The organism is Rhodococcus sp. MTM3W5.2 (assembly GCF_001984015.1).
Lineage (GTDB): Bacteria > Actinomycetota > Actinomycetes > Mycobacteriales > Mycobacteriaceae > Rhodococcus_G > Rhodococcus_G oryzae.
The window spans coordinates 3,483,700-3,539,893 of sequence record NZ_CP019572.1; the positions used below are offsets into that span (position 1 = coordinate 3,483,700).

Genomic DNA, 56,194 nt, shown 5'->3' on the forward strand with positions numbered 1-56,194 from the left:
CGATCAGCGCGTCGATGGCGCCGGCCGGGGCGGGCGCGCGCGGCGAGAAGCTGCGGTCGATCGCGCGGGCCAGCAGCCATCGCGGTGGCGAGAAGGGCAGCGCCCGCGCGGGCAGTCGCAGCATCGCCCGCTGGCCGGACGTCAGCTGCGCGAGGTCGATGAAGATCGAGCCGTTGGTCAGGATGACCTGCTCGGGAACGAAGCCCAGGACACCGAGATTGTGGCGGTACATCAGCTCGGCCACCACGGTGTCCCCCATGTCGTGGGCGATCAAAACGCAGCGGCCGATACCCAACCGGCCGAGCACGGCCTCCACCAGGTCCGCCTGCTCGAACAGCGAGTAGCGTGCCGAGGCCGGCTTGTCGGAAAGCCCGTACCCCAGCAGGTCGAGCAGCACCACCCGCCGACCGGCCCCGAGCCGCTCCGCCACCTCGGCGAAGTCGTGCGACGAACCGGGAAACCCGTGCACGATCACGAGCGGAGCTCCGGTTCCCTCGCCTACCTCGACGACGAAGATCCGGTTCCCGTCGACCTCGAGGTGGCGCCCACGCCGTTTCCAGGCCCTCAGGTCACCGCTCATGACTCCTCCGATGTTCGCGCTGGGCCCAAAGCTACTCACCGGCCTCGCCTCCTGGCGCGAAAACCTGGCGGACGACACCGGCCCGGAGGTACTGTTCGTTCGAACGAACAGACATTGGGAGGCACGGCGTGAGTACGCACATGGAAGACACCAGGGACCTCGGGCTCGAGGAGACGGCGCACTCCCTGGCGACCGGTGCCTCCACCTCCGTCGACCGGGTGCGCCGCAGCCTGGACGCCATCGACGCCAGCCAGCCCGGCCTCAACGCCTTTCGGGTGGTTCGCCGCGAGGCCGCGCTCGCGGAGGCGGCCGAGGCCGACCGCCGGCTGGCCGCTGGCGAGCGCCTGCCACTGCTCGGCGTGCCGATCGCGGTCAAGGACGACGTCGACGTCACCGGCGAACCGACCGCCTTCGGCTGCGCGGGCGAGTTCCCCGCCAAGACCGCGGACTCCGAGGTCGTGCGGCGACTGCGCGCGGCGGGCGCCGTCATCGTCGGCAAGACCAACAGCCCCGAGCTCGGCCAGTGGCCGTTCACCGGGGCAGCTTCGGGCACACAAGGAACCCGTGGGCGCGCGAGCGGACCCCCGGCGGATCCTCCGGCGGCAGCGCGGCCGCGGTCGCGGCCGGGTTGGTGCCTGCCGCGCTCGGCTCGGACGGCGCGGGTTCGGTCCGCATCCCGGCGTCGTGGACAAACCTGGTCGGCATCAAGCCGCAGCGCGGCCGGATCTCCACCTGGCCCGAGCCCGAGGCCTTCTACGGCATCACCGTGATGGGCCCGCTCGCCCGCACGGTGGCGGACGCGGCGCTCCTGCTCGACCTGGTCTCCGGCAGCCACGAGGGCGACCTGCACCAGCCTCCGCCGGTGACCGTGCGCGACGCCGTGGACCGCGAGCCCGGCCGGCTGCGGATCGCGCTGTCGCTGAAGATCCCCTACACGGCCACACCAAGGACTCTGCACCCCGAGGTCAAGGAGGCGATCGGTGCCACCGCGCACGCGCTGCGCCGCCTCGGCCACGAGGTGACCGTCGCGGACCCCGCATACGGGTTGCTGCTTGGCACGAATTTCCTGCCGCGGTCGATGGCCGGGCTGGAGCAGTGGCGCTCGCGGGTGCCGGACCCGACTTTGCTCGACCCACGCACCCTGTCCAACGCGCGCACCGGCAGGCTACTGGGGGGCCTGCCGTTGCGCGCGTCCCGCGCCGCCGAGCCGCGCATGCGCAGGCGGATCGGCACCATCTTCAACGACTTCGACGTCATCCTGGCCCCGACCACCGCCACCCCGCCGCCGCCGGTGGACGCGATCGACGGCATCGGGCACTTCGAGACGGACAAGGTGATCACCGCCGCCTGCCCGTACACCTGGCCGTGGAACATCCTGGGCTGGCCGAGCGTGAACGTGCCCGCCGGCTTCACCCCGGACGGCCTGCCGGTCGGCGTGCAGCTGATGGGTCACGACAACACCGAACCGCTGCTGGTTTCGCTCGCGGCCCAGCTCGAACGTGAACTACGTTGGGACCGTGAACGTCCCGAACAGTGGTGGTGACCGGTGAGCGAGTCCCCGGTTCGTGAGCGGATTCTCGCCGCGGTCCTGCACATCATCGGCACCGACGGCATCGCCGCCGTCACCAACCGTCGGATCGCGGCGCAGGCCGAGGTCTCGCTCGGCTCGATCACCTACCACTTCCCCAGCCAGACGGACCTGCTGCGCGACGCCCTGCTCGGGTTCGTCACCGCCGAGACCGCTCGGCTGACCGACCTGGCCGAGCAGTATCGGGACACCGGATTGAGCGTGCAGGACGCCGCCTCGCTCACCGAGCAGGTGGTCCGGGACCTGGCGTTCGACGCCGAGCGGATGGCGCCGTTCGAGCTCTACATCCAGGCCGGCCGCGACCCCGAGCTGCAGGCGGCCGCCGACGAGTGCTTCGCGGCCTACGACACGCTCACGGTGACCATCCTCGAGGCGCTGGGCGTGCCCGACGCCGCGGCGATCGCGCCGAACCTGGTCGCGACCATCACCGGACTGCAGCTGCGCCGCCTGGCAACCGGTACCGCACAGGATGTTTCCGCGGCGATCCTCAGGCTCGTCGCGCCGCGCTGAGCGCCCCGATCAACAATCGCCCTCGACCGCGGCGTCGTAGCCGCGAATCAGATCGTCCCGTTCCTCGTCACTGGCCATCACCCAGTCAGGCGAGGACCGGAGCAGATCGAGCATCCACGTCACCTCGTAGTCGCGCGTCCAGTCGTCGTCGCCGATCTGACGCCGGAACGCCTCGGTGAAATCGAGGTGCCCCGCCACACTCACGCAGGTCTCCGCCGGCGACCTGAACGTGTCCCCGTGATCCGCCGGCTCCTGCGACCACATGAAGATCACGTCGTCGGGTGGTGGAGTCCTGCGGACCTCCCCATCGCCGTTCGAACACCCCATCAACGCGGCGCACGACAGCACGCCCACGGCGATCCCGACGCTGCGGACCGTGCCGCTCCGCAGCGGCCGCACCGCCTAGAACCCCAGGCGGCCGAGCTGTTTCGGGTCGCGCTGCCAGTCCTTGGCGACCTTCACGTGCAGCTCCAGGAAGATCCGGGTGCCGAGCAGCTTCTCGATCTGGGTGCGCGCCTTGGTGCCGACCTCGCGCAGCCGGGCACCGCCCTTGCCGATCACGATGCCCTTCTGGCTGGGCCGCTCGACGTAGAGCAGCGCGTGCACGTCGAGCATCTCGCCCTGCTTCTCGGTGCGGCCCTCGCGCTCGATGACCTCCTCGATCACCACGGCCAGCGAGTGCGGCAGCTCGTCGCCGAGCCCCTCGAGCGCGGCCTCGCGGATGAGCTCGGCCATCAGCGTCTCCTCCGGCTCGTCCGTGATCTCGCCGTCCGGGTAGAACGCCGGGCCCTCGTCCATCGACTTCGCCAGCAGGTCGACCAGCATCTCGACCTGCTCCCCCGACGCCGCCGACACCGGGATCACCTCGGTCTCGGGACCGAGCAGCTTCGACAGGGCCACCAACTGCTCGGCGACCTTCTGCTTGCTGACCTTGTCGATCTTGGTGACAATGCCGATCAGCTTGGTCTTCGGCGCCATCTGGCGGACCTGCTCGAGGATCCAGCGGTCGCCGGGGCCGATCTTCTCGTCCGCGGGGATGCACAGACCGATGGCATCGACCTCGGAGTATGTATCGCGCACAAGGTCGTTCAGCCGCTGACCGAGCAGCGTCCGGGGCCGGTGCAGCCCGGGGGTGTCGACCAGGATCAGCTGGGCGTGCGGGCGGTGCACGATGCCGCGGATGGTGTGCCGCGTGGTCTGCGGCCGCGACGAGGTGATCGCGATCTTGCTGCCGACCAGTGCGTTGGTCAGCGTCGACTTGCCGGTGTTCGGCCGTCCGACGAAACAGACAAAGCCGGAACGGAATTCGGTCTCAGTGCTCATGGGCATCTCCAGAAATGGGTCGGTAGGGCTCCCAGCCCATGACATAGGGGTCCGAGCCGTCGGCTCGGGCGGCGATCAGTTTGGCGGAGGCGGTGACCTCGGTCAGCGCGAGCACCCCGGGCTCGTTGTCCCGGACGGCGGTCACGATGTCCGCGGCGCTGCCGGGCAGGTCGCCCACCACCGCGGCCGCCTCGAAACCCTCAGCCCCGCTCGAGAGCGCGGCGGCGATCGCGGCCTGCAACGCGGTGAGGGTCAGGGCGTCGAGCGAGACCGGGCCTGCGGCGTAGGTGCGACCGTCGAGGTCCCGCACCGCGGCGCCCTGTGCGCCGCCTGTTCGACCCATCGCGCCGCGGGCGAGGACCACCAGCTTGGCGTCCTCCTCGTCGAGATGCTCAGTCATGTCGGCCCTCGTCTCCCTCGTCATCGCCGACCGAGTCGGCGTCCGGTTCGGGCGCTCTCCATGCAAGAACAGTACTGATCCGGACCCGGCCGCGGACGTCGCTGCCGCCCTCGGCACGCAGCATCAGGCCGTCGGTGGTGACCTCCGAGCCCGGCAGCGGGACGCGGCCGAGCGCGTAGCCGAGCAGCCCGCCGACCGTCTCCACCTCGTCGTTGTCGATCTCCATCTCGAACAGCTCGGCGAGGTCCTCGATCGGCAGGCGGGCCGAGAGCCGAAAGCGACCGTCGCCCAGGTCCTCCACCGGCGCGATCTCGCCGATGTCGTACTCGTCGGCGATCTCGCCGACGATCTCCTCGATGACGTCCTCGATGGTGACCAGCCCAGCGATGCCGCCGTACTCGTCGACCAGCAACGCCATGTGGTTGCGGTCGCGCTGCATCTCCGCGAGCAGGCTGTCGAGCGGCTTGGAGTCGGGCACGAACACCGGCGGGCGCATCACCTCGCCGACGGTGACGCCACGGCCGCCGTCGGTCGAGTGATACGTCTTCTGGACCAGGTCCTTGAGGTACACGACGCCGAGGATGTCGTCGACGTTCTCGCCGATCACGGGGATCCGGGAGTGCCCGCTGCGGACGGCCAGCGAGGTGGCCTGACCCGCGGACTTCGTCGCCTCGATCCACACCATCTCGGTGCGCGGGACCATCACCTCGCGGGCCGGGGTGTCGCCGAGCTCGAACACGGACTGGATCATCCGGCGTTCCTCGTCGGCCACCACCCCGCGCTCCTGCGCCATGTCGACCAGCTCACGCAGCTCGATCTCGGAGGCGAAGGGGCCGTTGCGGAAACCACGACCCGGGGTGAGCGCGTTGCCGACCAGGATGAGCAGTCGGCTGATCGGGGAGAACAGGACGCCGATCACCTGCAGCGGCAGCGCCGCGGCGAGGGTGATCGAGTACGCGTGCTGGCGGCCGATGGTGCGCGGCCCCACCCCGATCGCGACGTAGTCGATGAGCACCATGACGACGGCGGTGACCAGCAGCGCCCAGCTCCGCTCGAGCATGTCCAGGAGCGCGGCGGCGAGCAGGACCGTGGCGGTGATCTCGGCCAGGATCCGCAGCAGCACCATGAGATTGACGTACCGGGGCCGGTCGGCCACGACCATCAGCAGGCGCTGCGCACCCGGACGCGCGTCCTTGGCCAGATCCTCGACCCGGGCCCGGGAGATCGTGTTGAGCGCGGAGTCGATGGCGGCGAACAGCCCGCCGAGCGGTACCAGGACCGCGGCGAGCAGGATCTGGACTAGCTCATCACTCACTGCTCGGGGCCGTCGAAGAACCCGGTCTTGCCCAGCAGCCTGCTGTCACGGGCGGCCTGTTCCGCCTCCCGCTCGGCCAGGCGCAGCTCGTCGTACCAGTCGGCGAGAAGGCTGTTCTGCAGCGCGAACATCTCCTTCTCCTCCTCCGGCTCGGCGTGGTCGTAGCCGAGCAGGTGCAGGACACCGTGCACGGTCAGCAGCGCCAGCTCGTGCGCGGTGGAATGGCCGGCCTTGGCCGCCTGGTCGGCGGCGAAGGCGGGGCACAGCACGATGTCGCCGAGCATCGCCGGTCCGGGTTCGGGGGCGTCGGGCCGGCCGCCGGGCTCGAGCTCGTCCATCGGGAAGGACATCACGTCCGTCGGGCCGGGCAGGTCCATCCACCGCATGTGCAGGTCGGCCATCGTGTCGAGGTCGACGAGCACCATCGACAGCTCGGCCGCCGGGTGCACGTCCATCCGGCCGATGACGAACCGCGCGACGCTGATCAGCTCGCCCTCGGAGACGTCGATCCCGGACTCGTTGGATACCTCAATGCTCATGAATGTCGTTCTCCTCGGGGCCGCCTGCGGCGGGGATGGGCGGGGCGGTGTGGCTCACGTGGACTGTGCCGAGCCGTCAGCGTCGCGAGGGGCGGGCCTGCGCCGCCCGACGCTGCGAGCGGTTGCCGAGCTTGACCTCGTCGATCCGCTCGGTCTCGAAACGCTCGTAGGCGTCGACGATGTCGGAGACCAGGCGGTGCCGCACCACGTCCGCGCTGGTGAGCTCCGCGAAGTGGATGTCGTCGATGTCGGTCAGGATCTCCGAGGCAGCCCGCAGCCCGGACCGGGCGCCGCCGGGCAGGTCCACCTGGGTCACGTCGCCGGTCACCACGATCTTGGAACCGAACCCGAGCCGGGTCAGGAACATCTTCATCTGCTCGGCCGTGGTGTTCTGCGCCTCGTCGAGGATGATGAACGCGTCGTTGAGGGTGCGGCCGCGCATGTAGGCGAGCGGGGCGACCTCGATGACCCCCGCCTGCATGAGCTTCGGGATGGCCTCGGGGTCCATCATGTCGTGCAGCGCGTCGTGCAGCGGCCGCAGGTACGGGTCGATCTTCTCGTGCAGGGTGCCGGGCAGGAACCCGAGCCGCTCGCCCGCCTCGACCGCGGGTCGGGTCAGGATGATCCGGCTGACGTTCTTGCTCTGCAGCGCCTGCACGGCCTTGGCCATGGCCAGGTAGGTCTTGCCGGTGCCCGCGGGGCCGATGCCGAAGACGATGGTGTTCGCGTCGATCGCGTCGACGTATCGCTTCTGGTTGACCGTCTTGGGCCGGATGGTCTTGCCACGCCGGGACAGGATGTCCAGGCTCAGGACCTCCGCGGGCGATTCGGCGACGCCCTCGGTGAGCATCGCGACGCTGCGCCGCACCGCATCGGGGGTCAGGGTGTTGCCACCCGCGACGACGGCGATCAGCTCGCCGATCACCCGCTCGGCCAGCGCGACGTCCGCGGCCCTGCCGGTGAGGGTGATCGCGTTGCCACGAACGTGAATGTCTGCGTCGAGGGCGCGTTCGAGTTCCTTGAGGTTCTGATCCGAGGAACCGAGCAGCGGGAGCACCGCGTCGGGTGAGACCTCCATGCTCGACCGCACCGTGCGCTGCGCTGGGCGGTCCTGGCTGCCGTTGGCCTTCGCCCCTGCGCGCGAAGCGCGTCCCCCTGCGTCGTCCGACTGATCGCCCATGTCGCTGTCTGCACTCACGTGGTAGCTATGGCCTGCTTTCCTGGTTCCGTGTCCCGACGGACTGGGCCGCCCTGATACCTCGCAGTCTATCGCGGGTCGTTCGCGCCGCCCACACGATTACCGCCGGTCAGGGCCAGCCGCGGGCACCTGCGCGCCCTCGGCGTCCCGGATCCACGCCCGCGCCTCGTCGACGACCTCCGCCGCCCGCTCGGGCGCGACCCCGAGCAGCACCAGTGAGACGACGCCGAACGACTCCCCGGAATCGGTGACGCCGCCCTTGTTGACCTGATCGAGCAGGGTCATCGTGACGGCCTCGGTCATCGCGACCAGGAGCCCGGCGGGCAGGTACGACGAGAAGGTCCCCTCGCGCTGGCCCTGCTCGACCATGGCGATCGCCGGCGCCCGCGCCGGTTCCATCAGGTCGAGGATGCGCTGCTCGCCGAGTTCCTTACGCGCGAAGGTCAGCAACATCCGGAACCGGTCGCCGACCGGCCAGGTCAGCAGGGCGAGAACGGCGAGCGCCAGGTCGGGTCGTTCCGGCACCGGAACGTCCGCGCCGAACGACGCGACCAGCTCGGCCGAGGCCTCGTCCGCGATGCCCTCGACGAGCGCCTCCCGGCTGGGGAAATGCGCGTAGACCGTGCGGCGAACCACGCCTGCCGCTCGCGCGACGTCATCCATGCTCGCGTCCGGGTCGGCGGCAAAGGCGCCGATCGCGGCGTCGATGATGCGCATCCGATTGGCCCGTGCCTCGCTGCGTCGACGCCTCACCGGCTCCGCCACCGTCGCATCCACCCTCTCGCCGCCCGATGTGATCTGCGTCAAGCATAGTTGCACAGTGGTGTGCAAGCTATTAACTTGCACATCAATGTGCAGACAGGTCCGGATGCCGGACCGCCGCCGCCGAATGGAGCGCCCAAGATGACGACACTCGCGACCAAGCCGGTCTCCCGGATGGAGCAGCCGTACCGCTGGCGCTGGGCCGCGCTCGGCGTGCTGTGCCTGAGCCTGCTGATCGTGGTGATGGCGAACACCGCGCTCATCGTGGCGGCGCCGGACATGACCAGGGACCTCGGCCTAACCAGCGCGCAACTGCAGTGGGTCATCGACGGCTACACCGTGCCCTACGCGGCGCTGATGCTGCTGGCAGGCGTGATCGGCGACAAGTACAGCCGCCGCGGCGCGCTGCTGACGGGCCTGCTCGTGTTCGGTGGCGGCGCGGTGTTCGGCAGCCTCGCGGACACCACGACCGCGGTGATCGCCGCCCGGATGATCATGGGCGTCGGTGCGGCGATCATCATGCCCGCAACGCTCTCGCTGCTGGTCGCGACGTTCCCCAAGTCCGAGCGCTCCCGCGCGATCGCCGCCTGGGCGGCCACCTCCGGGTTGGCCATCGCGTTCGGGCCGCTGCTGGCGGGCTGGATCCTCGAGAGTCACTCCTGGAACGCGACCTTCCTGATCAACGTCCCCATCGCCGCGGTCGCGGCCGTCGCCGCACTCGTCCTCGTGCCGCCGTCGCGCGCGGAGGGCCTGGGCCGCATCGACTGGATCGGCGGCCTGCTGTCGGTGGTCGCGATCGGGGCGCTCGTCTACGCGATCATCAACGGCTTCCACTTCGGTTGGGGCGCAGGCCCGCTCGTTGGCGCCGCCATCGCGCTGGTCGGGCTCGCGGCGTTCGTCGCCTGGGAGCTGCGGCACCCGCAGCCGCTACTGAACGTGCGCAAGCTCGGCGAGCGCAGCGTCGGCGGCTCGACCCTCGCGGTGCTGCTGCTGTTCCTGTCCGCATTCGGCGCCATCTACTTCATCGCCCAGGAGTTCCAGTTCGTGCTCGGCTACGGCCCGCTCGAGACCGGTGTCCGGTTGCTGCCGCTCGCCGCGGCGGTGACCGCGGGCGCGGTCGTCAGCGGCCGGATCACCCCGCGCATCGGCGTGCGTAGCGCGATCGTGGCAGGCATGGTCCTCGCGGCGGCTGGCGTGCTGCTGCTGACGCGGGTCGACGGCGGCTCGAGCTACCTCGACTTCCTCGTGCCGCTTGTCCTGCTCGGCGTCGGCATCGGCCTGAGCGAGCCGCCCGCCACCGACGCGATCATGGGCAGCTTCCCCGACAACGACCTCGGCGCCGCTGGCGGCCTCAACGACACCGCGATCGAACTCGGCGGATCGCTGGGCATCGCCATCCTCGGTTCCATCCTGGCGGCGAGCTACAAGGACTCGATCGCCGGCTTCATCGACGGCGCGCCGCTCCCCCGGCTCGGCGGGGATCTCGCCGCCCAGGCCGACTACGCGATGGAGGTCTCCCGGGAGTCGGTCGGCGGCGCGGCGCTGGTCGCGCAGGAGCTGGCGGGCAACCCGCTGTCGGCCTCGTACGCGCAACCGCTCCTCGAGGCCGCCTCCACCTCGTTCGCGGACGCGATCGCCAGCGCGAGCCTGGCCGGCGGGCTGGCGCTCGCCGTCGGCGCGGTGCTGGTGGCGGCGATCCTGCCCGGCAGGTCGACCGACCGACCGTAGACGGAGACCGTGCGGCCCCGGACCGATGAGTTTCGCCACGCCCGCGGGTCTACCTCCCACAGGACACAACGGGAGGCGGATCATGCGAGTGATGCAGACGATGGCGAGCGGTTTCGGCCAGCTGGAATCCCCACGCTGGCACGACGGCCGGCTGTGGTTCGCGGACTGGACGGCCGGGGTGATCCACGCGATCGACCCGGACGGCCGGATCGAGGCCGTGGTCGAGCATCGGTCGTTGCCGCTGTGCTTCGACTTCTTGCCCGATGGGACACCGGTGCTCGCCTCCGGCCCCGAGCGGGCGCTGCTGCGCCTGTCGCCGGACCGGGCACTCACGCGCTACGCGGACCTGTCGGCGCTGTCGCCCTACGGCAGCAACGACATCGTCGTCGACGGCAGGGGCAACACCTACGTCAACAACATCAACTTCGACTTCGCCGTCGGGCCGCCCGCGGCCGAGACCGCGCCCGGATTCGTCGCGCTGGTCACCGCGGACGGACGGGCACGCGTGGTCGCCGAGGACCTGGCCTTCCCGAACGGCATGGCGGTCACAGCGAACAACGCCACGCTGATCGTCGCCGAGTCCTACCGGCACCAGCTCACCGCCTTCGATATCGCGACCGACGGTTCGCTGACCAACCGGCGCGTCTGGGCCGACGTCGGCGACCACTCACCCGACGGCATCTGCCTCGACGCCGAGGGCGCGGCCTGGTACGCCGACGTCGGCGACCGGTGCTGCGTGCGCGTCGCGGAGGGCGGTCAGGTCCTCGACCGGGTTCAGCTCGACCGCGGCGCGTTCGCCTGCGCGCTCGGCGGGGCGGACGGCGACACCCTCTTCGTCGTCGCCGCGCAGTGGCCGGGAGCCGAGCGCCTCATGGACCACACGGCATGGGACGGCACCGTGGTCAGCACGCCTGCGCCCGCACAGGGGGCCGGCTGGCCGGGGGCCTAGGTCACGCCGGGCGCGCGGACCACGGGTCGTCGTCGAGCAGGGCCCGCAGGGTCAGGTCCCAGCTGCGGGACCCGCGGGCGAGGAAGTCGTTGTGCCCCTCGCCCGGCACCTCCCAGAACGCCACCGTGTCCCCGGCCGCCTGGGCGGCGTCCCGGTACGCGCGGCTGGCGGCGGCAGGCACCTGGATGTCCTCCGCGCCGTGGATGCAGACCACCGGGACACCGATCGGGACCCGGTGCACGGGTGAGGCGTCGCGGTAGAGCTGCGGCGCGTCCTCGTACCTGGCGCCGAAGAACGCCTGCAGCGCCGCCCCGGCGGTGCGACCGGCCGCGCGCGCGGCCAGGTCCATCGCGCCCGCCTGCGCGACGACCCGCTCGGGGCGAACCGGGGAATCCCGTTGCCCGGCAACCCACAACGCCAGCTGCGCGCCCGCGGAGTGACCGACGATCCGGACGTTGCCGAGGTCGAGCGGGATCGGCGAGAGGGCGGGCAGCACGCCGCCGACGGCGGCCAGCGCGGCCTCGATGTCGGCACTGGTCTGCTCCCAGCCGCCGCCGGCGCCGACCCGGCGGTACTCGACGTTCCACGACGCCACCCCGAGCCGGGCCAGTTCGATGGCGAGGGCGGTCGCCAGGTTCAGGCGGAAGTCGGCGCTCCAATAGCCGCCGTGCACGAGCATCACCACCGGCACCGGCTCGGCGACCCGGGCGGCGGGCAGATACAGGTGTCCGAACTGCTGCGGCTCGGGCCCGTAGTCGACGCGTTGGCGGGGCACGGCGACTACTGGAGGGGCCGCGCGGACCAGCGGTCGGTCAGCACGCCGATCGCGCCGAGCGCCACCGCGGCCGCCGTGGAGGTCCGCAGCACCGTCGGGCCCAGACGCACCGCGACCGCCCCCGCCGCCGTCAGCGCGTCGACCTCCGCGTCGTCCAGGCCGCCCTCGGGCCCGACCACCAGCAGCATCTCGGCCGCCGCGGCCAGCGGCAGCTCCGCGAGCGCCGTCGTGGCCGACTCGTGCAGCACCGCGACCACGGCGCCACCGGCCACCGCGGCCGCCACCCGCTCGACAACCGCTGGCGTGCGCTGCAGGTCGAGAACCTCCGGAATATGTGCTCGCCGTGACTGTTTCGCGGCGGCCGCCGCCACCGCGCGCCATTTCGCGACGCCCTTGTCGGCCTTCGGGCCCTCCCAACGGGCCACGCACCGCGCGGACTGCCAGGGCACGATCGCGTCGATGCCCGCCTCGGTGGCCAGCTCGACCGCCAGCTCGGAGCGCTCCGCCTTCGGCAGCGCCTGCACCAGCGTCACCGCGGGGGCGGCCGCAGGGACGGTTGCGCGGGCGGTGACCTCCAGGTCGAGGCGGTCCTTGCCGACCTCGACGACCACCGCGTCCGCGACGGCACCCCGGCCGTCGGAGAGCACCAGCCGCTCACCGACCCGGATCCTGCGCACCGTGGCGGCGTGCCTGCCCTCCTTGCCGTCGAGCACGGCGACCGCGCCGACCTCGGGCAGCGGGTCCAGATAGAACACCGTCGCGGCCATGTCCGTTCGCCCGCCCGTCAGCGACCGCTGAACGCGTCGCGCAGGCGGGAGAACAGCCCGCCGTTGTGCTGCGAGGCGGTGGTGACGACCTCGGCGTGGTCCTTGTCGCGCAGGTCTTTGAACGCGTTCAGCGCCGCGGTCTGCTTTCCGTCGAGGCGCGCGGGGACCACGACCTCCAGGTGCGCGTGCAGGTCGCCGCGCACCCCGGAACGCAGCTTCGGCATGCCGTGCCCGCGGACCGACTCGACCTTGCCGGGCTGGGTGCCCGCGGGATGGTGATCTCCGTCGGGCCGTCGATGATCGTGTTGACGGTGACGGTGGTGCCGAGCGCCGCGTCGACCATCGGGACGCGGACCGTGCAGTGCAGGTCGTCGCCGTCTCGGACGAACACGTCGTGCTGCTGCTCGATGATCTCGACGTACAGGTCGCCTGCGTGGCCGCCGCCGGGGCCGACCTCGCCCTGCGCGGCCAGCCGGATCCGCATGCCGCCGCTCACGCCGACCGGGACCTTCACCGCGATGTCGCGGCGGGCGCGCACCCGGCCGTCGCCGCCGCACTTGTGGCAGGGGTCGGGGATGGTCTCGCCTGCGCCGCGACAGGTCGGGCACGGACGGGAGGTCATCACCTGGCCGAGGAAGGAACGCTGGACGGACTGCACCTCGCCAGCGCCGCGGCAGGTCTCACAGGTCACGGGCTTGGAGTCGCCGTTGGTGCCTGCGCCGGTGCACGCGTCGCACAGGATCGCGGTGTCCACGGTGATGTGCTTGGTGACGCCGGTGGCGCATTCCTCGAGGGTCAGCTTGGTCCGCAGCAGCGAATCCGCGCCGGGCTGGACGCGGCCGCGCGGTCCGCGGCTGGTCTGGCCGCCGCCGCCGAAGAAGGCCTCGAACACGTCGCCGAGTCCGCCGCCGAAGCCGGCCCCACCGAATCCGGCGCCGCCGCCCCCGCCGCCCTGCGACAGCGGGTCGCCGCCGAGGTCGACGATGCGCCGCTTCTCCGGATCGGAGAGCACCTCGTATGCGGTCGAGATGTCCTTGAACCGGGCCTGTGCCGCCTCGTCGGGGTTGACGTCGGGATGCAGCTCCCTGGCGAGCTTGCGGTACGCCCGCTTGATCTCCTGATCGGTCGCCTTCGTGCTGACGCCCAGAAGTCCGTAGTAATCCCGTGCCACGTTAAGTCTCTCGTCCTCGTTGTCGATCAGTTCCAGCTGTCAGTGAAAGTCCTGCTCGCGGCCGCCCGCGCACGCGCGTCAGCGCTCGGCGAGTACCTCGCCGATATACCTCGCAACGGCGGCGACCGATGCGATTGTTCCCGGGTAGTCCATCCGGGTGGGGCCGAGCACCCCCATGCCGCCGAAGACGTTGCCGCCCGCGCCGTAGCCGGTGGTGATCACCGAGGTCCCGCGGATCTGCTCCATCTGGGTCTCTTCGCCGATCCGGACGGTCACCTTGCCCGCGTCGCCGGTGGCGGCGAGCAGCTTGAGCACGATGACCTGCTCCTCGAGGGCCTCGAGGACGGATCGCAGCGAGCCGGGGAACCCGGTGAAGTCCGCCGCGTTGCGGGTCAGGTTCGCGGTGCCGCCCAGCACCAGCCGCTCCTCGGGGTGCTCGACGAGGGTCTCGATCAGCACCGTCGCGGAGCGGACCACGGCGTCGCGCAGGTGGTCCGGGGCGTCGGCGGCGAGCTCCGAGACGGCGATCGACGCGGCGGCCAGGCGCTTGCCCTCCAGCGCGCCACCCAGCAGGTTCCGCAGCCGGGACAGGTTCTCGTCGTCGATCACGTCGCCCAGTTCGACGATGCGCTGGTCGACGCGACCGGAGTCGGTGATGAGCACCAGCAGCAGCCGGGCCGGGGTCAGCGCGACCACCTCGAGGTGGCGGACCGAGGACGACGAGAGCGTCGGGTACTGCACGACCGCGACCTGCCGGGTCAGCTGGGCCAGCAACCGCACCCCGCGGCGGAGCACGTCGTCCAGGTCGACGCCGGATTCGAGGAACTCCAGGATGGCGCGGCGTTCGGCGGGCGAGAGCGGCTTGACGTCGGCGATCCGGTCCACGAACTGCCGGTAGCCCTTGTCCGTCGGCACCCGGCCGGAGCTGGTGTGCGGCTGGGCGATGTAACCCTCGGCCTCGAGCACGGCCATGTCGTTGCGGACGGTGGCACTGGAGACGCCCAGGTTGTGGCGTTCGACGAGGGCCTTCGAGCCGATCGGTTCCTGGGTGGCGACGTAGTCGGCGACGATCGCGCGCAGCACCTCGAAGCGTCGTTCATCGGTACTCGACATAGCGGCCACCTCCGTCACCCGACTCCCCCGTCCGGAAGTCCGGCGAGACCATTCGTCACGGTCGGCGTGGTTCACACCCCCGCGACCGGCTACCAGTCTAATCGCCCTGCCGGGCTCTTCCCGCGAGGCCTTACTGTGTGGGGTGCGCGAACGGCGCCAGGTGCCGGCCGCGCACCCCCGACAACCGGGACGGGAACACCGATGATTTTCAAGGGCGTGAGGGACGGCAAGCCGTACCCGGACCACGGTCTGTCCATGCGCGACTGGTCCAAGATCCCGCCGCGCCAGGTGCGCCTCGACGAGATCGTGACCACCACCAAGGTCCTGGAGCTCGACCGCCTGCTGTCCGAGGACTCCACCTTCTACGGCGACCTGTTCCCGCACGCGGTGCTCTGGGACGGCGTCATCTACCTCGAGGACGGCCTGCACCGCGCGGTCCGCTCCGCCCTGCGCAACCGGGTCGTCCTGCACGCCCGGGTCTTCGACTACGACGCGATCCGCTGACGCGACCGCAGGCCTAGTCCGCCGATCGCAGCCGGCAGAGCACGCCCGCGTGGTCGCTGAGCCTCCCACCATCGTCGCGGCCGGGCCAAGCTTCCGTGGCGTCACAGACGAGGCCCGATGCGACATGGTCGATCAACGGACCCCCGGCCAGCGGCCACCGCGACCAGAGCATCGTCTTGTGCCGGTATGGCGGCGACTCGTAGCCCCAGTCCGCGCCCGCATCGATCACGTGTCCGCCCGGCGGCAACAGATCGCGACTGCCCTCGGTCACCACCAGCACGTCAGCAGCCACTTCACGCAGGCGAGCAGCCACCGACCGGATCCCCGGTGGCGGCAAGCGCCAGGCGTGACGCCCGGGCGTTGGTCGCGTCAGATCATCAGGGCGGCGAAACCGACACAGGCGACGGTGAACAAAGCCACGAGCGCGCACAGGACAACAGACCCGGTCACGATCAATGCGGGCGCGCAGGCCGAGACCCCGGAGCCGAGCGCGATGGCCGGCGACGATCGGAGCCGGGAGGTCGACGGTTCGGCGGGGACGAGGGCCCGGTCGGTTGCTGGGTGGTTCATGTGATCTCCTGTCCCGGCCTACAGGCCGACGGTCTTTTCGAGGGCGCAGAGTTCGTCGTCGAGGCGACCGAGCAGGGGCTGAAGTAGCGGCACCGCTCGCCGGCAGCCGGTCAGCCCGAACGCGATCTCGTCATCGGTACTGGTGCAGGTGATGTTGAGAGCCTGTCCGTCTACCGGGATCGACAGCGGATACAGCGCGGTCAGACGGGCCCCGTTCCAGTACAGAGGCTCAGCAGGCCCGGGAACGTTGGAGATCATCACGTTCGGCGGACGGATCAGCCCACCCATTCCGAACATGCCCAGTGCGAGCGGCGCGGCCCCGAGCGCACTCATCGCCAGAGCCTGCGCCGAGCTCATTGCCCGCAGCGCCTGTTTGCCTTCGCGCATGGAGGCCGCCACGGTCGTGAGCCGCTTCGCCGGGTCGGGGAGGTCGGTGGCGAGATTACACATCAGCACCCCGATCTCGTTGCCTGCCTTGCTCTCCCGCTGCTCGCCACGCAGCGAGACCGGCACCATCGCGATCAGCGGGTCGGCGGGCAGCGCGTCGACGGCGCCCAGGTAGCCGCGCAGCGCCCCTGAGCACATCGCGAGCACCACGTCATTGATGGTCGCCTCGGCACGCTTGGCGACCAGCCGTAGCCGTTCGATCGGCCAGGAGCGCACCGCAAACCGTCGGGCCCCACCGATCGGCACGTTGAGCATCGACCCGGGCGCAGCGAGCGAGAGCGATCCGCCACGCCCATGCAAGGCCCGGTCGACGGTGCCTACGAGCGCGGGCACGAGGCCTCCCAGCTCACCGAGCGCGCCGCGAGCGACACGCAGCGCGGTGGCAGGCACGCCAAGCGGTCCCGGACCGCCCGCCGGCCGGTCCGAGACGTGTCGCAGCGCGCTGCGCTCGCGCACCAGCGGCTCCCATGGCGCGGGCATCTCCCGCCGTGCCGGGTCCGCGCTGAGGCCGCGGCGCAGCAACTTCATCGCCGAGACGCCGTCCGCGAGGGCGTGGTGGATCTTCGTGTACACCGCGAAGCGGCCGTCGGCGAGGCCCTCGATGAGGTGCATCTCCCACAGCGGCCTGCTTCGGTCCAGCAACACGGCGTGGAGGCGGGAGACCAGCTCGAGCAATTCGGTGATCCCGCCGGGGCGCGGCAGGGCATCGTGGCGCACGTGGTGGCCGAGGTCGACCTCGACATCCGACTCCCAGCCCCACTGCCCCAGCGAGGTCACCGACCGACGGGCACGTTTACGCAACAGCGGCGCGACATCGCCCCGACCGAATGACGAGTCGAGCAGTGCCCGCACATCGCGCGCATCGCCGCCATCCGGCGGAGCGAACAGTGCGAGCCCCCGACATGCATCGGATGGTCACGAGACTCGCCGAGCAGGAACATCGAATCGGTCGGCGCCATCGGCAGCAGCAAGGTTCGGCCTTTCCATGTGCCCGCACCCGGACGACACGCGGTTCGTGGAGCCGAGGGGCGTGTCCTGGATTTTGTCCAGCGGCAACGATGGGGCCAACGCTAGATGCAGCAGCGGCTGAAGACTGTCCCCGAAGCGCGGGGGATGTCCCGATTGCGCAGGGACTTCGAGCGAGCAGGGGTTTTCGGGCCGGGCTACGTCGTGGTGAGGGTCTTCGACGGCGGCTGCCCGTACCGCTTTCGGTATTCGAGAGCGAAACGGCCGAGGTGCTGGAATCCCCAGCGATAGGCCACATCGGTGACCGCGACGTCGGACGGGTCTGCCTGGATCAGGTCCTCATGGGCCCGCTCGAGCCGGACATCGCGAAGATAGGTCAGTGGCGAGACCCCGACGTACCGCTGGAATCCGTCCTGCAGGGTGCGCACGCTGACGCCCACCAGCATCGCCAGCCCGCTGACGGTCCACGGCTCCTCGGGATGCGCGTGGATCGCATCGATGGCCCGACTGATGGTGCGCGGGCGGGCAGCGTGTGCGGGCGAGTCGAGGAGCTCACGGCTGTCGTGAGCCGCCGTGAGCAGCAAACCGGTGGTCACGGCATCCACCAGCCGGCTCGAAACCAGCTCGTTGTAGAGCAGGCTGCTGTCGTCGTCGAGTTCGGTGGCGAGGGTTCGGACCAGCGCCAACCAGCTTGCGCCCGACTTGCTGGACAGATCGAACACGGGGTCGAAGGTCACCGGTTTACCGACCGGCCGGCCGAGTAGGGCGCGAAGCTCGGACTCGAGGTAGGCACGGTCGAACTTGATGCCGTACACCACGCAGTCCGCGCTCCATCGCCTGATCCTGGTGGAGCGATGCGGGAGGTAGATGGACGCACGCCCGCGGGTGACCACATCGGACTCTCCGCCTGCTTCCGACTCGATGCCGCCCGACATCGGAATGTTCACGTGGTAGGCACTTTCCAGCTCGCCGAGGTCGATGCTCACGTCCACTCCGTACGACAACCGCCCCACGGACACAGGACCGAGCTGCACAGTGCGTAGCGACATGTCGAGGTCGGAATCCGTGGTGAGCTGGGCCAGCCGGTGGGGGTAGTAATTCCGACCAACGGCCGCGCGCGCTTCGTCGAGGGTTCGGGCATGAAATGCCAACACCCGGCGCGTCGGTTCGGGCGCACCCGCTGCAGGCGATTTATCGTGCATCTTTCGCCTCCACACCCAGGCTACCCGCCGCAGACCCGGCCACCTGCCCACTTGTGCCGCTGACCCAAAAGGCACGTGGTTGTTGGCCGAATCAGCCAAGCGCCACGGCTCCGATCACGCCGATACTCGACGCCAACCCCCACCGAGGAGTGCGCGATGAGTATCGACCAGCTGGTGCCGACAATCGTCCGAGCGCCCATGACCATTCACTGCCCGGCGACCGGCGAGGTGGTCGGCTCGGTCCCCGACACCGAGCCCGACTCCGTCGCCGAGGTGGTCGACGAACTCCGCGCACAGCAGCCCGCATGGGAGGCCCTCGGACCCAAGGGCCGAGCCAAGTGGCTCTTCGCCCTACGGGACTGGTTGCTGGACAACGAGATCCACCTGGAGGATGTGCTCCAGTCCGAGACCGGTAAGCCGCGGACCGAGGCCGGGCTCGAGGTGCCGGTGATCGCCGAGATCATCAACTTCTACGCCGCCCGCGGGCCGCGCGACCTCGCCGACGTGAAGCTGCCGAACTCAGGTGCGTTCAGCCTCACCAAGTCGCAGCGCAAGACATACCGCCCGCATCCGGCGGTCGGGGTGATCACGCCGTGGAACTTCCCGCTGCTGATGCCCGCCATGGACGTGATCCCCGCGCTGCTCGCCGGCGCCGCCGTCATCCTCAAGCCGTCCGAGGTGACCCCGCTGTCCGCGCTCGAACTGGCGCGCGGATGGCGCGAGATCGGCGCGCCGCCGGTACTGGCCTGCGTCACCGGCCGCGGGGACACCGGCGCGGCCGTCGTCGACGCCGTCGACATGGTGCAGTTCACCGGCTCCACGGCCACCGGGCGCAAGATCGCCGCCCGGGCGGGCCAGCGCCTGATCCCCTGCAGCGTCGAACTCGGCGGCAAGGACGCCTCGATCGTGCTTGCCGACGCCGACCTCGAGCGGGCAGCCAATGGGATCGCCTGGGGCGGGCTGATGAACTCCGGCCAGGCCTGCATCTCGGTCGAACGGGTCTACGTCGAGGAGGCCGTGCACGACGAATTCGTCGCGCTGCTCACTGCGAAGGTCCGGTCGTTGCGCCAGGGCGCCGACGACGACTCCCACTCCGCGGACGTCGGCGCGCTGGCCAACGCGAACCAGGTCGAGATCGTGCGCCGTCACGTCGACGACGCGATCGCTCGCGGTGCCACCGCGCTGACCGGCGGCGCCCCGACCGGGGTGGGGACCTTCTTCGATCCGACCGTGCTGGTCGACGTGGACCACACCATGGCCTGCATGACCGAGGAAACCTTCGGTCCCACCATCCCCGTGATGAGGGTGGCCGACGCGGACGAGGCCGTCCGGCTCGCCAACGACTCGGTCTACGGACTGTCCGCGACCGTCTGGACCGGCAGCCGCTCCCGCGGGGACGCCATCGCTCGACGCCTCGAGGCCGGTGCGGTGAACGTCAACGACATGTTCAGCAACCTCTTCTGCTTCGGCCTGCCGCACGGCGGGTGGAAGAGCTCCGGGATCGGCGCGCGCTTCGGCGGCGCGTCGGGCCTGCACAAGTACTGCCGGGTGCAGGCCGTCACCGCGCCGCGGTTCCGCACCCTGACCAACGAACCGCTCTGGTACCCGTACACGCCCTCGCGGGGGCGGGTCGCGGCCCGGCTGCTGCGGGCGATCGTCGCCCGCGACGTTCGCCGCCGATTCTCCGGAACCGGTCGGTGACCCTCGGCGACCAGACCGGATCTCGCCTCCGGCGCACGCCGATCGAGGCCAAGTGCGCGACGGAAATCGAGCGGCCGTACGGGTAGCGGCTCCGCCACCCGCAGTCCGTGCCAATTGCGTTTAACGGTTGACCTGCGACGATGCCGATTTCCGAATTCGACTGCCGGCCGGGCTTACTCGCCCTACCCTGACCGATCGGGGGGTCGTCCGATGTGGGCCACCCAGCCAGCACACTTCGAACGAAGGAATTTCATGTCACGATCTCTGGCGCGCCGTGGCGCGTCTGTTCTTGTCGCCGCGGCTCTGCTCGGTGGCGGCCTGGCACTCGGTGGGGTACGGCAGCGGCCGCGGAAGCCCCCGACAGCGGCAGCCTGATTGGCCCCGACTCCGGGCCGCTCCTGACGTGGCCGGCAGTCGCAGTGCTTCTCATCGGGACGGGGACCGGCTCCATCGGCGACGATTCCCCCTGGCTCGACTGCTACACACTCGACGGCCCGGGGAACCGATGCCCCAAATCCACGGAACAATTCTTCGGATTGTTGCTGGGAGGCGGGTCCTGAGCTGACCGTCGGTTCGTAGGCGCACCCAGACGGCCGCAATCCCGCCCGCCCAGGATTCCCGGGCGGGCGGAGTTGTGTACCGAGGGTTCAGCTCAGGATGTCGCGGATGACGCCGTCGGCCAGCAACCGGCCGCGGTCGGTGAGCACCAGGCGGTCACCTGCGCGCGAGAGCAGCCCGTCCGCGACGGCCTGCTCGGCGGCCACGAGCTCGCTCGCTCGCAGGTCGGACTCCGGCAGCCCGGACCGCAGCCGCAGCGTCAGCATCACCCGCTCCATGTGCCGGTCCTCGGCGGTGAGCTGCTCGCTGTCCGCGACGGGCAGCTCACCCGCCGTCAGCCGGTCGGCATAGCGGGCCGGGTGCTTGACGTTCCACCAGCGCACCCCGCCGACGTGGCCGTGCGCGCCGGGACCAGCGCCCCACCAGTCACCGCCGTCCCAGTACCCCAGGTTGTGCCGGCACTCGGCGCCCTCCTTCGCCCAGTTCGACACCTCGTACCAGCTCAGCCCGGCGTCGGCGAGGCGCGCGTCGATCCGCTCGTACCGGGCGGCGAGGACGTCGTCGTCGGGCGCGGGCAGGTCCCCGCGCCGCACCTTCCTTGCCAGCGCGGTGCCGTCCTCCACGATCAGCGCGTACGCCGAGACGTGGTCGACGCCCGCGGCCAGCACCGCATCCAGGGACGCGTCGAGGTCCTCGTCGCGCTCGCCGGGCGTGCCGTAGATCAGGTCCAGGTTCACGTGCTCGAACCCCGCCGCGCGCGCCTCCACGGCGGCCGCCACCGGGCGCCCCGGGGTGTGGGTGCGGTCGAGGATCCGCAGCACGTGCTGCGCCGCGGACTGCATGCCCAGCGAGATGCGGGTGAACCCGGCCTCGCGGAGGCGGTCGAAGAACTCCGGCGAGGTGGACTCGGGGTTCGATTCCGTGGTCACCTCGGCGCCCGCGGCCAGGCCGAAGCTCGAGCGGACCGCGCCCAGCACGTCGGCCAGGCCGTCGCCGCCGAGCAGCGACGGCGTGCCGCCGCCGACGAACACCGTCTCCGCCGCGGGCACCGCACCCTCGGCGCCGAGCATGGCGGCGGCCGCGTCCAGTTCGCGACGCAGCCCCTCGAGCCAGGACTGCGGCGACGCGGAGGTGCCCAGCTCCCCCGCCGTGTACGTGTTGAAATCGCAGTACCCGCAGCGCGTCGCGCAGAACGGGACGTGGATGTAGATGCCGAACGGACGCGACCCCACTCCGGCCAGGGCATGGTCCGGCAGCGCAAACGCAGCAGCCACCGGCTCGGTCATCGATCCACTCACCCCATCAGTGTCCCATTACCAGAGGACGTGACGAGCGCCACACATCGCCCTGCCTGCGCATTTCCCCCGTGTCGGGGGGAAATAGCCATGGGGTGTCGGAATCGGCGAGGTGATCTGGCACAATTGGCCGGGTGACCGGACTTGGGATTGCGCTCGTGGCTCGACGCCACGTCGATCTCAAGCGTGTCTGTAGCTGTCTGCCCTTGCCTGCGTAGACGCCATTCGCCAGCCCCCTCTCAGTCCCGGCCGGTCTCGGATGTGCCTGCGGGGACAGCCCTCCCCGTCGGCGTTGCCATCACAGACCGGCGCACCGAAGAAGATTCTGGAGCGCCTCCGATGTCGCAAAGTGTCGACACTCCTCCTCCCGCCCGCGCGCCGCGGCCGGCCAAGCGCCGTGCCGAGGGCCAGTGGGCCCTCGGCTACCGCGAGCCGCTGAACGCCAACGAGCAGGCCAAGAAGGACGACAACCCGCTCAACGTCCGCGCCCGCATCGAGAACATCTACTCGAAGCAGGGATTCGACAGCATCGACAAGTCCGACCTGCGTGGCCGGATGCGCTGGTGGGGCCTCTACACCCAGCGCGAGCAGGGCTACGACGGCACCTTCACCGGTGACGAGAACATCGACCTGCTCGAGGCCAAGTACTTCATGATGCGGGTGCGCTGCGACGCAGGCGCCCTCAACGTCGAGCAGCTGCGCACCATCGCGGGCATCTCCACCGAGTTCGGCCGCGACACCGCCGACCTCTCCGACCGCGAGAACGTCCAGTACCACTGGATCGAGGTCGAGAACGTCCCCGAGATCTGGAAGCGGCTCGAGTCCGTCGGCCTCAAGACCACCGAGGCGTGCGGCGACTGCCCGCGCGTCGTCCTCGGGTCCCCGCTGGCGGGCGAGTCCCTCGACGAGGTGCTCGACCCGACCCCGGCGATCGACGAGATCGTCCGCCGCTACATCGGCAAGCCCGAGTACTCGAACCTGCCGCGCAAGTTCAAGACCGCGATCTCCGGCCAGCAGGACGTGGTGCACGAGATCAACGACGTCGCCTTCATCGGCGTCAACCATCCCGAGCACGGCCCCGGCCTCGACCTGTGGGTCGGCGGCGGGCTCTCGACGAACCCGATGCTGGCGCAGCGCGTCGGCGTCTGGGTGCCGCTCGACGAGGTGCCGGACGTGTGGGAGGCCGTGGTCTCGATCTTCCGCGACTACGGCTACCGCCGGCTGCGGTCCAAGGCGCGGCTGAAGTTCCTCATCAAGGACTGGGGCATCGAGAAGTTCCGGGAGGTGCTCGAGACCGAGTACCTCAAGCGGAAGCTGATCGACGGCCCCGCGCCCGAGCAGCCCAAGCGGCCGATCGACCACGTCGGCGTCCAGAAGACCCGCAACGGCCTCAACGCCGTCGGCTTCGCGCCGATCGCGGGCCGGGTCTCCGGCACCATCCTCGCGAAGGTCGCCGACGCCGCCGAGAAGGCAGGCAGCGACAAGATCCGCTTCACGCCGTACCAGAAGCTGATCATCCTCGACGTCGCCGACGACAAGCTCGATCAGCTGATCGCCGACCTCGACGAGCTGGGCCTGCCCGCCCGCCCGTCGCACTGGCGGCAGAACCTGATGGCCTGCTCCGGCATCGAGTTCTGCAAGCTGTCGTTCGCCGAGACCCGCAAGCGCTCGCAGGTGCTGGTGCCCGAGCTCGAGCAGCGCCTCGCGGACATCAATGCGCAGCTCGACGTGCCGATCACCATCAACATCAACGGCTGCCCCAACTCCTGCGCCCGCTCGCAGGTCGCGGACATCGGCTTCAAGGGCATGCTCATCGACGACGGCGAGGGGAATCAGGTGGAGGGCTTCCAGGTTCACCTGGGAGGCAGCCTCGGATTCGACGTGGCCTTCGGCCGCAAGCTGCGCCAGCACAAGGTCGCCAGCACCGAGATGGGCGACTACATCGACCGGGTGGTCCGGCAGTTCGTCAAGCACCGCAATGCGGGCGAACGCTTCGCCGAATGGGCCGTCCGAGCAGACGAGGGGGATCTCCGTTGAGCGAAGCGAAGAGCATCGACACCGTGACCGAAGCGAAATTGGATCTGGCCACCGCGACCGCGGACGACCTGCGCGCGCTCGCCGAGCAGGCGGCGGCGAGCCTCGAGGGCGCGTCCGCGCAGGAACTGCTGCAGTGGACCGAGGACACGTTCGGGACCGACTTCATCGTCGCGTCGAACATGCAGGACGGCGTCCTGGTGCACCTGGCCGCCCAGGTGCACCCCGGCGTCGACGTGCTGTTCCTCGAGACCGGCTACCACTTCGCGGAGACCATCGGCACCCGCGACGCCGTCGAGGCGGTGTACGGGGTGAACGTCATCAACGTCCAGGCCGAGGCCAGCGTCGCCGAGCAGGACGCGGCCGAGGGCAAGGACCTGTTCGCCCGCGACCCCGGCCGGTGCTGCGCACTGCGCAAGGTCGCGCCGCTGAAGAAGTCGCTCGCCGGCTACAAGGCCTGGGTGACCGGCATCCGCCGGGTCGAGTCCCCCACCCGTGCCAACGCCCCGCTGATCTCGTTCGACGACGCGTTCGGGCTCGTGAAGATCAACCCGATCGCCGCGTGGTCTGACGACGACATGCAGGCCTACATCGACAAGCACTCGATCCTGGTGAATCCGCTTGTCGACGAAGGCTATCCATCAATCGGGTGCGCGCCGTGCACCGCCAAGCCAGCCCCCGGCTCCGATCCGCGCAGCGGACGGTGGGCCGGTAACGCCAAGACAGAATGCGGGTTGCACGCCTCATGACTGCTGAACTGACCGACATCCGACCGCAACTCGACGGCACCGACTTCGACACGCTCGCTGCCCTCGAGTCCGAGGCCATCCACATCTTCCGTGAGGTGGCAGGCGAGTTCGAGCGCCCGGTGATCCTGTTCTCCGGCGGCAAGGACTCCACGGTGCTGCTGCACCTGGCCATCAAGGCCTTCTGGCCCGCGCCGCTGCCCTTCGCGCTGCTGCACGTGGACACCGGGCACAACCTGCAGGAGGTGCTGGACTTCCGCGACCACGTGGTCGAGAAGTACAACCTGCGCCTGCACGTGGCCAAGGTCGAGGACTATCTCGCCGACGGCCGGCTCACCGAGCGTCCCGACGGCATCCGCAACCCGCTGCAGACGGTGCCGCTGCTGGACGCCATCGCCGAGAACCGCTTCGACGCGGTGTTCGGCGGCGCCCGCCGCGACGAGGAGCGGGCCCGCGCCAAGGAGCGGATCTTCTCGCTGCGCAACGCGTTCGGCCAGTGGGACCCGAAGAAGCAGCGACCCGAGCTGTGGAACCTGTACAACGGCAAGCACTCCCCCGGCGAGCAGGTCCGCGTGTTCCCGCTGAGCAACTTCACCGAGCTCGACATCTGGCGGTACATCGCCCGCGACAACGTGGAGTTGGCCAGCATCTACTACGCCCACCAGCGCGAGGTGTACCAGCGCGACGGCATGTGGATGACCTCCGGCGTCTGGGGCGGACCGCGGGAAGGTGAGGAGGTGCAGAACCTCTCGGTGCGCTACCGCACCGTCGGCGACGGCTCCACCACCGGCGCCGTGCTCTCCGAGGCGGCCGACAACGAGGCCATCCTCGCCGAGGTCGCGGCGTCCCGATTGACCGAGCGCGGTGCCACCCGTGGCGACGACCGAGTTTCCGAAGCGGCCATGGAAGACCGCAAGCGAGAGGGCTACTTCTGATGAGCGACCTGTTGAGGCTCGCCACCGCGGGCAGCGTCGACGACGGCAAGTCCACCCTGGTGGGCCGGCTGCTGTACGACACGAAATCCGTTCTCGCCGACCAGATCGACGCCGTCACCCGCGCGTCGGTGGACCGTGGGCTCGACACCCCGGACCTGTCGCTGCTGGTCGACGGCCTGCGTGCGGAGCGTGAGCAGGGCATCACCATCGACGTGGCGTACCGCTACTTCGCGACGCCCAACCGCACCTTCGTGCTCGCGGACACCCCCGGCCACGTCCAGTACACCCGCAACACCGTCTCCGGCGCGTCCACCGCGCAGCTGGTCATCCTGCTGGTCGACGCGCGCAAGGGCGTCATCTCGCAGACCCGCAAGCACGCCGCCGTGCTCGCGCTGCTCGGCGTGCCGAAGCTGGTCCTCGCGGTCAACAAGATCGACCTGGTCGAGAACCCGGCCCAGGTGTTCGCGGACATCTCCGAGGAGTTCAACGCGCTCACCACCTCGCTGGGGTGGGCGTCCGAGGACGTCGTGGAGATCCCGGTCTCCGCGCTGCACGGCGACAACGTGGCCGTCCGTTCCGAGAACACCCCGTACTACAACGGCCCCACCCTGATCGAGCACCTCGAGTCGATCCCGGTGGACGCCGAGCCGCACCGGGTGGGCCTGCGCTTCCCGGTCCAGTACGTGATCCGGCCGCGCACCGCCGACTTCCTCGACTACCGCGGTTACGCCGGTCAGGTCGCCGCGGGTTCGGTCCGCCCGGGCGACGAGGTGGTGATCCTGCCGTCCGGCACCCGCACCACCGTCGAGCGCGTCGACACCGCCGACGGTGAGCTCGACGTCGCGAACGCGGGGCGCAGCGTCACGCTGATCCTGGCCGACGACGTCGACGTCTCGCGCGGCGACACCATCGCCTCCGTCGAGGACGCGCCCGCGCCGATCGGCGAGTTCGAGGCGACGGTCTGCTGGCTCGCAGAGAAGCCGCTGCGGCCCGGCGCCCGCCTGCTGCTCAAGCACGGCACCCGCACCACGCAGGCCATCGTCGGCGGCATCGTGGAGCGGTTCGACGAGCAGGACCTCACCACCGCGCAGAGCCCGGACACCCTCGAGCTCAACGAGATCGGCAAGATCTCGGTGCGCGTCGCGGAGCCGATCGTGGCGGACGACTACACCGTCAATCGGCACACCGGCAGCTTCCTGCTCATCGACCCGGCGGGTGGCAACACCCTCGCGGCCGGCCTGGTCGGCGACGCGATCGCCGCCATCGAGCTCGCCCGCGTCTAGCGTCGTGTCCGACATCCAGGTCGGGGCGCACGCGTCCCCGATGCCCGTCCCGGCGCCGCTGATCGCGGTGGCCCACGGCAGCCGCGACCCCCGCTCCGCGCGGGCGGTCGCGGCCGCGGTGGACGGCATCCGGGCCTCGCGCCCCGACCTGGACGTCCGCCTCTGCTTCCTGGACCTGTCCGCGCCGTCGGTGGACCAGGCGATCGATGCGGTTGCCGCCGAAGGGCATTCGTCCGCCGTCGTGGTGCCGCTGCTGCTGGGCAGCGCGTTCCATGCGCGGGTGGACCTGCCCGCGCTGCTCGCGGCGGGCCGTCGCAGGCACCCCGGGCTCGACCTGGTCCAGGCCGAGGTTCTCGGCGACGACCACCGGTTGGTCTCCGCCGTGCGCGACCGCATCACCCAGACGGGCACCGCTCTCTGCGATCCCGAGGTCGGGGTCGTGCTGGCCGCGGTCGGCTCGTCGTCGGAGACCGCCAACGAACTCACCACCCGCATCGGCCCGCGGCTGCTGGCGGGCACCGCGTGGGCAGGCGTCGAGGTCTGCTTCGCGACCACCGGACCCGGTCTGCCGCAGGCGGTCTCGGCGCTGCGGGCCCGCGGCGCGCGGTCCATCGTCGTCGCCCCGTGGTTCCTCGCGCCCGGCCTGCTCACCGACCGGATCGGCCGGTCCGCCGAGGACTGCGCCCCGGAATCGCTGCATGCCGACGTGATCGGCGCCCACCCCCTGCTCGCGGAGGTCGCGCTCGACCGATACGCCGCGGGCGTCGAGCGGCTCACCGCCGCCCGGGTCGAACTCTCCGCCTAGCCCGCCCGCTCGACCTCGTCGAGCCTGCGCCGCAGGTGCTCCCGTTCCGAATCGGTGCCGACCGTCTCCAGCGCCATCCGATAGGCCGCCGCGGCCTCGGGGAACCTGCCGAGCCGCTGCAGCAGGTCCGCGCGGGCGACCGCGTACGGGTGATAGCCCCGCAGCCGCGCCTCCCCCGCCAACCCGTCGAGCAGGGTCAGGCCCGCCTCCGGTCCGTCCCGCATCGCCACGGCCACCGCCCGGTTCAGCGCGACCACCGGCGACGGCGCGAGCGCGAGCAGCACGTCGTAGAGCGCCACCACCTGTGGCCAGTCCGTCGACGCGACGTCCGCGGCCTCGTCGTGCAGGGCCGCGATCGCCGCCTGCACCCCGTAGACGCCGGGCGGGCCGCCGGTCAGCGCGACGACCACCAGCGCGCCGCCCTCCTCGATGGCCGCGCGGTCCCAGTGGCTGCGGTCCTGGTCGTCGAGCAGGACCAGCTCGCCGCCCGGCCCGGTCCGCGCGTCGCGGCGGGCATGGATCAGCAGCATCAGCGCCAGCAACCCGGCGACCTCGCGCTCGGCGGGCAGCAGCCGCCGCAGGATCCGGGCGAGCCGGATCGCCTCCTCCGCGAGGTCGAGGCGCTGCAGGTCGGGACCCGAGCTGGCCGCGTAGCCCTCGGTGAAGATCGAGTAGATCACCCCGAGCACCCCCGGCAATCGGTCCGGCAGTTCGTCGGCGCCCGGCACCCGGAACGGGATCCGGGCCTGCCGGATCTTCTTCTTGGCCCGCACGATTCGCTGCGCCATCGTCGCGGTGGGGACGAGGAACGCCCTGGCCACCTCCGGCGTCGTCAGGCCTGCCAGGCAGCGCAGGGTCAGCGCGGCCCTGTCCTCGTCCGCGAGTGCCGGATGGGTGCAAGTGAAGAACAGCTGCAGCCGGTCGTCGGGCAGGTCGGCGAGCGCGTCGGCGGGCGGGGCCGGGTCCGCCCGGTCGGACTCGACCTGCAGCACGGCGAGCCGGGCCGCGTAGGCCTGGTCCCGCCGCAGCCGGTCGACCGCCCGCCGCCGCGCCGTCGTCATCAGCCAGGCGCCGGGCCGGGCAGGAACGCCGTCCACCGGCCAGTGCACCAGCGCGGCCTCGATGGCCTCCGAGGTGACCTCCTCGGCCAGGTCGAGGTCGCCGAACCGGCGGACGAGCGAGGCCAGCAGCCTGCCGCGTTCCTCCCGGAACACGGACTCCACGGACGACCCGGCCGCGGCCCGCTCGTCCATCGCGGTCACTCGCCGAAGTCGGCGATCGGCCGCACCACGACCGATCCGCCGCCGCGGGCACCGGGGCAGCGGGCCGCCCAGTCCAGCGCGACGTCGAGGTTCGGCACGTCGATCACATAGAAGCCACCCAGGACCTCGCGGCTCTCCGCGAACGGTCCGTCGGTGACCGTGCGCTGCCCGTCGGGCCCGACCCGGACCGCGGTCGCGGTGGTCAGGTCCGCAAGCGATTCCCCGGACACGAAGATGCCCGCCTCGCTGACCTGCTTGTCGTAGACCATCCAGTCCTCGGGGTGCACCCGTTTGCGACGGGATCGGTGGAGGCCGCGTTGATCAGCATCATGTACTTCATGGTTCGACTCCTGTCGTTTCATCGTGCGGCGAGGTGCCGTACTCAATGACGACGAACGGAACCCGGTCGAATCGACACGTCCAGGAAAATAGTAGGCGGCTTCGCCGCCTGTGAGTCCTTTTGGTCCCTGTGCGGGCCAAAAGGACTCACGGGCCGCGGAGCGGCCTAGGCCGGGATGTTGGGGATCAGGGTGGCGCGGGCGTAGACGGTCTCGCCCTCCTTGAGCTGCAGCGCCTCGCTGTCGCCGCGGGTCACCTGGGCCGCGAACAGGTCGCCGGTGGCGGCGTTGCGCAGCTCCACCCGCACCTCGAAGCCGAGGTGCACCACCCGCTCGACCGTCGCGCGGGTGACGCCAGCGGACTCCGCTGTGCCCGCCTTCTGCGCGACCGCCATGCTGGGGTCGCGGCCGACGCGGATGTCGTGCGGGCGGACCAGCTGGCCGTTGAGCTTGGCCACCGGGCCGAGGAACGACATCACGAAGTCGTTCGCGGGCGTGTCGTACAGGTCCCGAGGGGTGCCGACCTGCTCGATCCGCCCCTTGTTCAGCACCGCGATCCGGTCGGCGACGTCGAGCGCCTCCTCCTGATCGTGGGTGACGAGCACGGTGGTCACGTGCACCTCGTCGTGCAGCCGCCGCAGCCAGGTCCGCAGGTCCTCGCGGACCTTGGCGTCGAGCGCGCCGAACGGCTCGTCGAGCAGCAGCACCTGCGGGTCGACGGCGAGCGCGCGGGCCAGCGCCATGCGCTGCCGCTGGCCGCCGGAGAGCTGGGCCGGGTAGCGGTGCTGGAAGCCGTCGAGGCCGACGATCTCGAGCAGCTCGTTGACCTTCTTGTCGATCTCGGGCTTCGGTCGCTTGCGGATCTTCAGCCCGAACGCGACGTTGTCGCGGACCGTCATGTGCTTGAACGCCGCGTAGTGCTGGAACACGAAGCCGATGTCGCGCTTCTGCGGGGGCACACCGGTGACGTCCTTGCCCCCGATGGTGATGGTCCCCGAGTCCGGGTTCTCCAGCCCGGCGATCGACCGCAGCAGGGTCGACTTGCCGGACCCGGACGGGCCGAGCAGCGCGGTCAGCGAGCCGGCCGGGATGTCCAGCGACAGGTTGTCGAGGGCGGCGAAGTCGCCGAAGTTCTTGTTGGCGCCGATCACGGAAATCATGTGTTGCTCCTCTTGCGGTCGAGCAGCGTCATCAGCAGCAGGGTCACCAGCGCGATCCCCATCAGCAGCGTCGCCGCGCAGTAGGCCCCGAAGGTGTTGTGATCGTCGATGTAGCGCGAGTGCACGAGCAGGGTCAGGGTCTGGGAGACGCCTGGGAACCCCGAGGACACCATGATCACCGCGCCGAACTCGCCGAGCGAACGGGCAACGGTGAGCACAACGCCGTAGGTCAGGCCCCAGCGGATCGCGGGCAGGGTGATCCGCCAGAAGGTCTGCCACTTGGAGGCGCCGAGGGTCGCGGCGGCCTGCTCCTGCTCGTCACCGATCTCGTGCAGCACCGGCTCGACCTCGCGGACCACGAACGGCAGCGTGACGAAGATGGTCGCCAGCACCATGCCGGGCAGGCCGAAGATCACCCGGAACCCGGCCTCGTCCAGCACGCCGAACCAGCCGTTGACGCCCCACAGCAGGATCAGCGACACGCCGACGACGATCGGCGAGACCGCGAACGGCAGGTCCACGACCGCCTGCATCAGGCCGCGGCCCGGGAACCGTCCCCGGACCAGCGCCAGGGCCGTGACGATGCCGAAGATCACGTTGATCGGCACGACGATGGCCACGATCAGCAGCGAGAGGTTCAGCGCCGAGATCGCCGCCGGGGTGGAGATCGCCTCGATGAAGGCGCCGATGCCCCGTTCGAAGGTGCGCCACAGGATGACGCCGATCGGCACCAGCAGCAGGAAGAACAGGTAGCCGAGCGCGACGACCCGCATCCCGAGCTTCGATCCGGTCGAGAGGTTCACTGGGCCTGCTCCTCACGTCGCTGGCTGCGGCTCGAGAGCACCCGCAACACCAACAGGGTGACGAAGGCGATCGCCAGCAGCGCCACCGACACCGCGGCGGCGTTGACCGGACGGTCGATCTCGATCTGCTGCTGGATGTACTGCGAGGTCACCTGCGTCTCGCGCGGGATGTTGCCGCCGATCAGCACGACCGAGCCGTACTCGCCGATCGCCCTGGCGAACGCCAGGCCCGCGCCGCTGATGATCGCGGGCGACAGGATCGGCAGCACCACCTTCCGGAAGATGGTCCAGTTGCTCGCGCCGAGGGACGCGGCGGCCTGCTCCACCTCCCGGTCGGTCTCGATCAGCACCGGCTGCACCGACCGGACCACGAACGGCAGCGTGACGAACGCCAGCGCGACGACGAGGCCGGGCTGGGTGGCGTTGAGCTGCACACCGATCGGGCTGTTCGGCCCGTACAGCGCCAGCAGCACGATGCTCGCCACGATGGTCGGCAACGCAAACGGGAGATCGATGAGCGCGTTGACGAATCGCTTACCGGGGAACTCGTCGCGGACCAGCACCCAGGCGATCAGGGTGCCCATCACCACGTTGATGAGGGCGACGATCGCCGAGACGGTGACGGTCACGCGCAGCGAGGCCAGCGCGACCGGGCTGGTCACGGCATCCCAGAACCCGCTGAGGCCGTCCTCGAACGAGGTCACCGTCAGCGCCGCGAGCGGGAGCAGCACGATGACGCTGAGCCAGAGCATCGCGACACCGATGCCCAGCGGGCCGACGGTGCCGGTCACGGCGGTCCACTTGCGCTTCTTCGGGCGGGTGGGCCGAGCGGGGGGACCGGTCTCGGTCGACTGCTGTCCTACGGACTCGGACACCAGTCCCCCCGTCGTTGTTTCTGTAGTGCTGGTCACGGTCAGATTACTTGGTGGCGTTGTCGTAGATCGTCGCGATGGAGCCGGTTTCCTTCTTGAACAGGCTCTCGTCGACGGCCTTCCAGCCGCCGAGGTCCGCGATCGTCCACAGCTTCGCGGGCGCAGGGAAGTCGGCCGCGAACTCGGCCGCGACACCGGGATCGACCGGGCGGAATCCGGCCTCGGCCCACAGCTTCTGCCCCTCGGTGGTGAAGAGGAAGTCCTTGAACGCGTTGGCCTTCTCGAGGTTCTGGCTGCTCTTGATCACGGCGACGGGGTTCTCGATCTTGAACGTGACCGGCGGGGTGACGTGCTCGACCGGGTCCCCGTTGCGCTCGGCGAACAGGGCCTCGTTCTCGTAGCTCAGCAGCACGTCGCCGGTGCCCTGCAGGAAGGTCTCGGTGGCCTCGCGGCCGGACTTCGGCTGGACCTTCACGTGATCGGTGACGAGCGTGTTCAGGTAGTCGAGGCCGGCCTGCGGGTTCTTGCCGCCGTCACTCTTGGCGGCGTACGGCGCCAACAGGTTCCACTTCGCCGAGCCCGAGCTGAACGGGTTGGGCGTGACCACCTCGAGGCCGGGCTGGAGCAGGTCGTCCCAGTCCTTGATGCCCTTCGGGTTGCCCTCACGGACCACCACCGTCACGACCGAGCCGAACGGGATCCCGTTGTAGGCGTCCTTGTTCCAGTCCTCGCTCACCAGGCCCGCGTCGACGAGGCGGGTGATGTCGGGCTCGACGGAGAAGTTGACGAAGTCGGCCTGGGCGCCGTCCTTGACCTTGCGGGACTGGTCGCCGGAGGCGCCGTACGACTGCTGGAACTCGACGTTCTTGCCGGCCTCGGTCTCGTTGAAGGCGGGGATCAGCTTGTCGTAGCCGGGCTTGGGGACCGCGTAGGCGAACAGGCTGACGGTGCCCCCGCTACCGTCGCTCGATCCACCCTCGGTGCCGACGGTGTCGCTCGAGCCGCCGCTGCACGCGGTCAGTGCGATCGAGCCGGCGGTGACGGCGGCGGCCAGCAGGAGGCCGGAACGGGTGATGCGAGAGCGCGCGCTCATGTGAATTGCCTTTCACAGGTGTGCCACGAGGGCAAGGAGGTGGTGTCCGGTCCTCAGACCGCAGCGCGGGACCACTGCCGGCGACGGCGTGGTCTCACGGTGACACAGAATTGGGGTTGTCGCCCGCTACGTGGGGCGGACCGGCCGCGGCTCAGGTGGCTCGTGCGGCTACGGAAATCAACAACAGTCGATATCGGCGACCGCAAGCATGCCGACAGCGATCAACGCCAGTTCATGGCGGACCTGGTGCACGGCGGTTGCAGACACGCGCACGAATGTAGCAGAGCTACCGGCCCCGATCGAACTGGAGCCGGCGCCGTTCCACTACCTGGTCAGCAGCCAGCCGATCAGGACCAGGAGCATGAGCGCGATCAGGGCGAGGGTGACGCGGGAGCGAGGCATCAGCGGGCACCGTCCTCGGTGGCGGCGGAGGGGCCGAGTCCCGGCCGAGCAGCACGAAGATCCTGGCGAGCAGCAGGTCGGCGCCGCTGGCAATCCCGATCGCGAGCGGCATCATCACCGCCATCACGAGGATCAGCTGCGGGATGAAGGGCAGCCCGATCACCCAGAGCTCGAGTCCGTCCCACCAGCTGGCAATCTGTGTCACCCGGTCAGCCTATCGCCCCCACTCCGGTGGACGCCCACGCCCGTCGGGCAGATGATGATCAGATGGCCCCACTCGATGATCAGATGGCCCCACTCGATGACACCGAGGCGCTCACCAACGGCGAGATGGTGCCCGCGAACCTGCCCGCGCGCATCGACCTGGAGCACCATCGCAGTACCTTCCCGCCCATCGACGACTACGCCTTTCTCTCCGACTGCGAGACCACCTGCCTGATCGCCCGCAACGGCTCGGTCGAGTGGATGTGCGTGCCCCGCCCGGATTCGCCGAGCGTCTTCGGTGCAGTCCTCGATCGGAGCGCGGGCCACTTCCGGATCGGCCCCTACGGGCAGAACGTGCCCGCGGCCAGGCGCTACCTGCCGGGCGGGCTGATCGTCGAGACCACGTGGCAGACCGAGACCGGCTGGCTCATCGTGCGCGACGCCCTGGTGATGGGCCCGTGGCACAACACCCAGGAGCGCTCGAAGACCCATCGGCGCACCCCGACCGACTGGGACGCCGAGGGCATCCTGTTGCGGACCATCAAGTGCGTCAGCGGGACCATCGAGCTGGAGATGAGCTGCGAGCCCGCCTTCGACTATCACCGCGCCGCCGCGAAGTGGGAGTACACGGGCAAGGTCTACGAGGAGGCCACCGCCACCTGCGACGGCAGCATCCTCGGCGCGCACCCCACCCTGCGGCTGACCACCAACTTCAAACTCGGACTCGAGGGCCGCGAGGCGCGGATCCGGACCCGGATGCGGGAGGGCGACAACGGCTTCGTCGCCCTGTCCTGGGCGGACGTGCCCGCGCCCGGCACCTTCGAGGAGGCCGCGGACAAGATGTGGCAGACCGCGGAGTGCTGGCGCCAGTGGATCACCATCGGCCGCTTCCCCGACCACCCGTGGCGCGGCTACCTGCAGCGCAGCGCGCTCGCCCTCAAGGGCCTGACCTACAGCCCGACCGGTGCGCTGCTCGCCGCCTGCACCACCTCCCTTCCGGAAACCCCTGGCGGCGAGCGCAACTGGGACTACCGGTACGCGTGGGTGCGCGACTCCACCTTCGCGCTGTGGGGCCTGTACACCCTCGGCCTCGACCGGGAGGCGAACGACTTCTTCTCGTTCATCTACGACGTGTCCCGGTCCGAGGACGGCCACCCGAACCCGCTGCAGGTGATGTACGGGATCGGCGGCGAGAAGACCCTCGAGGAGGAGGAGCTCGGCCACCTGTCCGGATACGACGGGGCCCGCCCTGTGCGCATCGGCAACGGCGCCTACAACCAGAACCAGCACGACATCTGGGGCACCATGCTCGACTCGGTGTACCTGCATGTGCGCTCGCGCGACCGGGTCCCCGAATCGCTGTGGCCGCTGCTCAAACGGCAGGTCGAGGAGGCGATCGAGCACTGGCGTCAGCCCGACCGCGGGATCTGGGAGGTGCGCGGCGAACCGCAGCACTTCACCTCCTCGAAGGTGATGTGCTGGGTGGCCCTCGACCGCGGGAGCAAGTTGGCGATCCTGCACGGCGAGAAGGCGTATGCCGAGCAGTGGGCGCGGATCGCCGACGAGATCAAGGACGACATCCTCGAACACGGGGTGGACGACCGCGGCGTCTTCACACAGCGCTACGGCGACGATTCGCTCGATGCCTCGCTGCTGCTGGTGCCGTTGCTGCGCTTCCTGCCCCCACACGACCACCGGGTGCGCGCCACCGTGCTGGCCATCGCCGACGAGCTCACCGACGACGGCCTGGTCCTGCGGTACCGGGTGGAGACCACCGACGACGGCCTGTCCGGCGAGGAGGGCACGTTCACCATCTGCTCGTTCTGGCTGGTGTCGGCGCTGGTCGAGATCGGCGAACTCTCGCGCGCCAAGCGGCTGTGCGAGCGGCTGCTCGGGTTCGCCAGCCCCCTCAAGCTGTACGCCGAGGAGATCGATCCGCGGACCGGCAGGCACCTGGGGAACTTCCCCCAGGCCTTCACCCACCTGGCGCTGATCAACGCCGTGGTGCACGTGATCCGGGCCGAGGAGGCAGGCGACACCGGCACCTTCCAGCCCGCGCACGGCCCCACCTGAGGCGCCGCGGGCGGACCCACCCTCAGCCGCCGATCGCCTCGAGCTGCGGGGTGATCCGGTCCAACGAGTAGCGCAGCGAGGCGCTCGAGGGGGTGTTGAAGCCGACCACTGTCGGGTAGTCCTCGACGGCCATGCCGCCGCTGCCGACCGACGGCAGCGCCGCGAACCCGGGGAGCCTCATCAGGTTGTCGCGGGTGCCGCCGTTGGGCAGCATCACCACCAGGTCCGCGGTGAGGGCATCGACCCGCTCGGGGCTGAGCAGCAGTCGCCCGCCCGTCGCCCCCGCCTCCTCGACGAGGCGCGGCGGCACCGTCATGCCGAGCCGGGCGAACGTCTGGCTGGCGCCGTCCTTAGGGTCGGCGACGACGACCAGCTGGTTGGTCGCGAAGACGAACTGGGACAGCACCGCCGTCTTGCCCTTCAGGCCCGGCAGTCGCGCGGCGAGACCGTCGATCTCGCTGTTGGTGGCGGCGATGATCTCCGCGGCCCGGTCCTCCTCACCGAGGATCCGGCCGAGCGCCGTCACCTGGTCCTCCCAGGAATCGACCTGCGCGTCGCCGATCTCGCCGATGGTGGGCGCGATCTGGGCGACCCGATCGAAGTCGCTCCTGCCGGCCACGAACGACCCGAGGATCAGGTCCGGCTGCTGCGCGGCGATCTCCTCCACCGGCAACGGCGCGCCCAGCTGGGTGAGGACCGCCCGGTCGAGCTCCACCGCCGACTCGTCGAGCGAGCTCTCCCAGGGGTAGAGGCCGCGTTCGTCGCCGCGTTCGCCGGCGGCCAGGTAGGCCACGGGCTGCACGCCGAATTCGAGCAGCGCGTCCAGCCACTGGCTGCCCGCCGCCACGATCCGGGTCGGGGTCCCCTCGATCGTGGTGGAACCGAACCTGTGCTCGATCGTCGTCGTCCGATCGGCGCCGTCAACGGCACCGGCGTCCGCGCCGCACCCCGCGGTGGCGATCGCCACCGCCCCGAGCAGCGTCGCCGCAACCAGCCTCACCGCACGCACCCACATCACCCCTTCGAAGTTAGCGAAGGCTAACCTTCGCATGCCTCGAGGGTGGCGCCAGGGCTTCGTCAGGCGAACCGGCGCAGCAGTCGCTCCGCGTCGGCCGCGATCTGCCGAACCACCTCGCCCGCGGGACGGGCCGAGTGCACCAGGCCGACGGCCTCGCCGGCATACACGACGCCGAGGTCGGGGTCGTTCGGGTCGTAGGCCTCCGCGAGGGTCTCCTCGGACCCGTCGGCGCCGTGCCAGACCTCGGTGAACTCGTTCGCGATCGCCCGGCCGCCCCAGCGGCTCGGCCACGGCTGGCTGCGGGCCTGGTCGAAGACCGAGGTGTACACGGTGTCGGCACTGCCTGCCTCGACCACCCGCTCGCGGGCGTAGCCGGGTCCGATGGTCTCCGGGCTGGCAAGCAGGGCGGTGCCGATCAGCGCGCCCTCCGCGCCCGCGGCGATCACCGCAGCCAGCCCGCGGCCCGTCCCGATGCCGCCAGCCGCGACCACCGGCAGGTCCGTCGCGTCGAGCAGTTCCTGCAGCAGCGGCAGGGTGCCGATCTGGCCGGTGTGCCCGCCCGCCTCGCCGCCCTGGGCGATCACCAGGTCCACCCCGGCCGCCTCGGCGACCCGCAGGTCGTCGAGCGTGTTCACCTGGGACACGACCGGGATCCCCGCGGCGTGCACCCGCGGCACGTAGGCGGCCGGATCGCCGAAGGACAGCGACACCAGCACCGGCTCCTCCGCCAGCGCCGCGTCGAGCAGGGTGTCGTCGTCGTCGAGCGCCCACGTCATCAGCCCGACACCGAACCGCCCGCCGATGCGGCGGGCCACCGCCGCCTCCTCGGCCACCCACTGCGGGGTCGCGTACCGCGCCGCGCCGAGCAGCCCGAGGCCGCCGGCCTTGGACACCTCGCCGGTCAGTTCGCCGCCTGCCCTGCCGCCCATCGGCGCGCCGAGGATCGGCACCTCGATCCGCAGTTCCCTGGTCAGCCACGTCTCGAGCATGCCGATTCCTCTCCTGTCGCGGCTACGCCGCCCGTGCGCGCGGCGCCTACTTCTTCGGCTTGTCCGCCACCGACTCGTTCGACAGCGCCGCCACGAAGGCCTCCTGCGGGACCTCGACACGACCGATGGTCTTCATCCGCTTCTTGCCCTCCTTCTGCTTCTCGAGCAGCTTGCGCTTACGGCTGATGTCGCCGCCGTAGCACTTGGCGAGCACGTCCTTGCGGATCGCGCGAATGTTCTCGCGCGCAATGATCTTCGCGCCGATCGCGGCCTGGATCGGCACCTCGAATTGCTGGCGCGGGATCAGCTCGCGCAGCTTGGTGGTCATCTTGTTGCCGTAGGCGAACGCGGCGTCCTTGTGCACGATCGCACTGAACGCGTCGACCGCCTCGCCCTGCAGCAGGATGTCCACCTTCACAAGGGCGGCCTGCTGCTCGCCGGACTCCTCGTAGTCGAGGCTGGCGTAGCCCTTGGTGCGCGACTTCAACGAGTCGAAGAAGTCGAACATGATCTCGCCCATCGGCAGCGTGTAGCGCAGCTCGACCCGGGTCTCGGAGAGGTAGTCCATACCGCCAAGCTCGCCGCGACGGCTCTGGCACAGCTCCATGATCGGGCCGGTGTACTCGCTCGGCGCGATGACGGTGCACTTGGCCATCGGCTCGTACACCTCGCGCACCCGGCCCTCCGGCCAGTACGAGGGGTTGGTGACCTCGTGCTCGGAACCGTCCTCCATCACGACGCGGTAGACCACGTTGGGCGCCGTCGAGATGAGGTCGAGGCCGAACTCGCGCTCGAGCCGGTCCCGGGTGATCTCCATGTGCAGCAGCCCGAGGAACCCGCAGCGGAAACCGAAGCCAAGGGCCACAGACGTTTCCGGCTCGTACGCCAGCGCCGCATCGTTGAGACGCAGCTTGTCGAGCGCGTCGCGCAGCACCGGGTAGTCGGAGCCGTCCATCGGGTACAGGCCGGAGTACACCATCGGCTTGGGATCGCGGTAGCCGACGAGCGGCTCCGAGGCGCCGTTGCGCGCGGCGGTGACGGTATCGCCGACTCGGGACTGGCGAACGTCCTTGACGCCGGTGATCAGGTAACCCACCTCGCCGACGCCGAGGCCGATGCTCGGCTTGGGCTCGGGCGAGATGATGCCGACCTCGAGCAGCTCGTGGGTGGTGCCGGTGGACATCATGGTGATCTTCTCGCGCGGGGTGATCCGCCCGTCCACCACGCGGACGTAGGTGACCACGCCGCGGTACGCGTCGTACACGGAGTCGAAGATCATCGCGCGCGCCGGGCCGTCCGCGTTCCCGACCGGAGCCGGGACCTTCTTGACGACCTCGTCGAGCAGTTCCTTGACGCCGACACCGGTCTTACCCGAGACCCGCAGCACGTCGCCCGGCTCGCAGCCGGTGATGTGCGCGATCTCCTCGGCGTAGCGGTCGGGATCGGCCGCGGGCAGGTCGATCTTGTTGAGCACCGGGATGATGGTGAGGTCCTTCTCCATCGCCAGGTACAGGTTCGCCAGCGTCTGCGCCTCGATGCCCTGCGCGGCGTCCACCAGCAGCACGGCACCCTCGCAGGCCTCCAGTGCGCGGGACACCTCGTAGGTGAAGTCGACGTGACCGGGCGTGTCGATCAGGTGCAGGACGATCTCTTCCTTGGTGCCGTCCTCGTTCTCGACGACCCAGGGCAGCCGCACGTTCTGCGCCTTGATGGTGATGCCGCGCTCGCGCTCGATGTCCATCCGGTCCAGGTACTGGGCGCGCATCTGCCGCGGATCGACCACCCCGGTGAGCTGCAGCATCCGGTCCGCGAGAGTCGACTTGCCGTGGTCGATGTGCGCGATGATGCAGAAGTTCCGGATCCGCTTGGGATCCGTGAACGTGGTCTCCGCAAAGTTGCTGGTCAAGCCCTTTTCCTCATCTCACTCACTCACTGAAGCTGCACCGGTCGGTGTGTCCGTCCCGCACTGGTCCCGCACCAGAACCATATCCACTGCGTCCCGCGCTCGATCGTCGTCGCCGGGCCGCAGGTGTGCGTAGACGTCTAGTGTGACAGCTGCCGATGCCTTGCCGAGATCCTGAGCCATCATCGTCGCCGGAGCACCCGCCAAGGTGGGGTTCGGAGTCCGAGCAGAACGACAGCCATGCCTCACAACGCCACCACCGGCGGCGGCACGGATCGGGCCATCGCGAATGGCTCTGATGCATTCCTTCGGGCATGGGAATGCGAGATGATCGTGGTCAGAGTTCCTCGCCGTTGAGTGGAGCACTCAGCTATCCGATGGGTGCGGTCTGAGGGAGTGTGGTGGCGCATGGTCCACGAACAGATCAGGTGCGCAGCGGTCAAGTTTCCCCGATGGTGGGCACACCTGGTCGTGCTGATTGTCGCCACCTCGTGGCTGGCCGGAGGGTTGCCCGCCGCGGCGAGCCCCGATCACTCGGCCCTCCAGAGCGGGACAGGCTCGTATCTCGATCACGTCGACAGGGTCGGCGACCGACAGTGGACCGTGTACGTCCACTCCGCGGCGATGGACAGGACGATCCAGTTGGAGGTGATCCGCCCGGCCGACACCTCCGCGCCGCGACCGACGCTGTACCTGCTCAATGGTGCGGGCGGGGTGAGGACGCAGCAACCTGGCAGGCGCAGTCCGACGCGGTTGCCTTCTTCGCGGACAAGAACGTCAACGTGGTCACTCCGGTCGGCGGGAAGTTCAGCTACTACACCGACTGGCAGCGGCCAGACCCGGCGCTCGGGGTGAACAAGTGGACCACCTTCCTCACAAGGGAACTCCCGCCGATCGTCGACGCGACGCTGGGCGCGAACGGGCGCAACGCAATTGCCGGGCTGTCCACCTCTGGCAGCGCGGTGTTGACGCTCGCAGAGATGGCGCCGTCCCTGTATCGGGGCGTTGCCGCATACAGCGGCTGTGCACACACGAGTACTCCTCCTGGCCGCGCATACGTGGAGCTGGTGGTCGGGGCCGGGGGCGGCGACACGACGAACATGTGGGGTCCGTACACAGACCCCGACTGGGAAACCAACGACGCGTATCTGCAGGCCGAGAGGCTGCGAGGGATCGCGTTGTACATCTCCAATCGGACCGGGTTGCCGGGTCAACACGACACCCTCGACAATCCCCGGATCGGCGGCAACCCCATCGCACTGGGCGCCCAGGTCGCTGTGGGTGGCGTCATCGAAGCGGCCACCGATCAGTGCACCCGCCAGCTGGCCGACCGCCTCGCCGCACTTGGGATCCCCGCCACCGTCGAGCTCGGCGCACCGGGCAGTCACTCGTGGGGCTACTGGCAGGACGACCTGCATGCGTCCTGGCAGATTTTGTCGGACGCTCTCGGCGTATGACTTACGGGCACAAGGGTATTCGTCACCCCTGCCGCGCAGTATTGACGTTGAATCCTTGGTTGACAGATCACCCCATGACGATGAGGTCGCCGACGATGTGTCGGTCAGTCTTCGAGTTCATCGATGTCGTACTTGATGGCTGCGTCGCTGATAAACAAGCCGAGCCCGAGCGCCGCGCTGCCGAGGGCGAGTCCGATGGTGAGGGCTAAGCCCACACCCAGACCCAGCGCGAGGGCGGTGCTGCCCAGACCCAAAAAGAGGCCGAGCATGATCTCTCCCAATTCGGTGGATTTGTTCCCGACATCGCCGGGAAATCCTGACGAGTCCATTCTCGTCCGGTAGTACCCGCAACAGAAGGACCCAGAGGTATGGAAATCGGATGCTGCATCCCCTTGCGTGGATCCGATCATGCCGCACGGTGCCGGTCCGCGCCGCGCAGATAAGTTGGACACATGGCACGAAGCTGGACACAGATCGGCAAGCAACTCGGGAGCATCGCGCTGCGCGAGGGCCCCCGCCTGTTCAAGGAGCTGCAACGCTCGGGCGTGTTGCCCGGCAAGGCCCGCGTCGAGCAGGGCCCGAAGCCGAAGCCGCCCCTCAAGCCCGGACGACCGGTGTCCTCCACCGCGGTGCCGACCGCGCACCGCGCCCGCCGGGTCGAGTACTCCCCCGACCTCGACGGCCGGGCCGACCCGGGCGAGGTCGTGTGGACCTGGGTGACCTACGAGGAGGACGCCCACCAGGGCAAGGACCGGCCGGTCCTGGTCGTCGGGCGTGACGGCGACACCCTGCTCGGCCTGATGCTGTCCTCGAACTCCGAGCGGGACGGCGACAGGAACTGGATGGGAGTCGGCTCCGGCTCCTGGGACAGCGCCGGCCGCCCGAGCTGGGTGCGCCTCGACCGCGTGCTCGACGTCCCCGAGGCCGGGATCCGCCGCGAGGGGGCCATCCTCGATCAGCGACGGTTCGAACAGGTCGCGACCCGCCTGCGTTCCGACTTCAGCTGGAGCTGAGGCACTTCCGGCCCGCCACGCGGATCAGTTCCCGGCGAACTCCACGTCGAGCCGAAGCCGGTGGGTTCCGTCCGCGTCGACGAGCAGCTCGCCGGTCCCGTTGATCCCCGCCAGGTCGCCGGTCCCGCTGGTCGGGACCACGACGAGCTGGTGGTGGGTGCGCTCGGCGCCGTCCGTGGTCGCCATGTGCGCGAAGTTGAAGGTGCCGCGGCGGTCGCCGATCGATCCCTCGAACGACTCCATCGCGACGTAGGTGCCCACCCCGGTCTCCTGGGAGAACGCGGAGGTGAACTGGGTCCGCGAGGTGCCTTCGATGTCGCCGGTGAAGGTCTTGGTCATGTAGGTGTACCCGACGTCGAGCCCGGTCTGGATCGGCGAGGTGTACTCGGTCGGTTCGAACGAGGTCACGGAGAACGTGCTGTCTGCCTGCATGAGGTGAGCGTAGGACCGGCCACCGACACCGCGCTTGAACAAACGCGACGGCGCACCACGGACGAAGGACCCCCGACGCGATCCGCGCCGAGGGTCCTTCGTTTCGGGATCGGTCCCGCTAGATGTTGATCCTGTCGTAGCGACCGAACACCCCGCGGTAGGCCAGCGCGCCGAGCGCGCCGCCGATCAGCGGGAAGACGATGAACGCCCACAGCTGGCCGAGCGCGCCGTCCTGGTAGGGCGCCACCGCGATGCTTCGGGCCGGGTTCACCGAGGTGTTGTCGATCGGGATCGACACCAGGTGGATCACCGCGAGGGTGAAGCCGATGGAGATGCCCGCCAGCGGCACGTCCGAGATCTGGTCGGTCGAGGCCATGACCACGAACACCAGCAGCGCGGTGAGGAGCACCTCGATCACGATCATCGCGGCGAGGCCGTATCCGTTCTCCAGTACCCCGATGCCCAGCGGACCCTTGATCGCCGACGGGCTGTGCGCGCCCCACCCGTTCGCGCCGAGCCCCGACGCCGCGCGGTTGTAGGAGGGCAGCGACTTGGCCACCGAGAAGAGGACGACGCCCGCGAGCACGCCGCCGAGAACCTGGGCGGCCACGTACAGGCCCGCCTTGGCCACGGATATGCGGCCGAGCAGGAAGTGCCCGAAGGTGACGGCCGGGTTCACGTGGCAGCCGGAGATGGGTCCGATCGAGTACACGAGGAAGAGCAGGGTGAGGCCGAACGCCAGGGCGACGCCGAGGTTGCCGACCTTGTCGCCCGCGATCACCGCGGTGCCTACGGATGCGAACACCAAGACGAACGTGCCGATGCCCTCGGCGATGTACTTCTTGACGTCCGAGATCGGTTCCTTCTCAGAGATTTCCTGTGCAGTCGGAGACATGTTCCACCTTCAGTGAAATAGGGTCATATGCAAGGACAAGATCATTTCGGGACGCTACGCCAGGCGGGTGATCTCCACAACAACATCGAGGTCTGTCGAGCCGCCGCCGGAATAGATCCCCTTGAGCGGCGGGACGTCGGCGTAATCCCTGCCCACGGCCACCGATACGTGCTGCTCGTTCACCTCGACGGCGTTGGTCGGGTCGTGCCCCCACCACTCCCCCGTCCAGGCCTCCACCCAGGCGTGGCTCTCGCCCTCCACGGTGTCCCCAGTGCGGCGGAACGTTTCGGGTGCAGGTAGCCGGACACGTAGCGACTGGGGATGCCCATGCTCCGCAACAGCAACAGGGTCAGGTGCGCGTAGTCCTGACACACCCCGGCCCGCTCGTCCCAGGCCTGCAGCGCGGACGTGTGCACCCCCGTCGTGCCCGGCACGTAGGACATCTCCTCGTGCACCCAATTAGACGCCGCCACAACCGCTTCCGCGGGCTCGCGACCCTTGCGCAGGTCCCTGGCGACGGCAGCAAGCTTGCGACTGCCCGGCACATAGGCTGTGTCGCTGAGCAATTCACCGAACCGATCGCGCAGGTACGCACCCCCGAGCTGCGTCCATGTCACGGTCTCCGTTGGCGCGGTGAACGGGTCGGTCTCCACCACCGACGATCCCGACACCTCCAGCGTGGTGTGTGGGGCGTGCAGGTCGAACGCGGTGACCGCGGTACCCCAGTAGTCGGTGTACCGGTACCACCTGGTTGCCGGTGCCGTCTCGACACGGTTGAGGATCACGTTCTGCCGATGATCGCTCCTCGGGGTGAGCCGGGCCTCGTTGTAGGAGGAGGTCACCGGTGCGTTGTACGCGAATCCGGTGGTGTGCACGACACGCAGCCGCCAGCTCACAGCTCCCCCTCCAGCGTCGAGTCACCGCTCCTGGCCCCCGCGTCGGTCCACGCCACCCACGGCGCGGAGTGGAAGTACTGCAACGCGATGGCCTCCCCCAGCTCGCGGCACGTCTCCTGCAGCGACACCAGCCTGGCTTGCAGGTCCTCCATCAGTACCCCCGGCGGCAGGAACTCCAACTCGCTCCTGGCCCGGCCGAGCAACCGCTGGGCCTCGGCCCTCGAGCCGACCCGGCTGTGCGGCCGGTGGTCGAGTTCGTCGAGGCACCGCTCCGCCTGCCGGAGGGCGTGGAACACGGACCGCGGGAAGAGCCGGTCCAGGAGGATGAACTCGACCACCCGACGCGCATCGAGGGCGCCGCGATAGGTCCGCAGGTAGGTGTCCTGGGCTCCAGCCGAGCGCAGCACGGTCACCCAGGCGGGCGAGCTGGTGCGGTCCCCCGCCCGCGACAGCAGCAGCCGCACGATCATGTCCACCCGTTCGACGGACCGGCCGAGGAGCAGGAACCGGTAGCCGTCGTCGCGGCTGAGGGTGGAATCCGCCAGCCCGGCGAACATCGCTGCCCGACCCTCGACGTAGCTGAAGAACTCGTGCGGGCCGAGGCGCCGGGCGGCCTCCTCCCGCGCGGCGAGGCCGTTGTAGGTGGTGTTCAGGCACTCCCACATCTCGCTCGAGGTCACTTCCCGTGCGCCCCGCGCGTTCTCGCGGGCATGCGCAAGGGAGTCGACGATCGATCCACCCTGGTCGCGGCTGAACGCGACAAGGTCGGTGACCGACCACACGTCGAGCGCACCCTCCGGCGGCGAGATCCCCAGCACCCGCAGCAGCAGCCGCGAGGACCGGTCGGCGTCGACGGTGGAGTCCTCGAACAACTGGTGCACGGCGACGTCGAGGATGCGGGCGGTGTCGTCGGCGCGCTCGACATAGCGCCCGATCCAGTACAGCGACTCGGCATTACGCGCCAGCATCGTCCCCCACCCCACTCTGCTGCTGTTGTTGTTGCTGTTGCTGTCCGGTGGACAGCTCCGGCCCCTGCTCGGTCTGCCCCGCCCGCGACGGTTCACCCACCAGCTCGGCGCCCGCCAGCTCGCGCTCCGCGTCCGAGCTCCGGCTCGCGAGGACCCAGGTGTCCTTGCTGCCGCCACCCTGGCTGGAATTGACCACCAGCGACCCCTCCGGCAGCGCGACCCTGGTCAGACCCCCTGGCAGGACCCAGACATCCTCACCGTCGTTCACCGCGAACGGCCGCAGGTCCACATGGCGGGGCGCCAGCACGTCGCCGACCTTCGTCGGGACGGTCGAGAGCTGGACCACCGGTTGCGCGATCCAGCCACGCGGGTCGTCGCGGATCTTGCGCTTGATCGCCCGGAGTTCCTTCGGCGAGGCATCCGGGCCGAAGACGATCCCGTACCCGCCCGAGCCCTCGACCGGCTTGATCACCAGCTCGTCGACCCGGTCGAGCACCTGCGCGCACTCGTCCTCGAGCCAGCACCGGTAGGTGTCGACGTTGGCCAGCAGCGGCTTCTCGCCGAGGTAGTACTCGATGATCGCGGGGACATAGGTGTAGACGAGCTTGTCGTCGCCGACTCCGTTACCGACGGCGCTGGAGATGACGACGTTCCCGGCGCGCGCAGCGTTGAGGAGCCCGGCGACGCCGAGCACCGAATCCGGCCGGAACTGCATCGGGTCCAGGTACTCGTCGTCGAGCCTGCGGTAGATCACGTCCACCTGGCGCTCGCCCTCGGTGCTGCGCATGTAGACGACGTTGTCGCGACAGAACAGGTCGCGCCCCTCCACCAGCTCCACGCCCATCTGCCGGGCCAGCAGGGAATGCTCGAAGTACGCGGAGTTCGCGACGCCAGGGGTCAGCACCACCACGGTCGGATCGGCCTCGTTCAACGCCGCCGCGTTGCGCAGGGCGCGCAGCAGGTGCGTCGCGTAGTCGCCGACCGCCCGCACCCGGTGGGAGGAGAACAGGTCGGGGAAGACCCGCGCCATCGTCCGCCTGTTCTCCATGACGTAGGACACCCCGGACGGCGAGCGGAGGTTGTCCTCGAGCACCCGGAAGGTCCCGTTGGCGTCGCGCACGAGGTCGATACCCGCCACGTGGATGCGCACCCCGTTCGGCGGCACGATCCCGAACGCCTCACGGTGAAAGTGCTCACACGAGGTGATCAGCGACTTCGGGACCACCTCGTCGCGCAGGATCGCCTGTTCGCCGTAGACGTCGGCGAGGAACATCTCGAGCGCGTGCACCCGCTGCTTGATCCCCCGTTCCAGCCGGGACCACTCGGCCGCCGCGATCACCCGCGGCACAAGGTCGAGCGGGAACGGGCGCTCCTGGCCCGACAGCGAGAACGTGATGCCCTGGTCGATGAAGGCCCGACCGAGCGCGTCGGCGCGGGCGGCGAGGTGGGCGGCGTCCGAGGGTGTCAGCGCCGCATGGATCCCGCGGTAGGGCGCACGGACCTTGCCGTCCCGGTCGAACATCTCGTCGTAGGCGAGCGCGTATCGTCCGATGTCGGCGTACCCGTCGAAGATGCGCGGCGGCCGCGATCTGCCCCGCTGTACGGGGCTCGCCTCGGCCGCCACCTGCGGCATCGTCGATGATCGGAGATTCATCGGCCAATGGTGCTACAGCTCGCGGCGACCGGCAGCGCGAGCCGACAACGTCATAGTTGGCACCCCGGGATGCGCGTCGGTTTGGGTTCCCGCACCGGTCCCTGGTAATCTCGACCGTCGGCGCCCAAGTGCGCCCAAAGCTTCTTAGACAAGAAACCGAGCGAAAACGACAGGATTCTACGCGTGGCCAACATCAAGTCCCAGGTGAAGCGGATCGCTACCAACGAGCGCCAGCGACTGCGCAACCAGTCGGTGAAGTCCTCGCTGCGTACCGCGATCCGTTCCTTCCGTGAGGCTGCGTCCTCGGGCGACAAGGCGAAGGCCGACGAGCTCCTCCTGGTCGCGAGCCGCAAGCTCGACAAGGCAGCCAGCAAGGGCGTCATCCACGCCAACCAGGCTGCCAACAAGAAGTCGGCCCTCGCGCTGGCCGCCAACAAGCTCTGACGTAAACCGTCTCGCAAAACCGCCCGGTCCATGACCGGGCGGTTTTTCGCGTTCCCGAATCAGGGCTTGCGGGCGTTGACAAACTGGGTGACGCCGCGGATCTGCTGCGCCACCTCGGTCAGGCCTGCCGTGGCGAACGCGTCCGGCAGAGTCGCGCGGTCGTACATGCGGACGCCGAGGGTGCCCGCCGCCAACCTGAGCGCCGACCGCAACACCGGGTCCTCGCGGCCGTAGCTGGTCATCACGGCGATCCGGCCGCCGGGCGCGAGCACCCGGATCATCTCGTCGACGACGGTCATCGGCTCGGGAAGGAGATAGAGCGCGGCGTAACAGCAGACGGCGTCGAAGGTCCCGTCGTCGAACGGCAACCGCCTGGCATCTCCCCGCATGTATGCGACGTGCGGCCCGCCGCCGCTTCGCACCGCCTGGTCCAGCATGGGCCGCGAGATGTCGAACCCGACCGCGATCCCCTGCCCTTCGAGTCGCTCCCCGAAGTAGCGGGTGAAGTTGCCGGGGCCGCACGCCACATCGAGGACGCGCTGCTCACCACCCAGGCACAGGTCGGCAGCCGCCTTCGCCCGCTCGCCGTCCGCGGACAGTCCATTGGCGCCCATCGCGGCGGTCCAGACCGGGCGCCAGACCCGCTCGTACACGGCGGCGACCAGCCTGTTGTTCATCGCGTGCTGAGCCGCCGTGGGTCGCGGCGAGCCCGCATCCGGGAGCAGATCGAGGTAGCCCGCGTCAGTGCGCGCGCTCGCACGTAGTGCGTCCGGGTGGAGCAGCGCCCGCGCCCGCTCGAGCGCACGCCCGCCGTCGTCGGGCGCGGGACTCACGTGTACAGCTCGGCAACGCGCCGCACCGCGAACTCCACGGCATAGTCCGGGTCCGCGGCCGCGCCCTTGACGTCGGCGTTGAGCTGGGCGACGACGCCGAGGGCCTCACCGATGGACTCGGAGCCCCAGCCGCGCGCCTGCCCCTGCGCCTTCTTGATCTTCCAGGGCGGCATGCCCAGCTCGGACGCCATCCGGAACGGGTCACCGCGGCCGGCGGAGCCCACCCGGGCGACGGTGTGCACGGCGTCGGCGAGGGCGTCGGCGAGCAGCACGTGCGGCACGCCCCGCAGCATCGCCCACCGCAGCGCCTCCATCGCACCGGTCCGGTCGCCCGAGACCGCCAGCTCGGCGACATCGAAGCCCGAGACCTCGGCCTTGCCCGTGTAGTACTTCTGCACGGCGGCCGCGTCGATCAGCCCGCCGGTATCGGCGGCGAGCTGCGAGCAGGCCGCGGCCAGCTCGCGCAGATCCGACCCGACCGCGTCGATCACCGCCTGGATCACCTCGGGCGAGACCCGGACGCCCGCCGCACGGAACTCGCCGCGCACGAAGTCGGCGCGCTCGCCCTGCTTGCCGAGCTTGGCGCATTCGTGCACGACGGCGCCGGACTTCTGCAGCGCCCCCACCATCGCCTTGGCGCGGCCGCCGCCGGAATGCAGGATCACCAGGACGAATCCCTCGGGGGGCGCGGCCGCGGCGTCGAGGACCAGCGCGACCGCATCCTTGCCCGCCTCGGCGGCGGCCTCGAGCACGATCACCCGATCCTCGGCGAAGAGCGAGGGGCTGAGCAGCTCAGCGAACTCCGCGACGCTCACGTCACCGGCCCGGAGCCTGGTCACGGGCAGCTCCTCGGCGTTCGCCGAGCTCGCCCTGACCGCGGCGACGATGCCGGCGACCGCACGATCGACCAGGAGTTCCTCGTCACCGAGGACCAGGTGGAGCGGCGCGGGGACTGAGGATGCGGGACTCACCCGACGATGGTCCCACGATGGGCCGACAGCCCGCGGCGGGGAGCCGTGCCGGAGCCCATCTCGGGTCTTGCATGGGACGCGGAGTCTCAGTAAATTGAGGCCACACCGAACCGAGACCACGGAGACCATCGATGGCGCCGTCAACGACACCCACCGCCGAGTTGCTCGATCCCGCCTACCGCGAACTGCTGCAGACGCTTTCCGAGGGATCCGTACACCGCCGTTTCGATCCCTATCTCGACATCGACTGGGATGCACCCGAATTCGCCATCGACCCGGCGGATCCGCGCTGGGTCCTCTCCCCCGAGCTCGATCCGCTCGGCGCCACCCGGTGGTATCGGGAGCAGCCACTGGAGCGACAGATCGCGATCGGGAAGTGGCGCCAGGCGAATTCGGTCAAGGTCGGCGCGGCATTCGAGAGCATCCTGATCCGCGGAATGATGCAGTACATCATGAAGCTGCCCAACGGGTCGCCGGAGTTCCGCTACTGCCTCCACGAGATGACCGAGGAGTGCAACCACATCCAGATGTTCCAGGAGCTCGTCAACCGGATCGGCGTCGACGTCCCCGGCATGCGGCGGCCCTTCCGCGCGCTGTCCCCGTTCATCGGGGTGGCTGGCGGCTACGCGCACGTGATCCTCTTCATCGGCATCCTCGGCGGCGAGGAACCGATCGACCACTACCAGAAGGCGCTGATCCGCGAGGGGGCGAACATCCCGCCCGCGATGCTGCGCACCATGGAGATCCACATCGCCGAGGAGGCGCGGCACATCTCGTTCGCGAACGAGTTCCTCAAGGCGCACGTCGACAAGATGAGCGCCGCATCCAAGGCCGTGTGCGCGGTGACCTTCCCCCTCGCCATGCGCTGGCTCGCCGGCGAGATCATGACCCCGCCAAGGGCATTCGCCAAGGAATTCGGGATCCCGCGCACGGTGATGAAGGAAGCCTTCTGGCGCGGCGAGCACTCCCGCACCATCCTGCGCGGCTACTTCGGCGACATGCGTGCGCTCGCCGAGGAACTGGGCCTGATGAACGCCGTCACCACCCGGTTGTGGCGGCGGCTGCACATCGACGGACCGCCCTCTCGCTACCGCAGCGAGCCCGACCGTCAGGCTCGGCAGGCCGCCTGACCCGACAGCTGCGCGATGACCGCGGACAACTCCGCCGTGGGGTCGACGGTCACGCCCGCCGAGCGCGCGGCGCCGTCGAGCACGTACCAGGCCAGTCTCGCCAGATCGGCCACGATCTCCGACCGGTCACGCGTGGGCTCGGGATCGCCGACCCACTGCGTCAGGGTCCCCTCCACCATGGTCACCACCGCGAACGGCACGGCGTCGAATGCACTGTCGTCGACGTCGATGAGCGCCGCGATCGACGAGATGAGCTCCCTGGCCCGGTCCGACATCCGCATCTTCAGGCTGCTCACCGCGTCGATGTCCGCGCCGGGGGCGATCGGCCCGGTACGGGCGAACTCGTTCAGGCGCGGGTGATCGGTCATCCAGTCCGCCACGGCACGGATGGTTCGGACGAGGATCTCCTCGACCGACCCCGCGGAGAGGTCCAGCTGCGCGTCCAGGGTGCGGGAGAACTCGTCGACGAGGTACGCCCGTACCCGGCAATCCAGGTCCTCGCGGCCGTCGAACTGCCGGTATACCACCGATTTGGCGAGTCCGGCACGGGTCGCGATCTGCTGCACCGGAATGTCTGCGCCCGCCGGGCTCTCCTCGAGCATCGCGACCGCCGCCTCGAGTATCCGCGTTTGCCGCTCGAGGTTGTGTTGCTCCCAGCGGGCCTCGTGCCCGCTGGCGGCGCGCGACTCCTCGGACCGCTTCGCGGTGATCGACATGGGCCGAGTCTAACGATCGGGGGCCGGGCCATCAGGGTCGTCCGACGGCGATGGCACCGCCGCCGGATCTGCCCACCGCGACGTCGCCGCCACGGTCGGTCCTTGCGACCGTGGCGCCCATCTCCTGCAGGGCACGCAGGATGCCGGGGTTGGGATGGCCGAAGGTGTTGCCCTGCCCGACCGAGACCACGACCAGGCTCGCCCCGACCGCCCGCAGGAACTCCTCGGTGGTGGTGCGCGAGCCGTGGTGTGGCAGCTTGAGAATGTCCGCGGCCACCGGAACCCGATCCCGCAGCAGGTCCCGCTGCCCCTCCGCCTCGACGTCCCCGGTGAGCAGGATCCGACCCGCGATGGTGTCCACCGACAGCACCAGAGATTGTTCGTTCGCCATCTCCGCTCCCGCGGCAGGGCTGCGCGGCACCGGCAGCGTCGGCCCGAGGACCCGGAACGTCAGCGCACCCAGCCGCAGCTGCTGCCCCGCCCTCGCCTCTCTGATCGCCACGCCGGAGGCCGCGGCTTGCGCGCTCACCTGGCGAAAACCCCTCTCCGGCTGGTGCATCGGGCCCAGCACCACGGCACCGACCCGGCGCCCCCGCAACACCCCGGGCAGGCCGTCGATGTGGTCGGCGTGCAGATGCGTCAGCACCACCGCCGCGACCGTCCGCACGCCCAGCCTGTCGAGGCAGCCGTCGACGAGCCGCGGTTCCGGACCGGCATCGATCACCACCGCGGCGCCGTCCCCCGCGGCGAGCACCACCGCGTCGCCCTGCCCGACGTCGCAGGCCACCAACACCCAGTCCCGCAACGGCCAGCCCGGCCAGAGGACTCGGATCGGCACCCACACCAGCGCCAGCCCCAGCACCGCAGCCGCGAGCACCCGCCGCAGCCACCGAGATCGGATCGCGAGCAGCAGACCCGCCGTGATCCCCGCCATCACCGCGGCACCGGCGAGCCCGGCGGGAACCGCGACCGTGGCGCCGGGCGCACCCGCGGCCCACTCCGCGACCCGCAGCAACCACCACAGCGGCGGCCCGGTCGCCCGGACGATCAGGCCGCCGAGTGGGAGCCACACCGCCGCACCCGCGGCCCCGATCGCGCCGATCACGGTGACCGGCGCGATCACCGGGGCCACCGCAACGTTTGCGGCGACCGCCACCGTGCTGAGCGTCCCGGACATCGCTGCGACGATCGGCACCGTCGCGACGTACGCGGCGGTGGCCACCGCCACCGCCTCGGCCAGCGCCCGCGGCCAGCCCCGCGCCCGCAGCCACCGCGTCCACCCGGGCGCCAGCAGCACCAGCGCCGCGGTCGCCGCGACGGACAGGGCGAACCCGAAATCCACGGCCAAGGCGGGAAACAACGCCAACAGCACGATCACGGCCGCCCCGAGCGCGGGCATCGCCTGCTTGCGCCTGCCGGTCATCAGGGCGAGCAGCCCGATCGAGCCCATCACCGCGGCCCGGAGCACGCTCGGCGACGGCCGGGCCAGGATCACGAAGGCCGCCAACGCCACCGCCGCCAGCACCGCCGACGTGCGCGGACCCAGAGCCAACGCCCGCATGAGCAGCAGGACGGCGCCGATCAGGATCGAGATGTTCGCCCCGGAGACCGCGGTCAGGTGGGACAGCCCGGCGGCGGTGAAGTCGTCCCGGACCGCGCCCGGCAGCCCGGAGGTGTCCCCCACCACCAGCCCCGGCAACAGCCCGGCCGCCTCGGGCGGCAACGCCGATCGCGCGGCCGCGGCGAAGCGGGCCCGGACCCCGCCCGCCACCCGCTGCGTCCGTGGCGCCGGTTCGACCCGAAGCGGCGCCCCCGTCACGCGGATCGTCGCCACCGTGAGGTCGCGGCGGATCGGGCGGCTCACCTTGCCCCGCAGGCTCACCCACTGCCCCGGCAGCAGCTCCTGCCAGCCGTTGGCGGGCGCGAAGATCACCACGGAACCGCCGACGACGAATCCGCCCGCCCAGGACCCCGCGCGTCGATCGATCGGAGCGACGCCCGGACCATCACCGTGTCGCCCGCCGGGGAGCGGACGTGCCGCGGGTCGTCCACCGGCACGACGGTGAGGCTCACGTGCCCTCGCCGCGAGGCGACCGCGGTCAGCGGGTGCTCGGCCACCGCCCGCTCGCGGGCCGCGACGGCGACCGCGAAGCCGGCTCCGATCAACAGCGCCGCGATCAGCACGCCCGCCAACGCTCGGCGGGTGCCCGCGATCGCGACGACCACGGCGGTCGCCGCCGCGGCCAGCGCTCCGACCGCCGTCCACAGCGCGGCCCGCCATCCCAGCTCGATCCCGACCAGCGTTGCGCCCCAGCACATTCCCGCCGACGGCAGCAGCCGGAGGTCGAGCACTCGCCCGTCGGGGACCGGGGCACCTGACGTCGTCATCTACACGGTCACCAGCGCGCGCAGCTTCTCCAGCCGGGCAGGCCCGATCCCGTCCACCTCGCCGAGCTGTTCGATATCGGTGAACCGCCCGTTGGCCTGCCGCCACGCGGCGATGGCCGCCGCCGTGACAGGCCCCACCCCGGCAGCCCGTCCAGCTCCGCCTCGGACGCCGTGTTGAGGTTCACCCGGCCGGGCGCCGCCGGGTCGGCTGGAGGGGCCGCGCCCGCCGCGGCCGGGCCTGCCCCGATGGTGGCGCTGCCCACCGCGACGGGCGCCCCGTCGCGGGGCGCCAGCCCCACCAGGATCTGGTCCCCGTCGTTGAGCCGCTGCGCCAGGTTCAGCCCCAGCAGGTCGGCGCCGTCCCTGGCCCCGCCCGCCGCCGCCAGCGCGTCCGCGATCCGGGCCCCGCAGGCAGGTGCACCAGGCCCGCGGTCCGTACCAGTCCGACGACGCTGACCACCAGCTCGACGGGCGGTGGCGCGGCCACCGGATCCGGCGGTGCCGGCGCGGACGTCGGTGCGTGCCCCGGCTGCCCAGGGGACTCGGCGGACACGACCGTCACCGGTTCGACCGCCTGCGCCACGGGCCGGTCCCGCCAGGCGAACACGACCCCGATCGCCGCCGCGACGAGCGCGACCGCGGCCAACGCCACCACCCCGCGGCGGCCGGGCGCCAGCCGCGAGCGCGCCGGGGCCGCCTGGTCGGTCAGCCACTCGGGAGCGCGCAGACCCGGATCGCCGTCACCGGGATCCGGCCCGGATTCCGCCTGATCGACGCGGTCCCACGACGTGGCGGGCTTGTCGACCCTGGCCCCGGCAGCGATCGCCTCGAGTCGTTGCCTGATCCGGTCCCGGGTCTCGTCGGTGCTGCGCATGGCAGCGACGCTAGGACCGCGATCCGCCCGGATCGGGCGAGCAGACCCGAGTTCGAGCCTGCTGTGGATCAGTTCTCGGGCTGTGGATGAAACCACCCACAGGGCTAGACTTTTCAATCAACGTGACAGTGCCAGGAGGTGCCGGAGCCCAGGGGGCCGACCGACCGAGTGGAGGTCTGACGTGAGTACGCATCGTGACATCGTCTGGCGAGCAGGAATCGCGGTGATCGCCGGTGCCGGGCTCGTGCTGTTGTCGGCTTGCGGCGGCGGGCAGGGCGCGCAGTCCAGCAGCCCCACCCCGGGGACATCGACGCCGCAGCTGGAACAGGCGCCTGCGCTGCCAGGGGCGCAGCCGATCTCGCCGAGTGACCGGGTCTACACCGCTGACCAGACCTCGAACACGGTGTCGGTGATCAACCCCGCGACCAACGAGGTCCTGGGGACGATCGCGCTCGGGGCGCAGCGCCTCGGCGACATCCTGGGTCCGCAATACCTGCGAAATGTCGACGTGCACGGTCTCGGATTCTCCCGGGACGGCCAATACCTCGACGCGGTCAGCGTCACGTCCAACACCGTCACGGTGATCCGCACGGCCGACAACAGCATCGTGTCGCAGACCACCGTCGGCCGTTCCTCCCATGAGGGATTCTTCAGTCCGGACGGCCACACTGTCTGGGTCGCGGACCGGGCACTGTCCCAGCTCGACATCGTGGATGCGTTGCAGGGCGGGGTCATCGGGCAGGTCGGCACGGAGTCGGGCCCGTCGAAGGTGTTGTTCAGCCCCGACGGGAGTCGTGCCTACGTCAACCACTCACGCGCAGCGACGATCGACGTCATCGACGTCGCCTCGCGTGAGGTCGTGCAGCGGATCACCGGGCTCGCCGACCCCTTCTCCTCCGACATGGCCCTCGCACCCGACGGCGAAGAGCTCTGGGCCGCGCACAAGAAGGTCGGCAAGGTCAGCGTCGTCGACCTGACCACCGGCTCTGTGAGTGCGGTCCTCGATACCGGGCCGAACACCAACCACCCGGCATTCGTCACCACACCTGAAGCGGAACTCGTCTACCTCACCGTGGGTGGTACCGACGAAACCAAGATCTACCAGCGTCACCCTGATGGGCCGCCCACCCAGGTCGGGTCCATTCCGTCCTCTGGTGTCGAACCGCACGGCATCTGGCCCAGCCCCGACAACACCCGTGTCTACGTCGTCAACGAGGGCTCCGACAGCGTCGACGTCATCGACACCGCCACCCGCACGATCGTCACGACCCTGCGGACGGGACAGGAGGGTCAGGCGGTGGTGTACGTCGCCGATGCGGTCCCCGATGGGCCGGGGACGGCCAACCTGACCCGCCAGGGCCTGAACCTTCCGATCCAGAACGCCGCCCCTGCTCTGGTGGGTCCTGGCTCGGGCGATCTCATCGTGCGGGCCGTCGACGGGTTGGACATGGTGCAGTTCACCGGACGCGGGATGACCGCCAACACCCCCTACACCGTGTACGCCACACAAGCAGGTCTGCCGATCCCTCTGATGTCGTTCACCACCGACCAGAACGGAGACAAGCCGCAGGCGCTGGCCTTCGTCCAGTTCCTCGGCGTCTACGACATCAACTCGGTCACCGTCAGACCCAGTGACGGCTGA

The 56,194-nt window shown here is 70.2% G+C and carries 53 protein-coding genes and 7 pseudogenes (1 of these 60 cut by a window edge); 19 read left to right on the forward strand and 41 right to left on the reverse strand.

Going from position 1 to position 56,194, the window contains the following annotated elements; genetic code table 11:
* Positions 1-580, reverse strand: partial view of an alpha/beta fold hydrolase gene (locus BTZ20_RS15920; RefSeq protein WP_077042038.1) — the 5' portion only. 287 nt of this gene lie to the left of the window's left edge; 580 of the gene's 867 nt are visible here — the first part of the coding sequence; the start codon lies at positions 578-580; its stop codon lies off the left edge, out of view.
* A gap of 140 nt (positions 581-720) precedes the next feature.
* Between BTZ20_RS15920 and BTZ20_RS15925 the strand changes: the two are divergent.
* Together BTZ20_RS15925 and BTZ20_RS15930 are read left to right on the forward strand one after the other, a co-directional pair.
* Positions 721-2,123 (forward strand): annotated as a pseudogene (locus BTZ20_RS15925) (amidase).
* Between the two features lie 3 nt (positions 2,124-2,126).
* Positions 2,127-2,678 (forward strand): TetR/AcrR family transcriptional regulator, encoded by a 552-nt coding sequence (locus tag BTZ20_RS15930; RefSeq protein WP_077042039.1) that lies wholly within the window; start codon positions 2,127-2,129, stop codon positions 2,676-2,678.
* A 9-nt stretch (positions 2,679-2,687) separates the two neighbouring features.
* On the opposite strand, the gene BTZ20_RS26780 is transcribed toward BTZ20_RS15930, so the two are convergent.
* Positions 2,688-2,882, reverse strand: a complete 195-nt coding sequence (locus BTZ20_RS26780; protein WP_145982307.1) for a hypothetical protein — start codon at positions 2,880-2,882, stop codon at positions 2,688-2,690.
* A 58-nt stretch (positions 2,883-2,940) separates the two neighbouring features.
* Between BTZ20_RS26780 and BTZ20_RS27295 the strand changes: the two genes are divergently transcribed.
* Positions 2,941-3,084, forward strand: a complete 144-nt coding sequence (locus BTZ20_RS27295; protein WP_189636481.1) for a hypothetical protein — start codon at positions 2,941-2,943, stop codon at positions 3,082-3,084.
* Here BTZ20_RS27295 and era read toward each other — a convergent pair.
* The 6 genes from era to BTZ20_RS15965 all read right to left on the reverse strand — a co-directional run bounded on the left by era (position 3,081) and on the right by BTZ20_RS15965 (position 8,218).
* Positions 3,081-4,001: a GTPase Era gene (gene era / locus BTZ20_RS15940; protein ID WP_077042041.1), complete on the reverse strand. Its 921-nt coding sequence runs from the start codon at positions 3,999-4,001 to the stop codon at positions 3,081-3,083. The two genes, BTZ20_RS27295 and era, sit on opposite strands and share 4 nt — an antisense overlap.
* Positions 3,991-4,401 (reverse strand): hypothetical protein, encoded by a 411-nt coding sequence (locus BTZ20_RS15945; protein ID WP_051636960.1) that lies wholly within the window; start codon positions 4,399-4,401, stop codon positions 3,991-3,993. Before BTZ20_RS15945 ends, era begins: the two co-directional genes overlap by 11 nt.
* Positions 4,394-5,716, reverse strand: a complete 1,323-nt coding sequence (locus BTZ20_RS15950; protein WP_077042042.1) for a hemolysin family protein — start codon at positions 5,714-5,716, stop codon at positions 4,394-4,396. Before BTZ20_RS15950 ends, BTZ20_RS15945 begins: the two co-directional genes overlap by 8 nt.
* A complete protein-coding gene (ybeY, locus tag BTZ20_RS15955; RefSeq protein WP_077042043.1) occupies positions 5,713-6,255 on the reverse strand; it encodes an rRNA maturation RNase YbeY in 543 nt (180 codons plus the stop codon). Before ybeY ends, BTZ20_RS15950 begins: the two co-directional genes overlap by 4 nt.
* Before the next feature lie 76 nt (positions 6,256-6,331).
* Positions 6,332-7,333 (reverse strand): PhoH family protein, encoded by a 1,002-nt coding sequence (locus tag BTZ20_RS15960; protein WP_223263808.1) that lies wholly within the window; start codon positions 7,331-7,333, stop codon positions 6,332-6,334.
* Positions 7,334-7,552: 219 nt separating this feature from the next.
* Entirely contained in the window at positions 7,553-8,218 is a 666-nt protein-coding gene (locus tag BTZ20_RS15965) for a TetR/AcrR family transcriptional regulator (protein WP_411269075.1), read from the reverse strand.
* Between the two features lie 138 nt (positions 8,219-8,356).
* Between BTZ20_RS15965 and BTZ20_RS15970 the strand changes: the two genes are divergently transcribed.
* Positions 8,357-9,943: an MFS transporter gene (locus tag BTZ20_RS15970; RefSeq protein WP_077042046.1), complete on the forward strand. Its 1,587-nt coding sequence runs from the start codon at positions 8,357-8,359 to the stop codon at positions 9,941-9,943.
* A gap of 82 nt (positions 9,944-10,025) precedes the next feature.
* The gene (locus BTZ20_RS15975; RefSeq protein ID WP_077043758.1) at positions 10,026-10,892 is read left to right on the forward strand and encodes an SMP-30/gluconolactonase/LRE family protein; all 867 of its coding nucleotides are present in this window, start codon (positions 10,026-10,028) and stop codon (positions 10,890-10,892) included.
* 1 nt (position 10,893) lies between these two features.
* On the opposite strand, the gene BTZ20_RS15980 is transcribed toward BTZ20_RS15975, so the two are convergent.
* From BTZ20_RS15980 to hrcA, 5 genes and pseudogenes are all read right to left on the reverse strand, one after another.
* Positions 10,894-11,667 carry an alpha/beta hydrolase family protein gene (locus tag BTZ20_RS15980; RefSeq protein WP_077042047.1) on the reverse strand — a complete coding sequence of 258 codons (774 nt, stop codon included), beginning with the start codon at positions 11,665-11,667 and terminating at the stop codon, positions 10,894-10,896.
* A 5-nt stretch (positions 11,668-11,672) separates the two neighbouring features.
* Positions 11,673-12,434: a 16S rRNA (uracil(1498)-N(3))-methyltransferase gene (locus BTZ20_RS15985; protein ID WP_077042048.1), complete on the reverse strand. Its 762-nt coding sequence runs from the start codon at positions 12,432-12,434 to the stop codon at positions 11,673-11,675.
* A 17-nt stretch (positions 12,435-12,451) separates the two neighbouring features.
* Complete coding sequence (locus tag BTZ20_RS29865; protein ID WP_411269174.1) at positions 12,452-12,604, reverse strand: hypothetical protein; 153 nt, start codon at positions 12,602-12,604, stop codon at positions 12,452-12,454.
* A gap of 51 nt (positions 12,605-12,655) precedes the next feature.
* Positions 12,656-13,605, reverse strand: a pseudogene (gene dnaJ / locus BTZ20_RS15990) (molecular chaperone DnaJ); the annotation flags it as partial.
* Positions 13,606-13,683: 78 nt separating this feature from the next.
* Positions 13,684-14,718: a heat-inducible transcriptional repressor HrcA gene (gene hrcA / locus BTZ20_RS15995; protein ID WP_077042049.1), complete on the reverse strand. Its 1,035-nt coding sequence runs from the start codon at positions 14,716-14,718 to the stop codon at positions 13,684-13,686.
* A gap of 201 nt (positions 14,719-14,919) precedes the next feature.
* Here hrcA and BTZ20_RS16000 point away from each other — a divergent pair, with 201 nt between their 5' ends.
* Complete coding sequence (locus BTZ20_RS16000) at positions 14,920-15,222, forward strand: type II toxin-antitoxin system VapB family antitoxin (protein WP_077042050.1); 303 nt, start codon at positions 14,920-14,922, stop codon at positions 15,220-15,222.
* 13 nt (positions 15,223-15,235) lie between these two features.
* Here the strand turns inward: BTZ20_RS16000 and BTZ20_RS16005 are convergent, their stop codons facing one another.
* The 4 genes and pseudogenes from BTZ20_RS16005 to BTZ20_RS16020 all read right to left on the reverse strand — a co-directional run bounded on the left by BTZ20_RS16005 (position 15,236) and on the right by BTZ20_RS16020 (position 18,407).
* Positions 15,236-15,514 (reverse strand): hypothetical protein, encoded by a 279-nt coding sequence (locus tag BTZ20_RS16005; RefSeq protein ID WP_145982308.1) that lies wholly within the window; start codon positions 15,512-15,514, stop codon positions 15,236-15,238.
* Positions 15,515-15,591: 77 nt separating this feature from the next.
* Positions 15,592-15,792 (reverse strand): hypothetical protein, encoded by a 201-nt coding sequence (locus tag BTZ20_RS16010; RefSeq protein WP_077042052.1) that lies wholly within the window; start codon positions 15,790-15,792, stop codon positions 15,592-15,594.
* Positions 15,793-15,810: 18 nt separating this feature from the next.
* Positions 15,811-17,210, reverse strand: a pseudogene (locus BTZ20_RS16015) (WS/DGAT/MGAT family O-acyltransferase).
* Positions 17,211-17,402: 192 nt separating this feature from the next.
* Positions 17,403-18,407 (reverse strand): AraC family transcriptional regulator, encoded by a 1,005-nt coding sequence (locus BTZ20_RS16020; protein ID WP_083742700.1) that lies wholly within the window; start codon positions 18,405-18,407, stop codon positions 17,403-17,405.
* A gap of 156 nt (positions 18,408-18,563) precedes the next feature.
* Here BTZ20_RS16020 and BTZ20_RS16025 point away from each other — a divergent pair, with 156 nt between their 5' ends.
* A complete protein-coding gene (locus BTZ20_RS16025) occupies positions 18,564-20,108 on the forward strand; it encodes an aldehyde dehydrogenase family protein (RefSeq protein ID WP_223263362.1) in 1,545 nt (514 codons plus the stop codon).
* Positions 20,109-20,755: 647 nt separating this feature from the next.
* Here BTZ20_RS16025 and hemW read toward each other — a convergent pair.
* Positions 20,756-21,952, reverse strand: coding sequence for a radical SAM family heme chaperone HemW (gene hemW / locus BTZ20_RS16030; RefSeq protein ID WP_077042055.1), 1,197 nt, complete (start codon positions 21,950-21,952; stop codon positions 20,756-20,758).
* 143 nt (positions 21,953-22,095) lie between these two features.
* Here hemW and BTZ20_RS29870 point away from each other — a divergent pair, with 143 nt between their 5' ends.
* The 6 genes from BTZ20_RS29870 to BTZ20_RS16055 all read left to right on the forward strand — a co-directional run bounded on the left by BTZ20_RS29870 (position 22,096) and on the right by BTZ20_RS16055 (position 27,764).
* On the forward strand, positions 22,096-22,179 hold the full coding sequence (locus BTZ20_RS29870; protein WP_354581628.1) for an Ms4527A family Cys-rich leader peptide: 84 nt from the start codon (positions 22,096-22,098) through the stop codon (positions 22,177-22,179).
* 121 nt (positions 22,180-22,300) lie between these two features.
* A complete protein-coding gene (locus tag BTZ20_RS16035) occupies positions 22,301-23,998 on the forward strand; it encodes a nitrite/sulfite reductase (protein ID WP_027499952.1) in 1,698 nt (565 codons plus the stop codon).
* Positions 23,999-24,036: 38 nt separating this feature from the next.
* A complete protein-coding gene (locus tag BTZ20_RS16040; protein WP_077043759.1) occupies positions 24,037-24,744 on the forward strand; it encodes a phosphoadenylyl-sulfate reductase in 708 nt (235 codons plus the stop codon).
* The gene (cysD, locus tag BTZ20_RS16045) at positions 24,741-25,676 is read left to right on the forward strand and encodes a sulfate adenylyltransferase subunit CysD (protein ID WP_077042056.1); all 936 of its coding nucleotides are present in this window, start codon (positions 24,741-24,743) and stop codon (positions 25,674-25,676) included. The genes BTZ20_RS16040 and cysD overlap by 4 nt, the downstream gene beginning before the upstream one ends.
* The gene (locus tag BTZ20_RS16050) at positions 25,676-26,959 is read left to right on the forward strand and encodes a sulfate adenylyltransferase subunit 1 (RefSeq protein WP_077042057.1); all 1,284 of its coding nucleotides are present in this window, start codon (positions 25,676-25,678) and stop codon (positions 26,957-26,959) included. Before cysD ends, BTZ20_RS16050 begins: the two co-directional genes overlap by 1 nt.
* Positions 26,960-26,999: 40 nt before the next feature.
* Positions 27,000-27,764: a sirohydrochlorin chelatase gene (locus BTZ20_RS16055; RefSeq protein WP_077043760.1), complete on the forward strand. Its 765-nt coding sequence runs from the start codon at positions 27,000-27,002 to the stop codon at positions 27,762-27,764.
* On the opposite strand, the gene BTZ20_RS16060 is transcribed toward BTZ20_RS16055, so the two are convergent.
* The 8 genes and pseudogenes from BTZ20_RS16060 to BTZ20_RS26295 form a co-directional block, all read right to left on the reverse strand.
* Positions 27,761-29,017, reverse strand: coding sequence for an RNA polymerase sigma factor (locus tag BTZ20_RS16060; protein WP_077043761.1), 1,257 nt, complete (start codon positions 29,015-29,017; stop codon positions 27,761-27,763). The genes BTZ20_RS16055 and BTZ20_RS16060 overlap by 4 nt on opposite strands.
* A gap of 5 nt (positions 29,018-29,022) precedes the next feature.
* A pseudogene (locus tag BTZ20_RS16065) lies at positions 29,023-29,366 on the reverse strand (YciI family protein).
* 165 nt (positions 29,367-29,531) lie between these two features.
* On the reverse strand, positions 29,532-30,524 hold the full coding sequence (locus tag BTZ20_RS16070; RefSeq protein ID WP_027499945.1) for a sulfate/molybdate ABC transporter ATP-binding protein: 993 nt from the start codon (positions 30,522-30,524) through the stop codon (positions 29,532-29,534).
* Positions 30,521-31,297 (reverse strand): sulfate ABC transporter permease subunit CysW, encoded by a 777-nt coding sequence (gene cysW, locus BTZ20_RS16075; RefSeq protein ID WP_245221511.1) that lies wholly within the window; start codon positions 31,295-31,297, stop codon positions 30,521-30,523. The genes BTZ20_RS16070 and cysW overlap by 4 nt, the downstream gene beginning before the upstream one ends.
* A 26-nt stretch (positions 31,298-31,323) precedes the next feature.
* A complete protein-coding gene (gene cysT, locus BTZ20_RS16080) occupies positions 31,324-32,244 on the reverse strand; it encodes a sulfate ABC transporter permease subunit CysT (protein WP_411269154.1) in 921 nt (306 codons plus the stop codon).
* Between the two features lies 1 nt (position 32,245).
* Positions 32,246-33,292: a sulfate ABC transporter substrate-binding protein gene (locus tag BTZ20_RS16085; protein WP_077042060.1), complete on the reverse strand. Its 1,047-nt coding sequence runs from the start codon at positions 33,290-33,292 to the stop codon at positions 32,246-32,248.
* Between the two features lie 177 nt (positions 33,293-33,469).
* Positions 33,470-33,565 (reverse strand): Ms4533A family Cys-rich leader peptide, encoded by a 96-nt coding sequence (locus BTZ20_RS29875; protein WP_411269076.1) that lies wholly within the window; start codon positions 33,563-33,565, stop codon positions 33,470-33,472.
* A gap of 13 nt (positions 33,566-33,578) precedes the next feature.
* On the reverse strand, positions 33,579-33,899 hold the full coding sequence (locus BTZ20_RS26295) for a hypothetical protein (RefSeq protein WP_083742701.1): 321 nt from the start codon (positions 33,897-33,899) through the stop codon (positions 33,579-33,581).
* 125 nt (positions 33,900-34,024) lie between these two features.
* Between BTZ20_RS26295 and BTZ20_RS16095 the strand changes: the two genes are divergently transcribed.
* Complete coding sequence (locus tag BTZ20_RS16095; protein ID WP_077043762.1) at positions 34,025-35,971, forward strand: glycoside hydrolase family 15 protein; 1,947 nt, start codon at positions 34,025-34,027, stop codon at positions 35,969-35,971.
* Between the two features lie 22 nt (positions 35,972-35,993).
* On the opposite strand, the gene BTZ20_RS16100 is transcribed toward BTZ20_RS16095, so the two are convergent.
* The 3 genes from BTZ20_RS16100 to lepA form a co-directional block, all read right to left on the reverse strand.
* Complete coding sequence (locus BTZ20_RS16100; protein ID WP_223263363.1) at positions 35,994-36,971, reverse strand: ABC transporter substrate-binding protein; 978 nt, start codon at positions 36,969-36,971, stop codon at positions 35,994-35,996.
* A 77-nt stretch (positions 36,972-37,048) separates the two neighbouring features.
* Positions 37,049-37,978, reverse strand: coding sequence for an NAD(P)H-dependent flavin oxidoreductase (locus tag BTZ20_RS16105; RefSeq protein WP_077042062.1), 930 nt, complete (start codon positions 37,976-37,978; stop codon positions 37,049-37,051).
* Positions 37,979-38,024: 46 nt separating this feature from the next.
* Positions 38,025-39,884, reverse strand: a complete 1,860-nt coding sequence (lepA, locus tag BTZ20_RS16110; RefSeq protein WP_077042063.1) for a translation elongation factor 4 — start codon at positions 39,882-39,884, stop codon at positions 38,025-38,027.
* A 405-nt stretch (positions 39,885-40,289) separates the two neighbouring features.
* Here lepA and BTZ20_RS16115 point away from each other — a divergent pair.
* Positions 40,290-41,338: pseudogene (locus BTZ20_RS16115) on the forward strand (alpha/beta hydrolase).
* Positions 41,339-41,442: 104 nt separating this feature from the next.
* Here the strand turns inward: BTZ20_RS16115 and BTZ20_RS26785 are convergent.
* Positions 41,443-41,667 (reverse strand): hypothetical protein, encoded by a 225-nt coding sequence (locus BTZ20_RS26785; RefSeq protein WP_145982309.1) that lies wholly within the window; start codon positions 41,665-41,667, stop codon positions 41,443-41,445.
* Between the two features lie 123 nt (positions 41,668-41,790).
* Between BTZ20_RS26785 and BTZ20_RS16120 the strand changes: the two genes are divergently transcribed.
* Complete coding sequence (locus BTZ20_RS16120) at positions 41,791-42,351, forward strand: type II toxin-antitoxin system PemK/MazF family toxin (RefSeq protein ID WP_077042064.1); 561 nt, start codon at positions 41,791-41,793, stop codon at positions 42,349-42,351.
* 24 nt (positions 42,352-42,375) lie between these two features.
* On the opposite strand, the gene BTZ20_RS16125 is transcribed toward BTZ20_RS16120, so the two are convergent.
* From BTZ20_RS16125 to BTZ20_RS16145, 5 genes and pseudogenes are all read right to left on the reverse strand, one after another.
* Positions 42,376-42,783: a DUF3224 domain-containing protein gene (locus BTZ20_RS16125; protein ID WP_077043764.1), complete on the reverse strand. Its 408-nt coding sequence runs from the start codon at positions 42,781-42,783 to the stop codon at positions 42,376-42,378.
* Positions 42,784-42,901: 118 nt separating this feature from the next.
* The gene (locus tag BTZ20_RS16130; RefSeq protein ID WP_077042065.1) at positions 42,902-43,678 is read right to left on the reverse strand and encodes an aquaporin; all 777 of its coding nucleotides are present in this window, start codon (positions 43,676-43,678) and stop codon (positions 42,902-42,904) included.
* A 54-nt stretch (positions 43,679-43,732) separates the two neighbouring features.
* A pseudogene (locus BTZ20_RS16135) lies at positions 43,733-44,574 on the reverse strand (transglutaminase family protein).
* Complete coding sequence (locus tag BTZ20_RS16140; RefSeq protein ID WP_077043765.1) at positions 44,571-45,542, reverse strand: alpha-E domain-containing protein; 972 nt, start codon at positions 45,540-45,542, stop codon at positions 44,571-44,573. Before BTZ20_RS16140 ends, BTZ20_RS16135 begins: the two are co-directional and overlap by 4 nt.
* Positions 45,529-47,175 carry a circularly permuted type 2 ATP-grasp protein gene (locus tag BTZ20_RS16145; protein ID WP_077042066.1) on the reverse strand — a complete coding sequence of 549 codons (1,647 nt, stop codon included), beginning with the start codon at positions 47,173-47,175 and terminating at the stop codon, positions 45,529-45,531. Before BTZ20_RS16145 ends, BTZ20_RS16140 begins: the two co-directional genes overlap by 14 nt.
* Before the next feature lie 204 nt (positions 47,176-47,379).
* Between BTZ20_RS16145 and rpsT the strand changes: the two genes are divergently transcribed.
* A complete protein-coding gene (gene rpsT, locus BTZ20_RS16150; RefSeq protein ID WP_027499933.1) occupies positions 47,380-47,640 on the forward strand; it encodes a 30S ribosomal protein S20 in 261 nt (86 codons plus the stop codon).
* A gap of 59 nt (positions 47,641-47,699) precedes the next feature.
* Here the strand turns inward: rpsT and BTZ20_RS16155 are convergent, their stop codons facing one another.
* Entirely contained in the window at positions 47,700-48,473 is a 774-nt protein-coding gene (locus tag BTZ20_RS16155; protein WP_077042067.1) for a class I SAM-dependent methyltransferase, read from the reverse strand.
* The gene (holA, locus tag BTZ20_RS16160; protein WP_077042068.1) at positions 48,470-49,444 is read right to left on the reverse strand and encodes a DNA polymerase III subunit delta; all 975 of its coding nucleotides are present in this window, start codon (positions 49,442-49,444) and stop codon (positions 48,470-48,472) included. The genes BTZ20_RS16155 and holA overlap by 4 nt, the downstream gene beginning before the upstream one ends.
* Before the next feature lie 131 nt (positions 49,445-49,575).
* Between holA and BTZ20_RS16165 the strand changes: the two genes are divergently transcribed.
* The gene (locus tag BTZ20_RS16165) at positions 49,576-50,574 is read left to right on the forward strand and encodes an AurF N-oxygenase family protein (RefSeq protein ID WP_077042069.1); all 999 of its coding nucleotides are present in this window, start codon (positions 49,576-49,578) and stop codon (positions 50,572-50,574) included.
* Here the strand turns inward: BTZ20_RS16165 and BTZ20_RS16170 are convergent.
* From BTZ20_RS16170 to BTZ20_RS16180, 4 genes and pseudogenes are all read right to left on the reverse strand, one after another.
* A complete protein-coding gene (locus BTZ20_RS16170; RefSeq protein ID WP_077042070.1) occupies positions 50,553-51,290 on the reverse strand; it encodes a TetR/AcrR family transcriptional regulator in 738 nt (245 codons plus the stop codon). The two genes, BTZ20_RS16165 and BTZ20_RS16170, sit on opposite strands and share 22 nt — an antisense overlap.
* Before the next feature lie 31 nt (positions 51,291-51,321).
* Positions 51,322-53,223 (reverse strand): ComEC/Rec2 family competence protein, encoded by a 1,902-nt coding sequence (locus BTZ20_RS16175; protein WP_317616041.1) that lies wholly within the window; start codon positions 53,221-53,223, stop codon positions 51,322-51,324.
* Positions 53,220-53,678, reverse strand: coding sequence for a hypothetical protein (locus BTZ20_RS29485; RefSeq protein ID WP_317616042.1), 459 nt, complete (start codon positions 53,676-53,678; stop codon positions 53,220-53,222). The genes BTZ20_RS16175 and BTZ20_RS29485 overlap by 4 nt, the downstream gene beginning before the upstream one ends.
* A pseudogene (locus BTZ20_RS16180) lies at positions 53,679-54,552 on the reverse strand (ComEA family DNA-binding protein). It abuts the gene before it with no gap.
* Between the two features lie 181 nt (positions 54,553-54,733).
* On the opposite strand from BTZ20_RS16180, the gene BTZ20_RS16185 reads away from it, so the two are divergent.
* Positions 54,734-56,194, forward strand: a complete 1,461-nt coding sequence (locus BTZ20_RS16185) for a beta-propeller fold lactonase family protein (protein ID WP_189636482.1) — start codon at positions 54,734-54,736, stop codon at positions 56,192-56,194.

Excerpts from the sequence above, each read along its gene's own strand:
- BTZ20_RS16025 (WP_223263362.1), top strand. The coding sequence starts at position 18,564 with ATGAGTATCGACCAGCTGGTGCCGACAATCGTCCGAGCGCCCATGACC.
- BTZ20_RS16010 (WP_077042052.1), bottom strand. The coding sequence starts at position 15,792 with ATGAACCACCCAGCAACCGACCGGGCCCTCGTCCCCGCCGAACCGTCG.
- BTZ20_RS16095 (WP_077043762.1), top strand. The coding sequence starts at position 34,025 with ATGGTGCCCGCGAACCTGCCCGCGCGCATCGACCTGGAGCACCATCGC.
- cysD (WP_077042056.1), top strand. The coding sequence starts at position 24,741 with ATGACTGCTGAACTGACCGACATCCGACCGCAACTCGACGGCACCGAC.
- hrcA (WP_077042049.1), bottom strand. The coding sequence starts at position 14,718 with ATGTCGAGTACCGATGAACGACGCTTCGAGGTGCTGCGCGCGATCGTC.
- BTZ20_RS26785 (WP_145982309.1), bottom strand. The coding sequence starts at position 41,667 with ATGGACTCGTCAGGATTTCCCGGCGATGTCGGGAACAAATCCACCGAA.
- BTZ20_RS16105 (WP_077042062.1), bottom strand. The coding sequence starts at position 37,978 with ATGCTCGAGACGTGGCTGACCAGGGAACTGCGGATCGAGGTGCCGATC.
- BTZ20_RS16050 (WP_077042057.1), top strand. The coding sequence starts at position 25,676 with ATGAGCGACCTGTTGAGGCTCGCCACCGCGGGCAGCGTCGACGACGGC.
- BTZ20_RS16020 (WP_083742700.1), bottom strand. The coding sequence starts at position 18,407 with ATGCACGATAAATCGCCTGCAGCGGGTGCGCCCGAACCGACGCGCCGG.
- era (WP_077042041.1), bottom strand. The coding sequence starts at position 4,001 with ATGAGCACTGAGACCGAATTCCGTTCCGGCTTTGTCTGTTTCGTCGGA.
- BTZ20_RS16170 (WP_077042070.1), bottom strand. The coding sequence starts at position 51,290 with ATGTCGATCACCGCGAAGCGGTCCGAGGAGTCGCGCGCCGCCAGCGGG.
- cysW (WP_245221511.1), bottom strand. The coding sequence starts at position 31,297 with ATGCGGGTCGTCGCGCTCGGCTACCTGTTCTTCCTGCTGCTGGTGCCG.
- BTZ20_RS16055 (WP_077043760.1), top strand. The coding sequence starts at position 27,000 with ATGCCCGTCCCGGCGCCGCTGATCGCGGTGGCCCACGGCAGCCGCGAC.
- BTZ20_RS15945 (WP_051636960.1), bottom strand. The coding sequence starts at position 4,401 with ATGACTGAGCATCTCGACGAGGAGGACGCCAAGCTGGTGGTCCTCGCC.
- ybeY (WP_077042043.1), bottom strand. The coding sequence starts at position 6,255 with ATGAGCATTGAGGTATCCAACGAGTCCGGGATCGACGTCTCCGAGGGC.
- BTZ20_RS16140 (WP_077043765.1), bottom strand. The coding sequence starts at position 45,542 with ATGCTGGCGCGTAATGCCGAGTCGCTGTACTGGATCGGGCGCTATGTC.
- BTZ20_RS27295 (WP_189636481.1), top strand. The coding sequence starts at position 2,941 with ATGAAGATCACGTCGTCGGGTGGTGGAGTCCTGCGGACCTCCCCATCG.
- BTZ20_RS16165 (WP_077042069.1), top strand. The coding sequence starts at position 49,576 with ATGGCGCCGTCAACGACACCCACCGCCGAGTTGCTCGATCCCGCCTAC.
- BTZ20_RS16000 (WP_077042050.1), top strand. The coding sequence starts at position 14,920 with ATGATTTTCAAGGGCGTGAGGGACGGCAAGCCGTACCCGGACCACGGT.
- BTZ20_RS16120 (WP_077042064.1), top strand. The coding sequence starts at position 41,791 with ATGGCACGAAGCTGGACACAGATCGGCAAGCAACTCGGGAGCATCGCG.
- BTZ20_RS29485 (WP_317616042.1), bottom strand. The coding sequence starts at position 53,678 with ATGACGACGTCAGGTGCCCCGGTCCCCGACGGGCGAGTGCTCGACCTC.
- BTZ20_RS16085 (WP_077042060.1), bottom strand. The coding sequence starts at position 33,292 with ATGAGCGCGCGCTCTCGCATCACCCGTTCCGGCCTCCTGCTGGCCGCC.
- BTZ20_RS16130 (WP_077042065.1), bottom strand. The coding sequence starts at position 43,678 with ATGTCTCCGACTGCACAGGAAATCTCTGAGAAGGAACCGATCTCGGAC.
- hemW (WP_077042055.1), bottom strand. The coding sequence starts at position 21,952 with ATGACCGAGCCGGTGGCTGCTGCGTTTGCGCTGCCGGACCATGCCCTG.
- BTZ20_RS15960 (WP_223263808.1), bottom strand. The coding sequence starts at position 7,333 with ATGGAGGTCTCACCCGACGCGGTGCTCCCGCTGCTCGGTTCCTCGGAT.
- BTZ20_RS15985 (WP_077042048.1), bottom strand. The coding sequence starts at position 12,434 with ATGGCCGCGACGGTGTTCTATCTGGACCCGCTGCCCGAGGTCGGCGCG.
- BTZ20_RS16145 (WP_077042066.1), bottom strand. The coding sequence starts at position 47,175 with ATGCCGCAGGTGGCGGCCGAGGCGAGCCCCGTACAGCGGGGCAGATCG.
- BTZ20_RS16125 (WP_077043764.1), bottom strand. The coding sequence starts at position 42,783 with ATGCAGGCAGACAGCACGTTCTCCGTGACCTCGTTCGAACCGACCGAG.
- BTZ20_RS16060 (WP_077043761.1), bottom strand. The coding sequence starts at position 29,017 with ATGGACGAGCGGGCCGCGGCCGGGTCGTCCGTGGAGTCCGTGTTCCGG.
- BTZ20_RS15975 (WP_077043758.1), top strand. The coding sequence starts at position 10,026 with ATGCGAGTGATGCAGACGATGGCGAGCGGTTTCGGCCAGCTGGAATCC.
- BTZ20_RS16035 (WP_027499952.1), top strand. The coding sequence starts at position 22,301 with ATGTCGCAAAGTGTCGACACTCCTCCTCCCGCCCGCGCGCCGCGGCCG.
- BTZ20_RS15970 (WP_077042046.1), top strand. The coding sequence starts at position 8,357 with ATGACGACACTCGCGACCAAGCCGGTCTCCCGGATGGAGCAGCCGTAC.
- BTZ20_RS16070 (WP_027499945.1), bottom strand. The coding sequence starts at position 30,524 with ATGATTTCCGTGATCGGCGCCAACAAGAACTTCGGCGACTTCGCCGCC.